A 48570-nucleotide genomic window follows, 5' to 3' on the forward strand; every position below is an offset into this window, starting at 1 on the left:
GCATCGTGGCGTTCTGACACGGGATTCTGACACCTGTAAACCCATGTGTAAACGCTCGCGCTAAATGGCGGCGTTCTGATCGCGCTATTTGTCAGTTGCCGGGTCCGATGACGAGGCAATCGCGCGCGGCCTGAACGATGTCAGCGGTGACCTCCTCGACGCGGTTGAGGGTCATGATCCGCCGCATCTGCGCGAACAGGCGCTCCATGAGCCGGAAGTTGCCGCGCGTGATGCGGATCACGGCTGCCTGCGCTTCGATCGCGTCGAGTTGGGCCGGGTCGAAGCTGATCCCGAAATCGCCGGCGTGGGTCGCGAGCAGCAGCCGCATTTCGGTCTCGGTAAGCGGTTGGAACTCGTGGACGAAGCCGATCCGCGAGTAGAGCTGGGCATAGCGGGCGAGGCGCTTCTCCAAGCCCGGCATACCCATCAGGATCAGCCCGAAGCCGTGGCGATCGGCCATGTCGCGGAGATGTTCGAGCGACTTTATGGTCAGGCGGTCGGCCTCGTCGACGATGACGAGGGGGCAGGCGATGCGGGCGGCGTCATGGGTGATTTCGTCCTGCGAGCCGCCCGCGACCGTCAGCCGGGCATAGCCCAGCTTAATGAGGTTGAGGCCCAACACCGCGTCGATCGTCTTGGGCGTGTTGCTGACCGACACGGTGTAGAAGACGGCGCGGCAGCGAGCGACCTTTTCGCCAAGGAGCGCGGCAATGGGACGGAGCGCGGCATATTCCCCCAGGTCGGGGAAGCTGGAAAACTCGCGCGCCGATCGCGTCTTTCCGACGCCCGGCCGGCCATGACACACGCCGATATAGCGGTAGTGCGCGCAGGCTTCGGCAAACTCGACGAACCGGGCATGTTCGCGGGTCGCCAGGAACGGCTGCTCGACCAGGAACTCAATCGTCAGCGGCGTAGAGCCGGAGCCCTCGGTAGGTGGTGGGCCGGGAAGCCGTATCCTCTTGGTCGCCATCGAAGGTCTCCGTGGGGGCAGGCACCTGCTTGTCGCGCTCCTTCGCGCCGCGCCGGGCGCGCTGGATCGCGCGCAACGACGGGTGCCCAGCGTGCTCGGAGCTGAGCGCACGGCAGACGAACCGGCCCTGGTGGTAGACGTGGATCTCGGTCAGGTCGCGGGGGTCATAGACCGCCTCGACCTGCTCGCCGACGAAGGCCGCGAGCGTGGGTTCGACATAGCGCCTGCCCATCAGACGGATGCCGTCGCGCAGCACTTTACGGGGCTTGGGCACGTGCACGAGCAGCATGTCGAGCTGTTCAAGGCTGTCGGGCATTGCGGGCAGGAACCCGCCCTTCTGCCAGCGCGTGATCGGCGGTTCGCCGGTGCTGCCATGCGGGCGACGATGATAGACGCCGCACACGAACGCCTCGAAGCGGGCGCGCAGCTCGTCGAGCGTGAGCACTGGCGCCGACAGCGGCTTGCCCGCGATCAGGTGGCCGGGCAGGTCGGGCAGGAACATGTCGTTGATGGTGCGGAACAGCCGCTCGATCTTGCCGCGCCCGCGAGGACGCCCCGGCAGCGAATGGATGAGGCGGATTTTGAGGGCGATGCACGCCTGCTCGATATGCTCGGAGATGAAATCCGAGCCGTTGTCGACGTAAAGCTGTTCGGGAATGCCGCTGACGATCCATTCGGGATTGGGCTTGCGCCAGATCGCCTGCCGCAAGGCGAGCGCCGTGTTGAGGGCACTGGGGGCATCGAGGCTGAGGAAGTAACCGGCGATGGCTCGGCTGTGATCGTCAACGATGACGGTCAGCCAAGGACGCACCGGGGTTCCGGCATCATCGAGCACGAGAATGTCGAGAACGGTATGATCGGCCTGCCACATCTCGTTCGAGGTCGCGGCTTCGCGCCGATGCACTAGCTCGTGCTGGTCGCGGTAGACGGCCGGATCGGAGGCTGCGGCGATCTGGCTTGCCGGTATCGCCCTGACGACACGCGCGACGGCCGCATAGCTGGGGGTTCGGTGTCCATGCGCGATGGCGAGTTCCTGCACCTTTCGGTGAATGGCGGCGACCGGGGGTCGCGGGCGCTTGGTGGCGAGAGTGCGGGTCAGTTCGACCAGATGTTCCGGCAGGTGCAGCCTGCCCCGATCGTTGCGCGGCAGACGCGCGAGACCGGCAAGTCCTTCGGCACGGTAGCGCCCGAGCCAGCGCTGCAACGTCCGCTCGCTCAGCGTGCCGGTGCGGGCGAGGTCCGCGAGCGGGATGCCATCGGCGAGGTGCGGTTCAAGGACGCGGTAGCGCTCGATCGCCAGCGGCGGGACAAGCGCCGGATGCGTCACCGCCGACGGTCCGTGTCGCAGGTAAGGAAAACGGAGATTTGCCTGCCCATCGCCATGCGAGTCCGCTCGCGTTGCCAAACCGGCCTGTTCGACGTAAATCTACCCGGTAAAGAAAACTAGGGCAACATAGACCTGCCGATGACGACTTTCTTCCCAAACCGCGCCCGATCGGGGCGCCACCGGCCCTACGCATGAAAATCGGTTACGCCCGCGTATCGACCGCCGAGCAGAACCTGGACCTCCAGCGTGATGCGCTGAAGGCTGCCGGCTGCGAGAAGGTCATCACCGACAAGGCCTCCGGGGCGACTGCCGCTCGCCCTGGATTGGAAAAGGTGAAGGAGCTGCTTCGCGCCGGCGACACACTGGTGGTCTGGCGCCTCGACAGGCTCGGCCGCTCGCTCCGTGATCTGATCGGATGGATGACCTACCTCGACGAGGAAAAGGTCGGGCTGCTGAGCCTGCACGAGGCGATCGACACGACCACCACGTCGGGCAAGCTTACCTTCCACCTGTTCGGGGCATTGGCGGAGTTCGAGCGCAACCTGATCCGCGAGCGGACCCAGGCCGGTCTCACCGCAGCCCGCGCTCGCGGCAAGAAGGGTGGCCGGCCGGCCGCACTCGGCAAGGACAAGCGCGACCTGGCCGTCAGCCTCTACCACGAGAACACGATGCCGATCGCCAAGATTTGCTCGATGCTCGGCATCTCCAAGCCAACACTCTACGCCTATGTGCGATCGGCCGAGACCAAGCCGGTAGCCGCGTAGCGACGCTCGCCGACAAATAGCGCGATCAGAATGCCGCCACTTAGCGCGAGCGTTTACACCCGCCGTCGCAAGCAGCTCGCTTTCTCGTCGCTGCAGAAATCAGGACTTCCGCGACAAGCCGTGGCCGCTGCGATCCATTCTCTGTCGTTCCGCTCGCGCTGATGGGCGCCTGAAAGCCACCGTTGACTCGGTCGAGCACGGCTGTTCAGAAAAATGACCGGTTGTGACACTAGGTATCGTCATCGTGGTGAGTTCGACGGACACGGCCAGGTCTCACTCATCGCGCGCTCCGCGCCCGCCATCATGTGCTTGTCATGGAAGTACGTGTTGACTTCCGCCCAGCGCACATAGGCGGTCCGCAACCGGTGACGGTTATAACGAGGCGGATTACAGACACTCTGCTGGGCGATCATCATGTCAACGATGCCCTGAAGGTAAGCTCCGCAGCCCGACTCGCCTGCCCGGCAGCTCGTGAGCAGCGCCAGACCCTGCATATCGCTCGGCGTTTCGTCTTGAGCGAGCGCGCCTGTAGGCGCCAGCGCGGCTGCGGCGAACAGCGCCGTCCACCAGTTTCGTGTCATAGGTCAGCTCCGTTGCACATTGGTTTTATCCAGTGCTGCACGGAGCCCGCGTGCGAGCTTCTGGGCGTCGTCATTCGCCCAAAAGTGCATGAAGAAGAGCCGGGGCTGGTCATCCAGCATGTGATTGTGAAGCGCGGTGACCTCGATGCCCCCCGCGCGTAGTGCGCGGAGCACGGGATCGACCTCGGCGGCGGTGAGCACGAAGTCACCGGTGATCGCCGCCCGGCCCGAGCCGGTCGGCTGGAAGTTGATCGCGGTTGCGGTGCCCATGGACGCTGGCGCGGGCATGCCGCCGTCGCTCAGCTTCTCCGCGCGGGGAAAGCTGAACTGATAGACCCCACCGTTGGGCTTACCCTTGCCATCCATCAGCCGGTCAAGCGCGGCGGTGTCGAGGGCGATTGGCTGCGACGACCCCGCGCCGGCGGACGGCGGTTGCGAATCCCTGGATGGTGCCGTCATCGGTGTCCGGCTGGCGGCGAGCGCTTCACGGAGGGCGGCCGCAAGCTTCACGGGGTCACCATGGCCGCCGATGTGCATGTACATGGTCGCGGGCGCGGAACGAAGCAGATGGTTGTGGAGCGCGGTGATCGTGAAGCCGGATGCCAGCAACCGGCTCATGACCGGATTTACCTCCTCATGCGTCAGCACGAGGTCACCCATGACCATCACGTCATTGCCCATGGGGTGGAACGCCGCCCAGGAGCCGAGGGCAAGCGCCGGCTTGATTGCCACACCGTCGAGCTGGACGTTAAGATCGCTGCGCGGGAACCCATACCGGCGAACGCCGTCGGGCTGCGTCGTTCCCGCTCGGCCGAGGCTCTTGTCCACGAGCGCCCACCTGTCGCCGTGCGCCTCGGGCGGTGTCGCTTGCGGGTTTGTCTGGGCGGCGGCCGGTGCGGCGAGCGCGATCGCCAGCGGGAGCAACAAGTGACGCAATGCTTCTCTCCTCGATCTCAATTGGTTTGTCGGCATGGGAAGCGCTGGCGTAGCGCCATCGTCACACCCGCCAACCGGGGCAGGTTGGCTGCGTGACGGTTCTCTACCGCCCACGCCGGGAAGATACGGCTCAGCTCGCCCGATCGGACGCCCCGGCCGCAGATTCCGGCTTCGCTGCCGCCGTTGCCGAAAGCGGAAAGCGTCTCGGCGGCACCAGCGAGATACGCTTCGCACCGACCGTTCACCTTCCTTTTCGTCTCGTCGACACACGTCCGATAGAACTGCGTAACCGTCTCATAGCGAGGTTGGGCCGCGGCAGACGAGGCCGCTGGGCACGCCAGGCACGCCAGCATGGCGGCAGCACCTGATCCAACAGCTCGCATTGCGGTCTCCTCACCCCAACTTTTAATCCACCCAAGCAAACGATACAAGTGTACGTTCGTTGCGTCGCTATGTTACAGTTGCTTCATGGCTGATGCTTCTTCGCCCGAGCCCCGTGACTGGCTGCTCCTGATCCCACAGCTCCCGGCCAAGCCCGCCTATCTGCGCGTGCGGGTCTGGCGGCGCTTGCAAGCAATGGGAGCCGCTCCCCTCAAGAATGCCGTTCACGCGCTCCCTGCTCGCGACGACACCCGCGCGCTCTTCGAGGAACTCAGAGCGGAGATCACCGCAGGGGGTGGCGAGGCGTTGATCCTGAAAGCCCGGCTAGTTGAGGGGATGGTTGATGCGGAGCTTCGCGCCGTGTTCGACGCGGCCCGCGACGCGGATTACGAGGAGTTGGCGCGCGAAGCGCGTATGATCGCCAAGGCGGAATACGTGTCGTCCGCCGACGTCCGCCGCCTGCGTAAACGCCTGGACGAGATCGCAGCGGTCGACTTCTTCGGCGCGCATGGACGGCAGGCGGCGGACGCCGCGATAGCCCAAGCGGAGGGGCGCGCCGGCCGCCACCCGGACGTGAGCGGGCCGGGAGCGCCGGAGCTGACGCCGGCGGAGCTGAAAGGCCGCACTTGGGTCACGCGCCGGCACGTGCATGTCGATCGCATCGCCTCGGCCTGGCTTATCCGCCGGTTCATCGACCCGAGCCCCAGCTTCAAGTTCGTGGACGGCAAGGACTACCAGCCCGAGCCCGGCGAGCTTCGCTTCGACATGGCGGACGCGGAGTTCACGCACGAAGGCGACCACTGCACCTTCGAAACGCTGACATATCGGACGGGGCTCGACGGCGATCAGGCGCTCGTTGCACTTGCCGAGATCATCCACGACCTCGACATCGCCGACGACAAGTTCGGTAGGCCGGAGACCGCCGGCATCGCCGCGCTCATCAATGGCATCTGCGCGAGCACCGACGGCGACAACGAGCGCATTGCCCAAGGGTCGGGCGCGCTCGATGGCTTCTACGCACATTTCACCAAGCGACGCGGCGCATAAGGGGAGCAGGACATGTCGAGCATCGAACATCCTGCCCCGGCGAGCGCGGCTCTGGATGAAGCCCAGCCGCCAGAGCTAAGTTATCCCGCGCTATTCTTGCGCTTCTTGCGCTTCGGCATGATGGCGTTCGGCGGCCCCGTAGCGCAGATCGCAATGATCCGGCGCGAGCTGGTGGACGAGGAACGCTGGATACCCAGCGACCGATTCAACAAGCTGCTCGCAGTTATGCAGGTGCTTCCCGGGCCGGAGGCGCATGAACTCTGCGTCCATCTCGGCATCCGCGCCAAGGGGCGACTGGGCGGCCTTCTGGCAGGGCTCGGCTTTATGTTGCCCGGCCTCGTGCTCATGCTCGCGCTTGCCTGGGCGTACACGCGGCTCCCGATTCAAGGAACGCTCCTCGGAGCCGCATTCTTGGGCATCCAAGCAGCGGTGATCGCCGTCATTGTCCGCGCGGTCCATCGCATCGGTGAGCACATCTTGTTCGACCCGTGGCTTTGGGCCGCAGCGATTGCGGCGGCGGCCGCCTCGCTCGCCGGCGTCAGCTTCTGGATCGTGCTTCCGGCGGCCGGCGCGGCCTACGCGCTCGGATCAACCGGGCGCTACGCGCTCGCCGCGGTCGTGGTCGCGCTTGCCGTTGGCCTGGCGGCTCTGACCTGGGCAGGAAGTCCCGGGGGTGCCGAAATAATGACGGGCACCAAGGAACCAGCGCCTGCCATCGCCGCGCTGTTCTGGGCGGGATTGAAGGGTGGACTCCTGACCTTCGGCGGAGCCTACACCGCCATCCCGTTCATCCGCAACGATACGGTCGGCCGGGGATGGATGACCGACGCGCAGTTCCTTGATGGCTTGGGTCTGTCGGGCATCCTGCCAGCCCCCCTCGTGATCTTCGCTACCTTCGTGGGTTGGATCAGCGGCGGCCTTGCTGGCGCGCTTGCCATGACCGCTGGCATGTTTTTGCCCGCCTTCGCGTTCTCGCTCCTGCTCTACGATCGACTGGAAGCGGTGGTCGAACATAAGCGATTGCAACTCTTCCTGGCGGGCGTGGCGGCCGGCGTCGTCGGCCTGATTGTGGTCACCGTTGTTGATCTTGCCCGAACCACGGGCGCACGCACGCCGAACCTGATCGTAAGCGCGCTCATCTTCGCGGTCTCGCTGGCGATTATGTACCGGTGGAAGAGCAAGCTCGCCACGCCGGTTGTGCTGGCGATTGGGGCGGCAATCGGTGCCATTGCGCTGAGCTGACGGTTGTTGATGACTAAGGCTGTTCCTTCTCGCCCCAGCGTTGTCGCAGAAGCGGCGACGCTGGGAAGTCAGAATATTTGCGACATTGACTAAGCGAATAAGCTGTTAAGCGACAAACTGCTTTTCGCCCTTTTAGGCTCCAGCAGCCAGCGGTTTCCGAGGCTACCCGCTCTTGCGGCCGTTCTCGCGTGAAGCGGCGATCTTGGCTGCGGTCGGTCACCTCCCCCATGCCAGACTCGATACAGGCAGCGCGACCACTCGGCCCAGGAAGCAGGCGGCGCGGATGCTGAAATGCGAGTGCTCGACGTGCGGCTATACCGTCAGGACCGCGCGCAAATGGCTGGAGACAGTGGGCGCACCTTTGTGCCCGGTTGAGGGGGCATGGCCCGATGCGCCACGATCTGATCGGCGACGAAACTGAGGACGGACGTGACTAAGCGACTAATGCCCTTTACGACTAAGCGGCTAAGCTCCATAAGCCGCTTAGCCGCTTAGTAGGAGCAGCAGCTATGCAAGTATGGGCCGTCATCGCGCAAAAGGGCGGGCAATCCAAAACCACCCTCTCAACCGGATTCGCCGTCGAGGCGGCGCGGGAGGGGGCGTCGGTCGTTATCCTCGATGCCGACGATCGCCAGGGATCGGCGCTCTACTGGTCCGAACGCCGCGACGAGGACGACGTGATGGTGAAGGACAGCAGCGTTGCCGGTCTGCCGCTCCACGTCTCGCGCGGGCGCAGCAGCGGCAAGATCGACCTCATCATCATCGACACGCCGGCGAACTCCAAGGACATTGCCATGCTCGCAGCCGAGCAGGCGGATTTCGTCATCATCCCTGTCGCGCCGCGAGGGCTGGACGTTCATTCGGTGTTGCAGACCGTCAAGCAGGTGCAGCAGGCAGGCACGCCGTTCGCTGTTATACTGACGCAGGTTCCGCATCAGGGCGGGGAGGGGCAGGAGGCCCATGCCGGTTTCGCGGCGAAGGGCGTGACGATGTTCGACAGCCGCCTCCACTTCCGCAAGGATTTCTACAAGGCCACGCCGCTCGGCAGAACGGCGGCCGAGACGGACCCGGACAGCAAGGCGGCGACCGAGTTGCGCGCCGCCTATGATGAGGCTAAGCGACTAAGCGGCTTTACGACTAAGCAAGTAAGCGAGGTTAGATGATGGCGAAGAAAACTTCCGCGCTCGCCGGCATCTTCGATGACGAGCCCGAGGCACCGGCACCGGCACCGGCACCGGCTCCCGTTGCCGATGCAACTCCCGCGCCGCAGCCTGCCGTCCCGCGTCGGTCGCGGCGTGCGGCGGACACGTCGGCCCCGGCAGTACCTGCCCGGCGCAGCAGCCATCCTGGCAAGAAGCCGGTGCTGATCCACATTCCCGAAGACATGCACCGCACACTGCGCCAGCTCAGCGTCGAGGAGGGCGGGGAGCCCCTTACCGTCATCACCGAGCGGTTGCTGCGCCAGTATCTGGTCCAGCGGGGACACACCAGGTTCGCGCCGTGAGCAAGCGGCGTGATCCCAATCCCGAGTTCGACCTGTTCATTCCGGCGCTCGGCGATCTTCCGCTCAAGGACCAGCGGGAGGTCATGGAGCGCCCGTTCTTCTCGCTCCAGAAGCGCAAGCGGCTGAAGCCGATCGAGTATCGCAGCCCGGATGGCGAGGCCTGGGTGCGCGTGCAGGCCATTCCCGACTACGGCATGGCCACGATCTGGGACGCCGATATCCTGATATGGGCCGCGTCCACGCTCAACCGCATGAAGCAGCAGGGGCTGAACGATCTGCCCCGCACGCTGACAACCACGCCCTACGACCTACTGCGGGCGATCAAGCGCAGCACAGGGGGCAGGGACTATCAGGAGCTGCAAGCTGCGCTCCTCCGGCTCCAGACGACTTCGATCACAACTTCGATCCGCGCGACGAAGCGCCGGCAGAAGGCTGGCTTCAACTGGCTCGACAGCTGGACCTTCGACACCGACGCCGAAACGGAGCAGCCGCGCGGCATGACGCTGACCCTCTCGGATTGGGTCTATGAGGGCATCGTCAACGAGAAGTCGCTGCTCACCATGCACCCCGACTATTTCCTACTCTCCGGAGGGTTGGAGCGGGCGCTCTATCGTATCGCGCGAAAGCACGCCGGCACGCAGCGCGGTGGGTGGACTTGCCGGGTAGAGGTGCTTCGCGACAAAACCGGCAGCGATGCCCAGCCCAAGGAGTTCAACCGGATGCTTCGGCGGGTGATCGAGGCCGACCAGCTCCCCGACTATGCGATGGAGCTGACCGAGACGACGGACAAAAGCCCGGCCGTGTTGTTCAGGCTCCGCGGCGAGGCCGAGGCACTGGCACTCGCCGAGAGAATGCGCGCCGAGGAGGAGCGGCGCGCCCGTTTCGACGCCGAGCGCAAGCGGGCCGAGGAAGTCGATGCACAGATGGACCGGCTTGCCGGCCGCCGCTGACTATCGGGGTTTCACACACCGCAAGCCCAACTATCGGGGTTTCACACACCGGCCAGCGATGCTGCCTGAACCCTGACATGCTTCGGGCGATGCCGGAGCCACCAGCCAGGCTGTGGATAACTGGCACCGGAGGCCCCTTTTCGGCTCCAGAGTCTCGGGGTTTCACCCACCTTGGCGTCGGGGTATCACCCACCGCACTATCGGGGTATCACACACCGAATCACGGGGTTTCACCCACCGGGCCGGCTGGCAAGCAGTTGATAAACAAAGCAAGATTCCGCTTTTTGAGCGGCTTAACTTGTTTAACGATTCCTATTTAACAGAATCTCTTAACGACAGGGCTCACCCAAAACCGTCAACCTGAGAAGGGCAAGCGGAATTGGCCTACGGCCAATGCGCCTTCGATCCGTGCCGGCTAACGCCGTCACTAGAGCGGCCTATCGGCCGCAGGGCTTCCGAAAGAAGCCAAGCGAAACTGGCGGTGTGTGCCTTCAGCGTTCCGCCGGCAGAGAGGGCGATGAGGCGCTACCCCAAAGCTCACTTTTCGATCTTCCGGGCCGGCGTGTGCGATCACGCCGGATCGAACAGGCCGGCGAACTCGCGCTCGGCATAGTAGCGAACCTTGCCGGCCCACAGCGGGCGTTCGCCCTGGCGCAGCAACAGGAGCGTGTCGGCCGGCATCCGCATGATCTCGTCGGGCGTCACGAGCCGCCGCGCCGTGACATGCGTGCTGACGCTTTCCGAGGGACCGGCGCGATTTTCACCCCAGCCCGTGCCGCGCGACGTACTGAGGGTCGCATATTCCAATGTCGTGTCGCCGATCGTGCGCGAGAGCATGTCGGCGGTGGCGTGATCGTTGACCCCGAATGTCTGGATCACGCCGGCGTTGGACAGGAAGGTGCCGGCGCGCTCGCCATAGAGCGCACGGAGCTGGTGCATGTCCTGGAGGATCGGCCAGAGCTGGAGGCCATAGCCGGCCATCAACCCCATCGCGCGCTCCACCGGCTCCAGTCGGCCGAGGGCGGCGAACTCATCGAGCAGGAACAGCACCGGGCGTTCCGGCCGGGCAGGGGAGCGCGCCATATCGGTGACGGCCTGCGCGACCAGCAGCCGCAGCCAGCGAGCATAGGTATCGAGTCGATCCGGCGGCAGGCACAGGAACACGGTCCCGGGCCGCTCCTTCAGGTCCGCGAAGCGGAAATCGGAGGCGGACGTGCTTTCGACCAGGCGCGGGCTATCGAGAAAGTGGGTGTGGCGCTGCGCCGAGGACAGCACGCCGGCGGCCTCGCGATCGGACTTGCCGAGGTGACGGTTGGCGGCGCGTGCGATCAGGCCGTGCGCGCCGCTGCTGGCTTGCATGTCTGCCAGCAGCGCGGCGAAGCCGGCGGGATCGCGGGTGAGCTTGTCGCGCACGGTGGCGAGCGTCGCGCGGGCAGGGGGTTCGTGGACGACGGTGTGCAGGATCACGCCGGCGATCAGCGCCTTGGCTTCCTCGTTCCAGTGCGCCTCGCCCGATTGTCCCGGCGCATCGTGGACCAGCGCGTCGGCGATCGTCTGCGCATCTTCCGCCAGGTCCGGGCTTGCGGGATCAAGCTGCGCCAGGGGGTTGTAGCGGGCCGCAGGACGCCCGGAGACGCCGAAGGGGTCCAGGCACCACACAGCGCCTTTGCTGGCCCTCCCACGGGCTGTGACGCGGGCATTCTCGCCCTTAGGGTCGATGCAGACCACCGAGCGGTCGAGCAGCAGCAGGTTGGGGATGATCGTGCCCACGCCCTTGCCCGAGCGGGTGGGTGCGATCGTCAGCAGGTGCGCCGCGCCGTCATAGTGGAGCAGCTTGCCGGATTCCTTGGCGCGGCCGATCAGGAGATCCCCGTTCGCCTCCAGCTTGCGCACGTCGGCGCGGTCGCCGAAGCGGGCCGAGCCCAGCAGCTCGTTCCGGCGCTTGCCGGCGCGGCTGTTGATCCACCAGGTCGCGCCGATCAGTCCGACCAGGACCAGGAACGACACCGTGCCGGAAATCTGCCCGACGCCGAAGATGCCTTCCAGCCATCGCGCGGTCGCATAGGCCGCGACGAACGAGACGACGATCGCGAGCCGCCAGCTGATCGGCCGCCGCCCGCCGATGAGCGGACCAGCCATCAGCAGGCCTGTTCCAGCGGCGTAATCGCAAGCGCCGGATCGGCGTCGGGATGCCCGAGCAGCTTGAGGATGATTTGCGTGGCGAGGGGAGGGGGCACCGCCTCGTCGCGCAGCATGTCGAACAGCGCCTCGTCATCCCCGCTCAGCGTCATGCCCTCGATCGCGAGGTTGGCGCGGGATTCGGCATCGGCTTCGCGCCATTCCGCCACATCAGCCGGCGTGCCGCGCTCAAACTCCAGCGCGCGAACCTCCCGGCGGATCGCATCGAGGTCGAGGAGGGGCGTCACGGCTTCATCCTTTCTCGCGGCATGGCGGCTAGGCGTTCATTTGGGGGCCAGCGCGAAGTTCACGCGCACCGTCACCATTCCGGCATTGGTTCCCGCCATCACCGGCGCCGACGCCTGTTCCGCCTGCACAGACACGGGCGGCGGCGCGACCATGCGGGCATCCATTGCCCCCATTTGCGGCATGTAGCCGCCCTGGCCGCCGTCGTGGATCGCGAGCACACGGTCGATGCGTAGGCCAGCGGCCTTGGCATAAGCCTCGGCCTTGGCGCGGGCGGACTTGTAGGCAGCATCATAGCCGCTCAGGTTCGCCTTCTCGGGATCGGTAACGGAGAGGTCAGGGCCGGACACGATGTTCGCGCCGGCGTCGGTGACGGCGGCGATCGCCTTACCGACCCGCGCTGTGTCCCGCATCCGCACGGTGAGGGTATTGCTCGCCTCGAAGCGACCCTTGTTGGGGCCGTAGTCCACGCGATTGACTGACAGGCTGCGCGTCTGAATATCGCGCGCGGGCACGTTCAGCCGGGCAAGGGCGGCCGTGATCCGGCTCATGGCTTCGGCGTTCTTCGCGCTGGCGCTTTTTGCGTCGGCGGCCACGCTGGACAGGCCGGCGGTGAACAGCGCCTGGTCGGGCGCGGCTTCGGTGCGTCCGGTGCCTGTTACCGTCAACAAAGTCTCGCCGCTTTCAAGGCCGTGCGGATCGACGGGACTACGATCGCAGCCGGTGACGACAACGCAGAGCGGCAAGGCCCACAAAATCTTATTCAAGGCAGTCGCTCCTCCACATTGTTTTCCATGTCGAACGCCCGTTTGCCGCGCCGCTTCCAGAGCGCAAGCGAGTCGCCGGCCTCGCCGCGAGCGCGGCCGACCAGCTCCAGCAGCGCGCCGTAAATCGTTGCGCGATCGTCGTCGGCGAGATCGACCAGGCCAGCCTTCTGGACGAGGCCGCCCAGCTCGATCAGGTGGCGGGTGCGTTCGCGCCGAGCCAAGACCCAGCCCCGCGTATCAGTCCGACGCCGTGCCGCTTCCAGACGCTGGATCAGCGCCCGGTTGCGTACCTGCGCTGTCGCCGTTGCCGTCAGCAGTCCGCCCAGCTTTGCGCCCGCGCCGTTGAAAGAAAGTGGAGCCCTTCGCGCGCCAAGCCTCCTTCGCTTCCGCATCCTTCGACGCAACGGCATCGAGCAGCGCGCCGGCGAGCATTTCCATGTCGAGCGCATCGGCCCCGGTCGCGGCAACGAGCTGGCCGAGCTGTTCGACCCGCTTCGCCTTCAAAGCGCGGGCCTTGTCACCCAGCGCTTTCAGTTCGGCATTATAATCGCGAACCTTCCGCATCGCTTTCACCCTTCCGCGTATCGGTCAGCAGCATCTTAGCGCGCCGAGCATATGGGTAAAGCCAGAACGACCAGAAAGCGGCACCAGGTCAGTCAGGAGATGCGAAGCAGATCGTGAGTGCGCGCTTATACGTCGTTGCCGACGTGCGCTAAGTAGGGCAGTATGCGGAGCGTCATGGCGATCTATCACTTCTCCGCCAAGGTTGTGAGCCGCGCGAACGGATCGAGCGCCGTTGCGAGCGCCGCCTATCGTTCCGCGTCCGAGCTGCACGACGATCGGCTGAATCGCGATCATGACTTTAGCAACAAGGCGGGAGTCATCCACTCCCAGGTGATGTTGCCGGAGGGCGCACCGGAGCGTTTAAAAGACCGCACAACCTTGTGGAATGAGGTGGAGGCAGGCGAGAAGCGCAAGGACGCGCAGCTTGCCCGCGAAGTGGAGTTCTCGATTCCGCGCGAGATGAACGAGAAGCAGGGTGTCCAGCTCGCGCGTGATTTCGTGAAGAAGCAGTTTGTCGATCGCGGGATGGTCGCGGACCTGAACGTGCATTGGGACAAGGCGAAGGACGGCAGTCCCAAGCCGCACGCGCACGTCATGCTGGCGATGCGCGACGTTGGGCCGGAGGGGTTCGGGCAGAAGAACCGGGACTGGAACAGCACCGAGTTGTTGAAGGATTGGCGCGAGGCGTGGAGCGCGCACGTCAACGAGCGCATGGCCGAGCTGGGGCTTGAGGGGCGGATCGACCATCGCTCCTATGAAGCGCAGGGCATCGCGCTTGAACCGCAGCACAAGATCGGACCCGCAGCATCGCGGCGATCGGAGCAGGGGCTTGAGGCGGAGCGGATCGAGGATCACACCCGCATTGCGCGGGAGAACGGTGATCGGATCATCGCCGATCCCAATGTCGCGCTGGACGCGATCACCCGGCAGCAGGCGACATTCACCACCCGCGACCTTGCGACGTTCGCGTTCCGGCATAGCGACGGCAAGGAGCAGTTCGACCAGGTAATGGGCGCGGTGCGCGCATCACCCGAGCTGGTCGCATTGGGCAAGGACGGACGCGACCAGGAGCGGTTTACATCCCGTGACATGATCGCGGTGGAGAACCGGCTTGAGCGTGCCGGCGACGAGCTGGCGGGGCGCACCGGGCACGGCGTCGCTGATCGGCATCGTGACGCTGCGATCGGCGCGGCCAGTGCCAAAGGCCTTGTCCTGTCGGGCGAGCAGCGCGACGCCTTCGATCATGTCACCGGCGACGCGGCTCTGGCGTCCGTCGTCGGCTATGCCGGCAGCGGCAAATCGGCGATGCTTGGCGTCGCGCGTGAGGCGTGGGAGCGGGAGGGCTACACGGTTCGTGGCGCGGCGCTGTCGGGCATCGCGGCCGAGAATCTTGAGGGCGGGTCGGGCATTCAATCCCGCACCATCGCCAGTCTCGAACACGCATGGGGGCAGGGGCGCGAGCAGCTAGGCCCGCGTGACGTGCTGGTCGTGGACGAGGCGGGCATGATCGGCTCACGCCAGATGGAGCGGGTGTTGGGCCAGGCGCGTGACGCCGGGGCCAAGGTCGTCATGGTCGGCGATCCCGAGCAGTTGCAGGCGATCGAGGCCGGCGCGGCGTTCCGCAGCGTCACCGAGCGCCACGGCGCAGCCGAGATCGCCGAGATCAGGCGGCAGCGCGAGGACTGGCAACGCGACGCGACGCGCGCGCTGGCGACGGGACGCACCGGCGAGGCGATTCACGCCTATGACCAAGGCGGCATGGTCCACGCGGCCGACACGCGCGAACAGGCGCGGGGCGAGCTGGTCGATGGTTGGGATCGCGCGCGCCAGGCCGAGCCGGGCAAGAGCCGGATCATTCTCACCCATACCAACGCCGAGGTGCAGAGCCTCAATGGCGAGGCGCGCGACCGGTTGCGCGCGAGCGGCGACCTTGGCGACGACGTGACGGTGAAGGCCGAGCGCGGCGAGCGGCAGTTCGCGACCGGCGACCGCATCATGTTCCTGCGCAACGAGCGCGGCATGGGGGTAAAGAACGGCACGCTGGCGACGATCGAGCGGGTATCGCCCGAGGGCATGGCGGTGCGCCTCGATGACGGGCGCGGGGTCGCGTTCGACACGAAGGATTATGCCCATGTCGATCATGGCTATGCGGCGACGTTCCACAAATCGCAGGGCGTGACGGTCGATCGCGCGCACGTCCTCGCCACCCCGGGCATGGACCGCCACAGTGCTTATGTCGGCATGTCCCGGCACCGCGACGACGTGCAGCTCCATTATGGCCGCGACGACTTCGCCGATCGGCGCCAGCTCGTCCGCGCCCTGTCGCGCGACCGGGGCAAGGACATGGCCGGCGACTACACCCGGCCCGAGCAGGATCAGGCGCGCGCGTTCGCCGATCGGCGCGAGATCCGGTTCCCGGAACTCGCGCGCCAGGTGGTGGCGAAGGTCCGCGACAAGGCGCGGGGCATGTTCGACGGCTTCCGGCCGAAACCAGCGATCGAAAAAGCGACGTCGCCGGAGCGTGTCGCGGCCGATCGGCCGCTGGCACCCTCGCAGGCCCGCGCGATCGAACGCTATGGGCGCGCCGCAGCCGATATAGACCGGATGAAGGACAAGGGGTTGCCGGTGCTGGCGCACCAAGAACAGAAGCTGGCGAAGGCCGGCGATGCGCTAGACCAGGTCCGGCCCCATGCCGCACGCGACCTCGCATCGGCATTGTCGCGCGATCCGAAGTTGATTGAGCAGGCCGCGGGGGGCAACATCAGCGGCGCGGCCAAAGCGATGGAGGCAGAGCGTCAGGTCCGCATCGATCCGGAGAAGCGCGCCGGCCGGTTCGTGGAGCAGTGGAAGGGTATGATGGAAGCGCGCGCCAGCATGGAGCGTGCCGGCGACCATGCAGGTGCGGAGAAGCTGGGCAAGCGCATGGAGGGCATCGCGGGCGGATTGCATCGCGACCCGCAGCTCGAATCCGTGTTGCAGCGACGCGCCCCCGAACTGGCATTGAGCATGGAACGTGGCCGGTCGATCGGGCAGGAATTGGCGCAGTCGGTCAGCATCGGGCGGGACCGCGACCGTGGCATGAGCCGGTAGGTGACGATGGACGACGATATTCAGGAAGGCGGCGATCCGGCGGAGGCGTTCGACCGGTTGCGCGCCGTGATCGAAGGCCAGGACCGCGAGCTGGCGTTGCTACGCCGTGCTGTGGAGGGCTTGGCGGCCGAGCGGGCGCATATCGACGTGCCCGACTATTCCGAGACGCTGGGGCGTATGCAGCAGGGCGTGGACGCCACGGCGGACCGGATCGCGGTCATCAACGACGTGATCGCGCGGAGTCCGGCGCTGGCGATGACCCCCGAGCAGATGGCGCAGCGGATCGCCGCAGCGGGCAACGCTGCCCGGCGTGAGGATCAGGCGGCGCTCGCCAAGGCCGGCGAGGACAAGGCCCGTGTCATGGCCGAGCTTCGCGCCATCGCCGGATCGGCATGGACGCGGGCCGACCAGAAGAACCGGCAGCTGTGGTTCGGGCTGGGCGGGGCGGCGATAGGCATCCTGGCATGGGCGGTCCTGCCCGGCCTCGTCGCGCGCGAGGTCGCGCCGGCGAGCTGGCAATGGCCCGAGCGCATGGCGGCAAGGACGCTCGACCTTCCCCGTTGGGAAGCAGGGCAGCGGATGATGCAGAGCGCCAGCCCGACCGCGTTCCGCGCCATCGTCGGGGCCGACAGGATCGTGACGGCCAACCGTGAGGCGATCGAAGGATGCAGCAAGGCCGCAGCCCGAACGCGTGAGACGGTGCGATGCACGATCCGGGTCGCGCCTGTGCGTTAGGGGGGCGAGCGCTAGAGGAGTCTAAACTCCGTCAGGCACATTCCGGCAAAGCGAGAAGATTATCGTTCCACTTCCCGTCAGCATAGGTGCGAACGTAAGGCCCGTTCTGCCCATCAACGACGCCAATATCAGCGCGTGTGCCGTTGACGCGAGTGAAGAATGTATTCGTTTTGCCGCGAATTGACTGGATTACCTCGTTGCGTGTCCACTTCCAGCCATTGCCCCCAAGATGGGTAATACCTTCATGAGTGCTATTGCGTGGCTGCTTGTTAATACAAGTGACTTGAACGTCGGCCATGATTGTAGCTCCTAATTGAGAGTGTAACGTTTCCAGGGCACGCGGCTGGGCGACACGTGCGACATGAACCGCGTAATGTCAGGCCGACCGAAATAGGTCGCTCGCCCTGACGAATCCTGCGCCATGAGCACGACCGGCACGCCTGGGAACACCGGACTGAATGACCGGATCGCCGATTGAGCTTCGGTCCGATTGTCCACGACATGCCGCTTCACGACGACGATCGCGAACGTAACTCCCTGTTCGCGGAGCACAGCGCCTTCAAATTGCATATCAGCCTCCCTCAGCTTTCACGCACGGTGGTGCGGGGGCTCGCTTTGCCGTGAGCGGTCGTCACGTAACGACCGCTGATTGCACTGCGGAAATGCGCGCCCGAGCTGGCACCCGAGCTATTGGACTCGTGGACCGTTGTGCGGGGGCTTGCTTTGCCGTGACCCGTTGTCACGAAGCGCCCGCTGATCGCGCTGCGGAAATGTCCGCCGCCGCCTTTTTTACCTGCCATCTTCAATCTCCCGTCAACCTAAGGGTTGCCGGCGGAGTTCGGACTACCGGCACGGGATATATGGCAACTACGAGTTCGCTGTTCAAGTAGGAAATGTGATGGTAGCACCGAACAGGCAAATTTTCACGGAGAAACCATGTCATCAACCTTGGGTCGTAAGGTTCGCGACCTGCGACAGGAAAAGGGTCTCACCCTCGACCAGCTCGCGCAGGCCACCGGCAGCAGTAAAAGCTACATTTGGGAAATTGAGAACAAGCCGGTTGCCCGCCCATCCGGCGAAAAGCTGAACCGCATCGCTGCCGTGCTAGGCGTCACGCCAGAGTTTCTGGCCGACGAAGATCGTACCAATGCTACCGTCGATGAGTTCGACGAGGCGTTTTATCGCAAATACCAGGGAGCCGATCCGAACGTGAAGGAAAAGTTGAAGCGCATCCTCGATGTGTTGGATGACGAATAATGCCTGATCCGACCCAACCGATAGCTTGGGCGAACTTCCTCACCCAGGCATGGGGACCAAGATTCCCGGTTGAGGTCGTGACGATCGCGATGGACTATACCCAGCGCTTTCCCGATCCCATCAAGAAGATCGAAAAGGCGGAGGTCGATCATTTTGAGGGTGCCCTGTTTCCGCTACGCAAAAGCGGAAAATGGGCCATTCTCTACAATCCCAACATCATTTCTGCTGGTCGGATCAACTTCACCCTAGCCCATGAGCTGGGGCATTACCTCGTCCACCGCGCACTTAGTCCCGATGGTTTTGAATGTGGGCAGGAGCGAGTGCTGGGGCTTGATCGCGATGCCGTCCGCCGAAAGATCGAACAAGAGGCCGATGCCTTCGCCTCTTACCTTCTCATGCCGATCAACGACTATCGTGCTCAGGTTGGCGGAGATGAGATGACGTTGGAGCTGCTGCGCCAATGCGCCGACCGCTATGGCGTTTCGATGACAGCCGCAGCGATCAAATGGCTGGATTTCACCCCTAAATGTGCTGCCCTCGTCGTCGCCACGAATGGATTTGTGCTTTGGTGCTGGCGAAGCACGAGTGCGAAAAAGAGGCGGATTTTTTTCCCGCAGGGGATGGAGCTGCCGGTCGGATCGCTCGCGGCCCAGCCGGCCTTGATCCTCCCTGATGCCACTCGCGGGGCAATGCTCGATCGACAGATATGGGGCGCATCAACCGACGTAAGAGAAATGGCGATCTTCGCCGATCGCTATGAAATGACCATCTCGCTTCTTGTTTTTGACGACGTTGAAGGTGGATATGCTGATTGGGAGGTTGACGAAGAGGATACATTTGACCGGTTCAATCGACAGCTTTCGCAGCGGGCATAATCATCGGCTTTCAATGCCTAAGAGAACGGCTCATCTTGCCGATGAGGCTTTCACCTAGACGAGGGCAGCAGACCAGACGTGAGCGAGGGAACTGAGGACCAGCTACGGCAAATCTGGAATCAGGGCGCGATCCCTGTTCTGTATCGTCGCGGACCAGGAAACCCGTTGCTGGCGCGGCTGCCCTATGCCCTTACCAACCGGCCTTGGCTTGGATCGTTCGGTCGAAAGAACCCGGAGTGGGATGCAAAGGCAAAGCATTGGGAGCTGCCGCAGGCGTGGTTCAACAAGCTGGTTCGCGCCTGCCTCGACAAGTTCGGCATTGTCTACATCATCCAGCCCTACCGTGAGCAGGAGAAATGCGCGCCTGCCTGTTGGGCGGCCCAGGGCGAGGAGTGCCAATGCTCCTGCATGGGGGTAAACCACGGTGTGAGCAGCGCAGGCGGCGACTGGAAGGTCATATCGGACGCTTTCGCAACCCGATGGGGAGAGAGGCATCTTGCTTGCCGGCTTCTGACCCGGCAAGCCTAGACGAGAACGACCCGCATCGGCCGAGGTGTCACAACCGTTCCGGTTTTGACTTTAGGTGGCGCGCCACGTCGCCACCCGATAGAGATATGCGGCGATCACCAGCCCGACGATGATGTTGGTAATCGGATTCAGGTAGGCGGCAACGATCCGGTATTGCCCTTCAAGAAGGTAGCCGGCCACTGCTAACAGTGTCGTCCAGAGCGCGGTTCCAAGCGTCGTGAACAGCAGAAAACGCGGTAGGCTCATACCGAACACGCCTGCTGGTACCGAGATCAGCGTTCGCAGCGCGGGGACGAGCCTGCCGAGCAACACGGCTTTGCCGGAATGTCGATCGAACCAGCGGTCCACGCGGTCGATGTCCCGTGGTGCAAGCGTCAGCCAGCGCCCGTGCCGCCCCGCCCAGCGCCGCAACCGATCGGCACCGATCCACTTGCCGACATAATACCAGAACAGCGCGCCCGCGACCGAGCCGCCCGTACCAGCCACGATCACGCCGAACAGACTCAATCGCCCTTGCCCCGCGCCAAAACCGGCAGCGGGCATAATGATTTCGGAGGGGATTGGCGGAAACACATTTTCAAGAAACATCAGCACGGCAATGCCGAGGTAGCCGGCTTCGTTAAGAAACTCGATTAGGCGATCGAACACAGGCAGTCTTTCAATAGCGGTTTGTCGTGGCGAGAAACCGGTTCAATTTACCCGGCTCTGTTCTCACCAGGATGTTGGCCTGCGCGTTGTGGCAGGATCAGGATGAGGGCCAGGATGGCCGCCGCAAGCACTGCCGAAGCGAGCGGGCGGCTGAAATCGAGCCCGCCTTTTGCGATCGGCTTATCGAGGAAATCGCCTACGGCCGCGCCGAGCGGCCGGGTCAGGATGAACGCCGCCCAGAACAAGAATACCCGGTTTGCCTTCGTCAAGAAGTAGAGGCCGGCGAGTATCGCCAGCATCGCGCCGAAGATCGCCGCTGCACCCAGATAGCCGAGGCCCCCGGTGTCCGCTGTCCAATCACCGAGTGCCGTGCCGAGCGTCTGCGAGAAGGTGATGGTGAGCCAGTAGAACAGCTCCGCCTTGGATCCCCGAACGGTATCGACCGAGATCGAGCCAAGGGTGCGATACCAAGCGAACAGGGACGCCAGCACGCATCCGAGCAGCAGCGCCGAACCTCCGGTATAGCCGATGCTCAACGACCGCGTGGCGAAGTCCGCCATCGTCGTTCCCGCGGTCGTCGATGCGATGATCGTCGCCCAGTAGAGAAAGGGGTGGAAACGCGTCGCCGTCACCTGCCACCAGACCAGCGCGATCAACGCCGTCAGGAAAATCGCGGTGCCGACAAGATAGCCCAGGTTCATCGACATGCTGACGGTATCACCGGCGGTTTCGCCGAGCGTCGTCGCCAGAATCTTGATGATCCAGAAACCCAGCGTGATCGCCGGCACCTTGCTCAAAAGTTCGCGCCTGTCGCCGATCGTCATCATGTGTTCCCGACTTCCAAATCAGTCATTCCCGCGGATCGGGAGTTCGACAGCGACACCAAATCCGGGCGGCGCGAGCAGCGAGGCCGTGCCCCGGTGCGCTGTCGCGACCGCAGCAACGAGCGCCAGGCCCAGGCCATGACCTTCCGACGATCGGCTACGTTCCGCGCGCGCGAACCGCTGGAACAGCCGGGGCGCATCTTCGGGTGCTACACCGTGTCCGTCATCGGCGACCGTCAGGCGAGCAATGGCTTCATCACGCTCCAGCTCGACACGAACCGTCGTTCCCGGGGGGGTGTGGCGGAGCGCGTTGTCGAGGAGATTGGTGATAAGCTGTTGCAGCAGCCGTCGATCGCCCGTCGTCCAGATCGCGGGTGCAATCGCTGTGACGAGCAGATGGCCGCTTGCCTCCATATCGGGGCGGTAGGTGTCGACCAGTTCCTCGACCAGTTGGTCCAGCGGCAAGTCCTGAAAATGGGCGCGAGGGGACAACGCTTCCACCTCCGCGATGCGCAGCAATGCCCCGAAGATATCCAGCAGTTCGCGTGATTGTGCGGCAGCGGCCTCGATCGCTTGGCGTTTCTCGTCCACATCCCGTGCCGATAGCGCTTCATCGAGCCGGTTATGCAGGCGCGTCAGCGGGGTGCGCAGGTCGTGGGCTACGTCGCTCGACACTTGGCGCAGATTGTCCATCAGTCCACCGATCCGGTCGAGCATCCGGTTGAGCGTCGCCGACACGCGATCGAACTCGTCACCTGCACCGGTGAGCGGCATACGTCGCGCAAGATCACCATCGATGATCGCGAGGGCGGTGCGGTCGATGCGCGAGAGGCGTGCGCGTGTCACCGCACCGACCAGCCAGGCCCCGCCGATGCCGAGCAGCAGCATGACGCCGAATGCGCCGGCGAACAGCTTGAGCAGCGTCGCATCCATCTCGTCGATGACTTCGCGATCGGCCGCGACGACCAGCCGGCTGCTGTCAGGCAACCGGGTGGTCAGGGCCTGTGCGATCCGGTGCTCGCCGTCGCGCCGGTAATGCAGCAATTCCAGATAACCCGGCAGGGTCGGGGCGGTCGCGTCGAGCGACCCCGCCACGCGGCGACCCGCCGGGTCGACCAGCAGGTACTCCAGACTGGCGGTGCTTCGCGCCGCCTCGCGCCGGCGGATCGCAGCCGCGACGCCAGTAGGACCGTCATCGCCTTCGTCGATCAGCGCGCGCGTCTCGATGGCAACGCGGTGATCGAGCTGGATCTCAAGGGCTTCGTGCGTCACTTCATAGGCGACGACGCCGATGACAAGCGTCGCAAGCGCGAAGCAGGACGCGACCAAAGCGACGAGCCCGAAGGTTGATCGCCACGGGCGGGTCATCACCCGCCGCGCACCATGTAGCCAGCGCCGCGCACGGTTTCGATCGCATCATCGTCGAACCCGGCGTTGAGCTTGGAGCGCAGGCGGCTCAGATGCGTCTCGACGATGTTCGTCTTGGGATCGAAATCGAAATCCCAGACACGTTCCAGCAGCATCGTGCGCGTCATCACCCGGCGCGGATTGCGCATCAGCTCGGCGAGCAACGCGAATTCGCGCGGTTGCAGCACGATCCGGCGACCGTCTCGCGTGACGGTGCGCCGGTGAAGATCGAGCTCGATCGCACCAATAACGAGCACGCTCGCTTCGGTCTGGGTAGCTGGACGACGCCCGAGGGCATGAACGCGCGCTGCCAGCTCGGAAAAGGCGAATGGCTTGACCAGATAATCGTCGGCACCGCCTTCCAGTCCTTCGACACGATCGGCGATGCCGCCCACAGCAGTGAGCATGAGAGCCGGCGTCATATTGCCCGCCGCGCGCAATGCCTTGATTAGCGACAGGCCATCCAGACCGGGAAGCATCCGATCGACAATCAGCGCGTCGAACTGGTCGCCAGTCGCCTGAAATAGTCCATCGCGACCATCGGTGCTCGTGATGACATGATGCCCCAGCTCCGCAAGCCCGCGGGCCACGAAGCGGTTGGTCTCGTCATCATCTTCCACGATCAGGATTCGCATGACTGCCCTTCTAACCCGCCGGGCCGTTCGTCTGCCATCCACCACCGAGCGCCCGGAACAGTGCAACCTGGGATTGCGCCACGGTGAGGTCGGACTGTGCCTGGGCGAGCGCGGCTTGCACCCGCGCGCGCTCGGCATCGAACTGGATCAGCGAGGCGGTATCCCCAAGCCGAACACGAGCGGCTGCACGGCGCGCGTAGAGCGCGGACTGGACGCGTGCGGCATCGAGCGCACGATTACGACGCACTTCGCTGTCATAAGCGGCGAGCGCGGTTTCGACTTCGCGCAGCGCCCGCAATACCGCCACATCCCAACCGGCGAGCGCAGCACGCTCGGTCGCGCGGGCCTGTTTCAGTCGTGCGCGCGCCGGGGCCTGATTGGGGAAGGCCCAGCTTATGAGCGGTGAAGCCGTCGCGACGAAGCCACCCGTCAGCAGCCCGACCGCACCGCCTAGGTTCACGCGCGGGTAGAGATCGGCGCGGGCAACACCGATCCGCGCCGCGGCTGCGGCGAGGCGGCGTTCGGCTTCGCGAATATCGGGGCGACGTAGCAGCAGCGCCTGTCCGTCGCCCACGGGCACCGCCGCACGGAGCTTCGGGGGCGCATTGCAGACGATGTTGAACCCGCGCGCTTCAGTGGGAGGACGGCCCTGCAAGGTTGCGATCCGGTACAGGGCATTCGTGCGCGCCGCCTCGAACGGGGCCAGCGTTGCGCGGGTGGATTCCAGCAGGCTGGCGGCCTGAGAGACTTCGAGCGGGGAGACTTCGCCAGCGGCAAGCTGGTCGCGCACCACCCCAACCGAGCGTTCCTGAACCGCGATTATCTCGCGCGAGACATTCGCCGCACGGGTCGCACCGCACAGATCGACATAGGCGAGCACCGTATCCGCCACGACCGCGACGCGCAGGGAGTCCAGCGCCGCGGCCTGAGCATCGGCATCGGCCCCCGCCGCCAGCGCGCCCGAGCGCAGGCGGCCGAACAGGTCGATATCCCAGCTCGCGGTCAGGGCAAGATCGTAGTCGGTGGTAGGTACGTTCGATGACGCGCTCGGTTGCGTCGCGCTGTTGTCGATCGTTCCCGCGCTCTCGATCGTGGTTTGCGGCAGCCGCGCGGCGCGCGCCTGCCGCAGTGCCGCGCGCGCGCCGTCGAGATTGGCATAGGCGACGCGCAGATCGGCATTGGCGGCAAGGCTCGCCTCGACCAGTCGATCAAGCGCCGGATCGTCGTACAGCCGCCACCAGTCATTCGGGACCGGGCCGATCGCCGCGGTCGGAAGGTTTGCGAAAGCACCCCTGGCGGTCGCGGGTGCGATCGTCGGCGGGGGCAGAGGCGCGGTCATGCACCCCACGACCGCGAGCGCGGCGATCGGAGCAAACCGGCGGATCATGCGGGAACTCCGGCGAGCGGGGCATCGGGCGCGGGCTTCTCCCGGCCGAAGCGCGCATAGAGCGCGGGCATCAGGAACAGGTTGAGCACGGTCGAGGAGACGAGTCCGCCCAAGATGACGATCGCCATCGGATGCTCGATTTCATGGCCCGGCGCGTTGCCGGCGACGATCAGCGGCAGCAGCGCAAGGCCGGCGCACGCGGCGGTCATCAGGATCGGCACCAACCGTTCCTCCGCGCCGCGCAGGATCAGGCGCGGGCCGAACGCTTCGCCCTCGAACCGGCGGAGATGATCGTAGTGCGACAGCAGCATGATGCCGTTGCGTGCCGAGATGCCGATGACCGTCACGAAGCCGACCAGCGAGCCGAGCGACAGCACCCCACCCGTCAGCGCCACGCCGACTACCCCGCCGACCAGCGCGAACGGCAGGCTGGTCGCGACCAGCGCGGTGATCCGTGCCGATCGAAACTCCAGCCACACCAGCAGCAGAACGCCGAGCAGGCAGAGCAGCCCCGTCGTCCAGAGCCGCTGGCGCGAGTCACGCAGCGCCGCATATTCGCCCAGCACCTGGGGATGGTATCCGGTCGCGAACGGCACCTGACCCACAGCCGTTTCGACAGCGCGCGCGACAGTGCCGAGGTCCGCACCGGCTACATTGAGCGTGACGTCGATCCGGCGCTGACCGTTCTCGCGCTTGATCTCGTTCGGGGCAGGCATGATGCGGATATCGGCCACGTCGCGCAGCCGCACCGGCGCGCCCGCAGGCGTCTGGATCATCATGTCGGCAAGCGCGTGGACATCGCCGCGCACCTTGGGTTCGCCCCACAGCGCCACGTCGAACGCTTTCTGGTCGCGGTAGATTTCGCCGACCTTCTGCCCCGCGACCAAGGTTTGCGCCTGTCGCCGTACTTCGCCCGCGGTGAGGCCCAGCGTGGCCAGATCGCCGGGCCGGGGACGGACCTGAATCTGCGGCACCAGCACCTGTTGCTCGACCTTGAGATCCGCAACCCCGTCGATCGCCGCGACCCTGGCCCGCACCCGCTCAGCCGTGGCGCGAAGCTCGACCTGATCGGGACCGAAGATGCGGACGACGACGGTCGCGCCCGCGCCGCTCAACACTTCCTTGATGCGCTCGCGCAAATAGGTGAGCACGTCGCGGTAGAGGCCGGGATAGCCGTCGATCACTTCCTTGATACGCGCGACGCTGGCGTCATAGTCGACATTCTCGTCCAGGCTGATCCATAGCTCGGTGAAGTTCGGGCCGACCACCTCGTCCGCGGCTTCCGCACGGCCGATATGCGCGCCGAAGTTGCGCACGCCGGGGATTGCGCGCAGTTCCTTGGAGGCGCGGATCGTGATGCGGTCCATCGCCTCGATCGACGTGCCGGGCTTCTCGACGAAGTGCATCAGGAAGTCGGTTTCGCGAAAGTCGGGCAGGAACTGATCCTTGAACCCGGCGTAGCCGACGCCGGCCAGCAGCAGGCCGCCCGCGACGATCCCCATCGCCAGCGCCGGTCGCGCCACCATGCGCGGCAGCACCCCGGCGTAGCGGCGCTTGAGCGCCCCGACGAGCCGCGTGTCACGCTCTGCCTTGAGGGGCGCGTTCGGCAGCAGGAACAGGCACATCGCCGGCGTCACCACCAGCGCGACCAGCAACGACGCGGCAATCGCCAGCACATAGGCGATGGCAAGCGGCTGAAAGAACGTCCCCGCGACCCCGCCCAAAAAGAAGATCGGCAGGAACACCAGCATCACGATCAGCGAGGCAAACACCACCGCCGATCGCACTTCCAGCGAGGCGGACAGCACCACATCGAAATTGGAGCGCGGGTTGCCCGCCTCGCGGTTAAGCCGCAGCCGGCGAGCGATGTTCTCCACGTCGATGATCGCGTCATCGACCACCTCGCCGAGCGCGATGACCAGTCCGGCGATCACCATCGTGTTGATCGTGGCACCACTCCACAGCAGCACCAGCCCCGCGCCGAGCAGCGACAGCGGTATGGCGACCAGACTGATCGTCGCCTGCCGCCAATCGCGGGTGAAGACGAACAGCACCACGGCCACGAGCAGGCAGCCGATCGCGAGCGCGCGTGTCAGGTTGTCGATCGAGCGTTCGATGAAGGTCGCCGGGCGGAAGATCGTCGTATCGACCTTCACGTCGCGCAGGCCCGGCTTCAGCTCACCGATCGCGGCCTCCACGTCACGGGTAAGCTGGAGGGTGTTGCCGGTCGGCTGCTTCTCGACGATCAGCATCAGGCCGGGGCCGTCGTCGATGATCGCATTGCCGATCGGCGCGGCGAAGCCGTCGACCACGCGGGCGACGTCGCCGATGCGGACCGGCGCTTCGCCGCTCTGCTTGATGACCGCCTGGGCAAGATCGGCCGAGGACTGGATCGCGCTCGTCTGCTGGACCGCGAGGCGCTGCGTTGCCGTATCGACGAAGCCGCCCCCGCCGACCAGCACCGCGTCGCCGGCCGCGGCGCGCAGTTCGGCGAGCGTCACGCCAGCAGCGCGCAGTCGGTCGGGATCGACCAGAACCTGCAATTGGCGGTCACGCAGACCCCAGATCGCGACGTTGGCGACGCCCGGCACCGCCATCAGGCGCGGCCGGATCGTCCAGCGCGCCAATTCGGAGAGCTGCATCTGATCGAGCTTGGCCGACGATATGCCGATCTTCATCGCCCGACTGGTCGACGACAGCGGCGGGAGCATCACCGGGGGACGCGCGGCGGCGGGCAACCGTGCCTGCACCTGCGTTACCCGTTCCTGCACGAGCTGGCGGGCGCGGATCACGTCGGTGCCGCGATCGAACAGGATCGATACCGACGACAGACCGAGCACCGACTTCGACCGCAGCGTCATCAGATCGGGGACGCCGTTCACGGCCGTTTCAATCGGCACGGTAATCAGGCTTTCCACCTCCTCGGTGGAGAGGCCCGGAGCTTCGGTTTGAATCTCCACCATCGGTGGCGCGAACTCTGGAAACACGTCCAGCGGCACGTCGCCGGTCGCGCGTAGCCCAAGTACGACCAGCAGCGCCGCGAGCGCGAGAATGAGGACGCGCTGGGTCAGCGCGGCACGGACCAACCAGGCAAGCATCAGTGCGGCGTCCCGAACTCGGTCCCGAACAGCTCGGCCGCCCCGTCCGTCACGACTTCGGCACCACGCTCCAGGCCGCGCGACAACAGCGCACGGCCATCGGCGACGCTCGCGACCTCGATTCGTTGGCGAACATAGGTGTCGGGTGCAGTCTTCCGGTACACCCATTCGCCGCCATAGATGTCGCGGACGATCGCCGCGGTCGGGACCGACAGCCCGTCTGCCCGCCCGCCGAGCGGCAACGCTACGGCGACGCGCTGGCCGACGCGGTAGGCACGGTCGCGATTATCGAGTGCGAAGAACAGATCGACGGTGCCCGCGACCGCATTGGCCGAGGGCGGTGCCTGGACCGGGCGCGCAGCGCGCGGAGCGGCGCGATCGTCGCCGAGGGGGCGAACCGTAGCCGTGCGACCGCGTTCGATGGCGCTCACGTCGGTGCCGAACACCGGCACCCGCACCCACAGCGTCGACAGATTGCCCATCGACGCGATCGAGGGACCGAGCAGCCCGCGTTGCGCGCGCGCCGCATCCAGTGCTGCCCGCGCGGTGGCGAGCGCCGCCGCGGCTTCGTCGCGTCCTCGGACGCTGCCCGCTTCCTCACGCACTAGAGCAGCGGCACGATTATAGGCGATGACGGCAAGCCGCACTTGCGCTTGCGCCCGCGCGATCTCGCCTTCGGCCGCAACCTGACTGACCCCGATCTGGGCGAGGTTGCTCGTCGATCCCGTTGGCACGCCCGCCCCGCCGGTTGCCGGCACGACGACCTCGCCGCTCGTCGCGCGGATTTGCGCGGCCGAACCATCGCCAATTCTTACCGTTCGGATGCCGAGACGCTGTTGCGCTTGCGTCGTGAGGGTGAGCTTCAGCAGATCGCTTTCGTGGGCGACCGCCGCGGCCTTGGCTGGGGGAGTTGGGGGTGAAGCCGGATCGCTGCCGCATCCAGTCAGGATCGCCAGCAGGGGCCATGTGGCGATCGGAAGGCATCGGATAGGCGTCATGCCGCGACAGTAGCAGCCTCATGTTGGCGGCAGCTTGGGGCGACTATACAAAATCCCAATGTTCGGCAGGAAGCGATAGGCTGGTGTCACAACCGGTCGTGGCTGTTGAAAATCTCGCGTTCGAATTGATGTTGCGCGATTAGGGCACTGAGCGCTCTTTCAGGCCCCATTCGGGGACCGGTGAGAGAAGGCCCGAAAACGTACGCTAAGGGCGGCGCTCGACGGCAGCGGTGCGGAGTGGCCTGAACCGTCCGCGCGGACGGTCGATCTCACTCCAGAGATAGTCGCCAGTGAGCCCGACATGCTCCCAGCCGAGCGGGGCGACATGGGCGAGCAGCTCGTCCGGCACCTTGGCACCGGTCGAGCGCAGGTGCTCGACGGCGCGTTCAAGGTACACAGTGTTCCAGAGCGCGACCGCGGCGGTGACCAGCGTCAGCCCGGACGCACGGTGGCGCTGGTTCTCGAACGTGCGGTCGCGGAGCTCTCCCAGGCGGTTGAAAAAGATGGCGCGGGCGAGCGCGTTCCGGGCCTCTCCCTTGTTCAGGATTGAGCCGGTGCGACGCCGCTGTTCCGGGTCGTCCAGCCAGTCGAGCATGAACAGGGTGCGCTCGACGCGCCCGATCTCACGAAGCGCGCGAGCGACCGGGTTCTGGCGCGGGTAGCCCGCCAGCTTCTTCAACATGGCGGACGCGCTCACCGTGCCCGCCTTGATCGAGGCGGCCAGCCTGAGCGTCTCGTCCCAGTTCTCCTCGATGGCGCGGATGTTCACCGGACCCGCGACAAGGGGCCGCAGCGTCGGCCAGGGGTCGAGCGCGGCCAACCCGTACAGGCGTCGCTCGTTCAGGTCCCGGATGCGTGGCGCGAACCTGAAGCCAAGCAGGTGACATAGCCCGAAAACATGGTCGACGGCGCCGGCCGTGTCGGTCGCGTGCTCGCGGATGACGAGCTCGCTCTCGTGATCGAGCAGGCCGTCGATGACGTGGGCGGCCTCGCCGGCGTTCGCTGCGATAACCTTGGTATGGAACGGCGTGAACCGGTCGGTGACATGGGTGTAGAAGAGCACGCCCGGCTCCGAGCCGTAGCGGGCGTTCAGATCGGCGCGCGCCTCGCCGCGACCGCCCGCCCGGAAGAACTGGCCGTCGGACGACGACAGCTCGCCCGAGCCCCAAACCCTACCCAGCGGGTGCGCGTTGTGCGTGTCGACGAGGCTGGCCAGCGCCGACAGGTATGTCTCGTCGCGCACGTGCCACTCAGCCGTCCAGCGCAGGCGAGAGAGCGTCAACCCGCGCGAGCTCTCCGCCATGCGACCGAGTCCGAGGTTGGTCGCGTCCGCCAGGATCGTGCCCATAAGCGCGGCCTGGTCGGACGCGGGCTCGCCGCTGCGGGCATGGACGAAGGCGTCCGCGAACCCCGACCAGGCCGCAACCTCGACTAAGAGGTCGGTCACGCGCACGCGGGGCAGCAGTGCGTAAAGCCTGATCTTCAATTCATCGGCTTCGTCCGGCACGGCGCGTCTGAGCGGCGATACGGTGAGCTCGTCGCCAGCAATGACGACGTCGAACAGCTCGCCGGCCGCGGCGGCGCGCTCCACCTCGCTCATGCGTCGGACCGCCGCGGCCCGGCGCTCGGTGTGCCAGTCGGCGAAGCTGGACGGGACCGCGAGGTCGAGCCCGCCCTCGTCGCGCATCGCAACGTAAGCCGCCTCGGGCAGGAGATAGTCGTCGAGCGTGCGATAGGCGCGGCTGCCGTCGACCCAAACGCCGCCCGACGCGAGCCGTTCGCGCAGGTGGATGATGACGGCCACCTCATAGGCCCGGCGGTCGACCTCACCCCCGCCCGGAAACACCACCTTGCGCCAGCGTGGGCGCAGGAACGTGGTCGGCACGCGCTTGGGCAGCACTGAGCGGCCGTCGCGGTACATGCGCCGGAGCGCGTCGACAGCACCGAGCAGCGGATCGCCTGGACGCGCGGCGCGGAACGTGAACGCGTTGAAGAGCGTAGGAGCGAAGCGCCGCACCTCGGGGTAGCGCTGGACCACCTCCTCGAGCCCGTCCTCGCTCCCGCGGGTCAGCTCCTCCGCGAACCGGACGCTGCGCTCCAGCAGCTCCCAACCGATCCGGTCGTCAATGGCGCGCAACGGGTCGCGGCCGCTCGCGCGCGCTTCGATCAGGAGGCGGCCGAGCCGGGCGTGCACGCGCGCCGTGTCCTTCAACAGCCGCGCCTCGCCCAAGAGCCGCTCCGATCGGGTCCGGTCCGCTCGACGGAGCAGCGAGCCCACCATCTTCTCGACCATGAGCAGCGCCGCATCGGTGAGCGCGGCTTCCAGTTCGATCGCGAACGCGACGAGGGTCGCCAGCCGGCGGCGTCGCTCCATGCGACGCAGCGCCTGCGCGGTCACGATGCCGGCGACGCGGGCGATGACAGCGTAGCGGGCCGCGTGAATGCGTCGCGCCCGCTCGGGCTCGACTTCAAGCGAGCGCACCCGGTCAAGCCGTTCCACGACCGCCTTGAAGTTGGCTGCGGTCGGCGCTTCCGACCACTCGCGGATCCAGCCCAGCCCCGTGCGACCCTGCTCGCCGGGATCGATCAGGTACATAAGCGCCGCTTCCTGCTCGGGCGTGAGGTCCCGGATCAGCCCCTTATGGGCAACCCGGCGCGCCTGGGCTCGGGCGATCAGCGCCAGGCGCTCGAGGGTCGACGCCGCGGGCACGACCACGCGGGCATGGCGGAGCCGCTCGACCATAGTCGCGACGATCGGCTCGCCGCGGTCGGTCGAGGTCGCCACCTCTATCCCGAGCGCCAGCATTGCGCGCAGATCGGGGCGCTCGAACGGGCGCAGGCCAAGGTACGTCTCGAGCTCGGCACGGTGCTCGCGCAGGGTCGGCGCGCGCTCCGCGTAACGGGCAAACTCCTCGGCCGACCCGCCGATCTGCGTCGCAAGCAAATCTAACATTTCGCGTGGAGGCTGTTCACTGGGAAACAGCGCTCGGCCGGGATAACGCAGGTAGCAGAGCTGGACCGCATAGCCGATGCGGTTGGCTCCACGCCTTCGACGACAGACCTGGATGAGGTCGTCGGCGCCGAGCGTGTAGAACCGCTCGACGGTGTTGCGGTCGCCGGGAGGGTCGAAGATCGCCGCCCGTTGCCCGGGCGAGAGTATCGTTTTGGTCGGCATCGCCCCGGTCCCCCGAATCCGTCACATATTGTTCCACTCAGGATGTTCGCGGAGCATAGACAGGAACACGGGTTAAATGACAAAGAAGGCGCTCGATGGCGAGCAACCGGGCTTTGTCACGAATACGGACGAATATGTGACGACGCTGATCGGCTATGCCCGGGTCTCGAAGGCGGACGGCAGCCAAGTCCACGACCTCCAGCGCGACGCGCTCGCCGCGGCCGGGGTCGCGGCCGAGCACGTCTATGAGGACAGCGCCTCGGGGCGGCGCGACAACCGGCCGGGGCTTGATGCCGCCCTCAAGGCGCTGCGGGGCGGCGACACGCTGGTTGTTTGGAAACTCGACCGGCTCGGGCGCGACCTGCGCCATCTCGTCAACTTAGTCGGCGACCTAACCAAGCGGGAGGTCGGGCTGAAGGTGCTGGCGGGCGAGGGCGCGTCGATCGACACCACGACCGCCAACGGCCGGCTGGTGTTCGCGATCTTCGCAGGCCTTGCCGAGTTCGAGCGCGAGCTGATCGTCGAGCGCACCCGCGCCGGCCTCGCTTCGGCCCGCGCGCGCGGGCGGCATGGCGGCCGACCGTTCAAGATGACCCCTGCCAAGCTGCGTCTCGCCCAGGCCGCGATGGGCAAGCCGGAAACCAAGGTGGGCGAGCTGTGTGCCGAGCTCGGCATCACTCGGCAGACGCTCTACCGGCACGTCACGCCCAAGGGTGACATCAGACCGGACGGCGAGAAATTGTTGAGCCGACGGGCAAAGTGAACGCGGACGTCGAACCGTGTTCGCGATCACGTTAATCGCGGGACGCGACGCGGCTGCCGGTCATCACCGATCGCTACGAAGACGAACCGGGCCTGCGTCACGCGGCAAGCCTCGTCGGTGTGCCGGCCGCGCCGCCATGCCTCGACGGTGATGGTCATCGAGGTCGTCCCGGTCGCGACCAGCCTGGCATGGACCGACACCTCATCGCCGACGAACACGGGGCGGTGGAACTGCATGCCTTCGACCGCGATCGTCACCGCGCTACCGCCACAGTGTCGCGAGGCAACCGAACCGGCCGCGAGGTCCATCTGCGCCATCATCCAACCGCCGAACATGTCGCCGTAAGGGTTCACGTCGGCGGGCATGGCGGTGACCCGGATGACCGGAGCATCGGCGGGCGGCTCTTCTTCTACAATCATGGAGTCCTCGCCAATTTAGAGGGTGTGGGCGGCTCAGAACCGCGCGAAGATATTGGCCGCGAAAATGTGGTTCACCCGTTCCGGCCCGATCCGAAAGATCGTCTGGTTGAGGTAGCCCGGCTCGACAGTGATGCCGTTCTTGACCGGTAGGCTCACGCCAACGAAAGTCCGGACTTGGTCGACGCCCTCGTGTCGGTCCCAGCTGGTGGTATTCAGACCGACAAAGGTCTCGTTCCACACGACCGCTCGAACAGGGCCAACCTTCAGCGGCAATTGCGCGCGGACCTGCTGGCGCAGACGCCACCCCACACCATCCGCATCCGGCCGGAAACGCTGCTCGACGCGGGTCCGACCGGTGATGGACAGCCCAGTCGAGGGATTCGCAGCGAACGTGTAGCCGACCTGCTGCCAGGTCCGATGCTCGTCGTTGGCCAGCGTGTTCTCGAAACGGGTCCGGACGTAGACGTAGCCGCCCGCGACCGACCAGCCGCGAGGCAGCTTGTAGGTGACGCTGGGTCGGATCAGCACCTGCCCGACGCGCGACACATCATCGGTGTAGCGGCTGTGCAGCTCGAGGGTAGCATCGACCTTTTGCGCGAGCGCGGTTGTGGCCGTGATCGAGCCCCAGACTTGCGCGTCGTGGTCGGACGCGCTGGCCGGCGCCGCGCACATCAGCGTGGCGGCCACGGCGAGCGCGCCGGTTCTCGGCAGCGACGCCCGCCTCATCGCGGCAGGTCGAAGAAGTCAACGCGCCCGGTGCCCAGCTCATAATAGGCTCCCACGACCTTGAGCTTGCCCTCCGCCTGCGGTTGCATGAGCAAGGGGTCGCTCCGCTCCCGCATGTTGTTCACCACGCGCCGGACGTTCTGGCGGATGGCGGCCTCGGTCGGATCGCCGGCCGCACCGCGTGCTTCGAGTACGGCGGGAATGATCGGCTCGATCATGCTGTCGATGGCCCCGGGGAAACGGGCGTTCTTGCCGACGACATCCATCGCCGCCTTGACCGCGCCGCACGCCTCGTGACCCATCACGACCACCAGCGGCACGCCGAGTACCGCGACCGCGAACTCGATCGAGCCCCTGGCGACGGTATCGACCGTATTGCCCGCGTTCCGGACGATGAACAGCTCGCCGAGACCTCGTCCAAACAGCAGCTCGGGAGGTACGCGGCTGTCGGAGCAGGAGACGTAGGCCACGAACGGGGCCTGCCCGCGCGCGAGCTCGAGTCTGCGCTGCGGCGAGAGGTCGGGATTAATCACCTCGCCGCGCAGGAAGGCGGCGTTGCCGTCGCGCAGCAGCTGCAATGCTTGATCGGGATTGAGAGCGGACTTGCCGTTCCGGGTCGGCGCGGGAGGGACGACACGCATGGCGCCTCGTCGGCCGGTTCCCTGCGCGGCGGCAGGTGCCGCGGCAAGCGCCGTTGCGGTGAGCGCGCCGGTCACCAGAGCGCGGCGCGAAGGATGGGCATCACACATGATTGTTCAAGCCTCGGAGAGTTGCTGTTCGGTCGGATCAGGCGAAGGCGCGCTTGGCGCGGGACAGGATGCGCAGCGCCATCGCGAGCGTCGAGCCGGTCGCGGGCTGGTGCCGCGCCAGGCGGTCCTTCAGTGCGAGGCGCTCCTTCTTCATCGTCGCCAGCCGGATCTGGTCGGGAAAACGGCGCTTGCGTTCGCGCGCTACGTCGCGGCTGATGGCGCGGTACGCGCTGAGCAGAAGGTCTCCAGCTTTCATGGTGCAAGTCCTCTCGTTGTGCCGACCGGCCGACGTGTGGCCGAAAACCGGCGTCTGTCGTGGCCCGACATCGCGAGGACTTGTCGGGTCGCCGCCAGAGGGGCCCGGACCACGACCTTGAATTAGCGCCGGGCAGGTAGCCGGCCCAATCGAAAGCCCTGCGCCCGGTCTATAGGTGTAGCCTATGCGCCATCGATCACGGTTGGTGGCGGTCGCGCTCGTCGCGACGATTAATGCTACTTCGACCCAAAAGTCTGAAGAGGACGGCGCGAAAGATTGTCGCGGTACCGGGGGCCAGGTGACGGCCGACCCGTTCCTTGATCGCCAGCCGCTCAGCCCGAAGGCGGGCGATGCGAGCCGCATTGGGACGGGCCTTGACGCGCTCGCGGCGCAGCTCGGCCGACAGCATTCGGTGTGCGGCCACAAGACGTTCGATGAGGCTGCTCATATTGCCTGCTCCTTGCAGGACGTGGTCCGATGGACACACCCTATGAGCCGCGGGCGAGGCACTCCAATCGCAATCGCTGGGTCGTCGTCATAGCTTTCGCGATTACCCCAAAGCAGCCTGATTAGACGATCAGGCGATCCCAGGTCCCATAGCGCTGCTGGATTGTACCGCGCGGACGGCTGAGTACGATCAACCCCAGTCCGCAGACCAGGCTGTTGACCGTTCCCGGCAGGTCGGCGCCAAGCACGAACGGCGCGGCGATAAGTCCGGCCCCGAAGACCACGTTCAGGTAACGGACGGCGCGGGTCGGCTCCGCCGCGGCGATCGACAACGTCGTCAGGACTAGAAAGCCGATTACATGGTCGGCTTCGGCCATGGCACCATCGGCCCCGATCGTCAGCCGCGTGAATAACAGCCAGACGGCGATCGCGGCGCTGGCGGCGAACGGCCAAGGCAAACCTACTCCACCCGACACGGCCTCGCGCACCACGCCGCGCGCGGAGCGGTCGAACTCGTCTCGCGTCGCTTCGACTGCCGCAGCGGCCGAGGACTCGTCCGTGTCGCCCAGCAACAGCACGCGCAGCCAGTTCCTACCGGCCTTCGCGCGGCGTCGAACGAACTGGACGGAGGCGATGAGCTCGTCGACCGCGAACGGGATCTGCAGCAGCATCGCGGCCGCGGCGACCAGCGTCAGCGTGCCCCAGGTGCCGATCACCAGCGGCTGAATGATGACGAAGCTGATGGAGGTGACGCTGAGCGGTACGATGAGCAGCCCGAACAGGATCACGAGCCAGGGCATGGTGCGCCAGCGCGCCTTCAGCCCGATCACGCCGGTGAGGATTTCGAGGATGTAGGTGATCGCGCCCAGACCACCGTCGGCGATAGGCCAGGCCTCCGCCACGGCCGAGGTGATGATCTCTTCCGTCCCGTTTTGTGGGTCCGCAGGGTTGCCCGCGAAAAATGGCTCCCACACACCGCCAAGCTGGCCGAGCTGATAGCCGGCGAGGTAGCGCGAGACATAGAGGCCGACCAGCGCCAGCACGATGATCGGCAGGCGCTGGGTCCAGGCGGACGGATTGTAGCTCCAGCCGACCGGCACATCGGGGCCGGGCGCGACCGCGACCGGGGATGGTCCCGGCTCGGGCGGCAGCGCCAGCGCGAACGCGATGACCAGCGTGCCGATCAGGGTATCGTTCAGATAGGCCGCACCGCTCGTCGTCCAGAAAAGGAGCGGCGCGAACAGGAGGTAGACCCCGACCAGCCCGGTTCCCCAGCGTGCCCAGGTCGCGCGCCACGACAGCGACGCGAAAGATAGCAGCACGATCAGCGATCCGGCTACGATGTCGCTCGCGACCAGGCGAGGATCAGCGATGCCCAAGAGGGGCGGCGAGGTGACGAGCCACGTGCCGAAGCCCACATTGGCGAAGTGCGCCCAGCGATAGCGACCATGCTCGGCACGACGCTTTCGCTCGTAGGAGGCGCGTAGTTCATCGGGGCCGTGGCCAGCCTCGTGCGCCTCCGTGATCCAGTCAGGCGGTGTGATGTCGTGGCGCTTGTACCAGCCGACCGGATCGCGCCGGAGATCGGCGACGATGTCGGGCAGCACGTCCTTCAAGCGCCGCTTCGGCTCCCAACCGAGCAGCGTCTTCGCTCGCCAGGTGTCGAGCGCATAATGATGGTCGCCCATCATCGCCATGTATGGCCGGATAAACGGCTTTTCCCCTCGATCGATCGCGTCAGGGATGAGAGGCTCGAGCTTATCCAGCCCCCAGATGCCGGCAGCGGCGAGCGGCTTAGGGACGCGGATGGTCGGCCAATCGTCGACCCCGTGGATGAGGTAGCCGAGCTCGTCCTGCAACGTGTCGTAGCTCATCGGATCGGACTCGCCGATCAGCATGACGCTCTCCGCAGGCAGCCTGTCGCGCCGCTCGATCGTGCGCCGGACGGCGTCGGCGAGGTCGTCCTTGTGGAGCATCGATTGGCCCGTCAGCGGCGAACCAGCATAGAAATAGCCCTGTAGGTCGCGGTTGTGGATGCGCGCGATCTGGTGCGCGAGCGTCGGAACCAGATGGTCGCGGTCATACACTCCGGCCAGCCGCAAGATGGCGACCGGTATGTCGCCGTGCTCGGCCTCGACCACGCGCTCGGCCTCCAACTTGGAATGCGGATAGGCATAGGCCGGGTCGAATGCTTGGCCCTCGTCGATCTTCTCGCCCGGCCGGCAGGGTGCATGGACCAGCATCGTGCTGGCGTAGATGAACTGGTCGACCTCGAACGCCTGCAGCGCGCGCAGGAGGTGCCGGGTGCCCTCCACGTTGACGGCATCGTAGAGCGGATGGTCATCGCCCGACTGGTCGAAATAGGCCGCGAGGTGGACGACGCTGGCGATGCGCGAGCCGAACCGTGCGCGGAAACGCTCGAGCGCCAGCTCGACCGCGGCGGCGTTGGCGAAGTCGGTGGCGAAGGTCGGGATCGGCACGTCCGAGGCGCGACGGTCCAGTCCCACGACGCAGTAATCATTCGCGAGCGCGCCCGTGATCGCCCGGCCAAGGTTGCCCGATGCGCCGGTGATGAGCACGATGGGCCGGTCGGCGTCACTGACGTGTCGCTTATTTAGCGCAGCAGCTGTCCGCATGGCCGGGTGCCCTCCTGCCTGAACCCGCGCCAAGCTCAGCGCGCCATCAGCAACGGCAGGCGGGCGTTCTCCAGGACGTAGTGCGTGACACCGCCGAACAGCGTCTGCCGCATTCGGCTGTGGGTGTAGCCGCCCATCACGAGCAGGTCGGACGAGAGGCTCTCGACCTCCATCACCAGCTCCTCCCCGACCGACAGTTCGGGCTCATTGACGTGCGCTTCAGCTGTGACGCCGTGGCGCGACAGGTAGCCGAGCAACTCTTCTGCGCTGGACGCCTGCGTGCGCGAGGTGGCGAAGGTCAGGACGACGACCCGTTCGGCGCGGCGGAGGAGCGGCAGCGCCGCGGTCACCGCGTGCGCCGCCTCGACGCTACCGTTCCAGGCGACCGCGATCGCTTTCCCGAAGGTGGGTATGAGATCGCCGTTGACAACCAGCACCGGGCGGCCGGCGGTTTCGAGCGTTGTCTTGAGGAGCGACGAGGTTGGTAGCGGATCGTCCTCGTCCGTCGACTGGCGCGCGAACAGGACGAGGTCGTGAGTTAGCGCCGCTCGGGCCACGACCGCGTCTTCGTTGCCATAAACCGTGCGAAGCGAGAGCCTGGTCGGGACTCCGGACTCTCGTTCGTGCGCCTCGAACGCCTGTCGCGCCTCGACCTCGCGCCTCTCCGCGGACGCTTGCGTGCCCTCGATGAACTCGTCCCATCCGGCGGTGTACGGGTAATGTCCGTGCACCGGCAGCGACGCGAAGTCGGTGAGCGGGAGGAGCGCCGTGACCTGCGCGTCTAGTCTGTCGGCTAGGTCCGTGCCGATCGAAATAGCGTGCCGGTCGAGCGCCGGGTCGCAAAGCGGCAACAGGATGCTGCGCATCGAAGGCTTCCTCAGGTCAGTGGGATAGGAGTGCTGCTCAGGACGCCGGCGACGGCTCCGTCACCATGTCCTGCTCGCGCTGCAGCGCTGCCTGCAGCTTCGCTTCGTCCTCGGGCGACAGGGAGGAGCGGATGATTCGCCCGCCGTATCCCTTCAACTCAGCCATGACCTTCTCCGGCTGTGCCTTGCGGACGAGCAGAAACAGGGCCGAGCTGTCCGGCGTCAGCGTCTCGCCCAGCTCACGGATGAAGTCATCGTCGATCCCGTAATCGACCAGGCTCCCGGACAGCGCGCCTGTGCCCGCGCCGACAGCGCTGCCGACCGCGAGACCTGCTAGCGGGTTCAGGAACAGGAAGCCGATGAGCGTTCCCCAGAGGGCGCCCGAGAGCGCGCCGTAGCTGGCGCCATGCCCGACCATGCTGATCGACTGCTTGATCTGGACCTTGCCGTCGGTGTCACGGACCGCGACCACCGCGTCGGCCAGGTCGATCAGATACTCGCGCCTGAGCTTGTTCAACTCGGTCAACACACGGTCGGCGTCGTCCGTCTTGTCGAACCCGACCACCACCAGTTCGGACATCGTGTCTCTCCAGCATGATTGTGCCTGACCGGAAGCCTTCGGACTCGGGTCGGGCGTGGTGCTGAACTAGGTGCGATCCGGACCGCCGGAAAATAGATAGTAGGTGGTCCGCGCCTTAGACGGAGCCTATGGGGTCGAGCAGCTTGCGGGCGCAAAGCTGGACGTGCTCGGCGATCAGACGGAACGCGGCCTCCATGCTGGACTGCCGGCGCCAGGCGACCGCGATCGAACGGTGCTGCTTCCAGCCGTCGACGTCCAGCACCGTCAACCCGGACGATCCGCCCACGTCTGACTTGAGGTAGAGCGCGGGCAGAATGCTCAGCCCCAGCCCGCTCGCCACCATCTGGTGCAGGCTGTCGAGGCTGGTACCGTAATAGTCAGGCGCGATCCTCATGCCGTACTGACCGGCGATTTCCGCCGATTGACGAGCGAGATGATGGCGCGGGTCGAGTGACAGGAGCGGCTGCTCGGCAAGCGCCTCGCGCCCGACGCGCTCACCCGTCACGAGCTCGCCGTCGACCGCCGACACGAGCCGGAGCGGTTCCCGAAACAGGGGCTCGACCGTCAGGTCTTCGCCCGCAATCGGCATGGGGCCAACCAATATGTCCAGGTTTCCGCGCGACAGCTCCAGCATCTGATCGTCCGGAATACCGTCACGCACGTGAAGCTTCAGCCCTGGCGCGATCCGGTGCAGCTCGGCGATCAGCGGCGAGAGCAGGTAGGGGCCGAGCGTCGGAGTGGTGCCGAGACGGAGCGTACCCGTCAGGTCGTTGGACGCGCTGGTCGCCAGCCCGACGATGTCGCGCGCGTCGCTCAGCATGCGCCGGGCCTTGGCGACGATGCTGCGACCGACCGGTGTGACGATCGCGCCGGTCGTGCTGCGCTCGAGCAGCCTGACGCCCAACCGGTCCTCTAGCGCCCGGACCTGCTGGCTTAGCGTCGGCTGCGACACGTTGGTCAGCCGCGCCGCTTCGACGAACGACTGGGTGTCCGCGATGGTGACCAGATATTCGAGCTGCCTCAGCGTCGGCATACAACCGATATAATCACAATCTATAGGCCGCGTGCAACGATAGCGATTGGCGGACCGACCGAGGTGAAGCCTATTTGGCTGTCATCGCGACGCACTGGCGTCGTCAGCTATCGAGGGAGACGCTTGATGCGCGCGCTTGTCCTGTGTCCACTTGCCGCCCTGGTCGCCTGCGGCCCTGCCGAAACCCGAAACGACCAGCAGCCTAGCAAGGTGGGCGCGCCGATCGCGATGACGGCCGTGCAGAAGCAGGTCGTCGACCTGCCCGAACGACAGCGGTTCGTCGTGTTTTTCCGGGCCATTCGTGACGGCGGAGCGCCGTGCCAGCAGGTCGTTCAGGGCATCCGCCAGCCGGACCACGATGGCAGCCCGATCTATGCGGTAAGGTGCGACGACGGTCCGCAGTACGCGATCGCGATCGACGCCCAAGGAATCGCGCAGGTGACCCGTCTCAATCCGTCGGCCGGTTGAGTTCGCGCCTTAATTGAAGATCTTCAGGGGATTGGGTGCATGGCTGCGAGGGAACGCGTCGGGTTCAGGGACGCCGCGCGCTGGCTGACGGATATCATCGGACCGGACAGGGCGTATCTGCGCCTGGCCGTGGTCTATGGCGTGGCGATCAGCCTGTTATCGTTGGCGACGCCGATCTCCGTCCAGCTGCTCATCAACAGCGTCGCGCACACCGCTCAGCCGACCGCGCTCTGGACGCTCTCGGGCGTGCTGTTCCTCCTCCTGCTGCTCGTCGCCGTGCTGAGCGCCTTGCGCGTGCATGTCATGGCGCTGTTCGAGCGGCGAGTGTTCGCGCGCGTGGTGGCGGAGGTGACCGTGCGCGCCGTACACGCGCAGAACCCGTTCTTCGGCGACGCCAAGCGCCAGGACCTGTTCAACCGCTTCTTCGACCTGACGGTGGTGCAGAAGGCGGTGCCCAGCCTGTTCATCGGGGGGTTCACCATCGTGCTGCAATCGGTCGTCGGGCTGGTGATCACCAGCTTCTATCACCCGTTCTTCCTCGCCTTCAACGCGGTGTTGCTGCTCGTGCTGCTGCTCGTCTGGCTGATCTGGTCACGCGGTTCGTTCACGTCCGCCGTGGCGCTCAGTCACGCCAAGCACGCGACGGCGCACTGGCTGGAGAGCGTCGGCGGGTCCAACGGCTTCTACAAGTCGAGCCGGCACCTCGACTTCGCGATGGATCGGTCGGAGGCGATGACCGCGACCTATATCGACCGACACCGCCGCTACTTCCGCTACAGCTTCGCCCAGACGCTCTCCTGCCTGTTCCTGTACGCGTTCGCGTCGGCCGCGCTGCTGGCGCTCGGCGGCACGTTGATCCTGCGCGGCGAGCTTTCAATCGGCCAGCTCGTCGCGGCGGAACTGATCCTGTCAGGCGTGTTCTACGGCGTCGCGCAGCTCGGCTGGTATCTCGACGCCTTCTACGATCTCGTCGCCTCGTCGGAGGAGCTGTCGCTTCTCTTCACCATCCCGCAGGAGCAGCCGTCCACGGCGGGCGGCCTGACGCCGCGCGACGGCGCCGTGCGCCTGCGCGACGTGCGGGTCGGCGACGCCCGCTTCGATTTCGAGCTCAGGTCAGGCGAGCAGGTGGTTGCAATCGGGGAGCCCGGCGTCGACCGTGCCGTTGCCCTGGTGCTGAAGCGGCACACGGTACCCGAGCGCGGCCTGGTTACGATCGGCGGGTCGGACCTGGGCGGCCTCGACATGTACCTGCTGCGCTCGGCCGTGATCGTGCTCGATCGCCCGTCCATCGTCGAGGTGACGATCCGTGAGTACCTGTCGCTCGCGGCGCCAGGGACCGGGTCCGAGGCGATGCTGGACGTGTTGGAAAGCGTCGACCTGGCCGATCGCGTCGCGCGATTGCCGCTGGGCCTGGACACGCCGCTCGCCTCGTCCGGCTCGCCGCTGTCCATTGGCGAGGTCATGGAGCTGAAGCTCGCCAACGCGATGCTCTCGCGCCCACGCGTCCTGATGCTGTCGCAACTGTTCGATCTGATGGCTCCGGGCAAGCTGTCCCGCACGCTGTCTGCGCTGCGGCAGGCTGGCACGACCGTGATCCTGTTCACCGGTCGGCCCGGTGGCATCGAGCTCGACCGCTGGCTGCTGATGGACCACATGCGCCAGCAATCCTTTCCGACGCTTCATGCCCTGGAACAGGCCCGCGCGGCATCGGAGGTCGACCATGCCGTATAGACCCGAGCACCTTTCGCACTTTCCTACGCTCGCGCGCATGCGCCCGCCGCGCGCCACGGTCGCGCTCGCCTGGCTGGTGGCGGTCGGCCTCGGGCTCGCCGTTGCCGTGATGACCTACGCGCCTTGGGTGCAGACCGCGATCGGCGACGGCAAGGTATCCGCGCTCGACCCGGGCGATCGAGCGCAGCAAGTGACCGCGCTGGTGCCGGGCCGCGTCGAGCGCTGGTACGTGCAGGACGGGCAGCATGTCGACCGGGGCGACCCGATCGCCCGCGTGGTCGATGTGGATCCCAATTTTCTGTCCAATCTCGCCGCCGAGCGGGCGCAGGTGCAGGCCGAGATCGCGGCCGCGCGCCAGGGCCAGGCGGTGGCGAGCATCGATGTCGGCCGGTCGCGCCAGCTACTGGCCGAAGGGCTGGTGGCGCGACGCGACCTGGAGCAGGCGCAGATCAAGGTGGCCGACGGCGCCGCCAAGCTCGCGGAGGCGCGCGCCAAGCTGAACCGCATCGACGTCCAGCTGAACCGCCAATCGGCGCAGCTGGTCCGAGCGCCCCGCGACGGCCGCATCCAGCAGCTGAACGCGGCCGCGGGCGGCGCGCTGGTGACGGCGGGCACGGTGCTGGCCGTGGTCGCGCCCGAGCGCGTCGAGCGCGCCGTCGAGCTGTTCGTGGACGGTCGCGACGTGGCGCTGGTCCGCCCCGGTCAGGCGGTACGCCTGGAGTTCGAGGGCTGGCCCGCCATCCAGTTCAGCGGCTGGCCGTCGATCGCGCGCGGACTGTTCGACGGACGCGTGCGAACGATCGACCCCACGGCCGGGACCGATGGCCTGTTCCGAGTGCTAATCGAGCCGATGCCAGGGAAGACCTCTTGGCCCGACCGACGCTTCATCCGCCTGGGCGCCAAGGTGCGCGGCTGGATCCAGATGGAGACGGTGTCGGTCGGCTACGAGCTGTGGCGACAGCTGAACGACTTCCCGCTCGAATTCGGCCAGCCCCAAGGCGCGTCCGTGACCGCACCGGTCAAGGACGAGGACAAGGACGTGCTCAAGGCGGGTAAGCCGAAATGATCGGCCGCGTCCTGATCGCGCTCTGCCTACTGTGGCCCGGCCTCGCCTGGGCGCAGGCGCCGCGCCCCTTGATGCTTGATGAAGTGCTGCGCTCGTCCGCAGCCTTTGCCCCACAGATCGTGGAGGCGCTCGCGCGCGAGCGTCAGGCCCAAGGTCGCGCCCTCACCGCGCAAGGCGCATTCGATACCGTGTTCGAGGGGGACGCGCAGAGCCGGGTCGCGGGTTACTACGACGGCAGCTATGCCGAGGGCCGCGCGACGCGGCCGCTCACGGGTAACGGCGGGCAGCTCTACGGTGCCTATCGCCTGTCCCGCGGCACCTTCCCGATCTACGAGGACAAGGCCTATACGAGCCGCCTCGGTGAACTGCGCGTCGGTGGCCTGTTCTCGCTATTGCGGGATCGCGCCATCGACGAGCGTCGGGGTCGTGACGTGCTGGCCAGGAGCGATGTCGACGTGGCGCGGCTCGAGCGCGAGATGGTCGCGATCGGCGTCCAGGGCCGTGCGATCGCCGCCTACCAGAACTGGGCGGCAGCGGGGCTGCGCCTCAAGGCGTACCGGTCGCTGTTGGCGCTGGCGGAGGACCGGCGAGGCGGGATCGGTCGTCAGGTCGAGTTGGGCGCCAGGCCAGAGATCCTGCTCACGGAGAACGAGCAGAACATCGTCCGCCGGCGCGCGCTCGTGGTCCGCACCGAACAAGAGTTCGCGGCGGCTGCCAACGCGCTCTCTCTATTCCTGCGCGATTCGGAGGGCGAGCGCGTCACGCCGATGGACGACCGATTGCCCGGCGAGCTGCCCGGGTTCAGCGCGCCGCGGCCCGCCGGGCCGGTCACGCGCCCCGACCTTAGCGTGGCATCGGCCCGCATCGAGCAGTCGCAGGTTCGGCTCGCTTTGGCCGAGAACGAGCTCAAGCCCCGCTTAGACGCGCGCGGTGAACTCGCCTACGGAGCGGGCGGGGACGGGCTGGGCGGACCATCACGCAGCGGCGGGCAGGCGATTGTGGGACTGCGCTTCTCCGTTCCGCTCCAGCGCCGCCAGGCGAAGGGCCGCATCGCCGAAGCTCGCGCCGAGATCGACGCGCTGCGCGCCCGCCAACGGCTCATAGGCGACCAGATTGCGGTTGAGGTGCGCGGCATCGTCATAGCCGCCGACGGCGCGGAGAAGACGGCCGAACTGGCGGCGCGCGAGGCGGAGCTTGCCGACCGCATGGCAATTGCGGAACGACGTCGATTCCAGCTCGGCGCCAGCGACTTCTTCGTCCTCAACCTCCGTGAAGAAGCGGCTACAGATGCTCGCGTGCGTCTACTCGACGCGCAAGCGCGCGCTGCTTTGGCTGCCGCCGACCTGGCCCAGGCCACGGCCGATCGAACCCGCCTCGGTTTGGGTGACGTGGAGTTACCCTGATCTGGCCCTAGCGTACGATTTCGGGCCTTTGCTCACCGGTCCCCCATTCGGCGGGCGTGTGTTAAAAACCTATCGAACGATCCCGATTTGATGCGCCGGCCCGCCGGGGGGATGGCCGGGCCGGCGCCTGCAGCTGGCTTAGCGACGGGGGAGCTTTGCCAGGACAGCCTTGTAAGCCGCGTAATGCGTGCCTTCGTCGACCGCGATCTGGCGGAACATCTGCGCCACCTTCTTGTCGCCGGCCGCTTCCGCCTCCTTGGCGAAATTCACGTACATCGTGACATTCTCGTAGTGCTCGCCCTTCATGGCATCTTCGAGGTTCACATTGTTGCTGCTGCCGAGCCGCAGCGCCTGCGCTTCACGATCGAAGTGCTCGTTGGCCTCGACGTTGGCCGATGCGCGGAAGAGCTTGGCGAGTTCGGGCTTTCCCGCCGCCTGCGCCTGGTCGGCGTACCGCAGATACTTCAGGTTGGCATAAGCCTCCCCGTGCATCGCGGCTTCGAGGTTCGCCCGCGTGCTGGCGGCTAGCGGGCGGGTCGGCGCCGACGGCGCGGCGGTCACGCTGACGGCGAAAATGGTCGCGGCACCGGCGGCAGCGACGATCAGGGACTTCATCATGGTCGGATCTCCATTGCCGCCGGAAGTGCGGCTGCGTTGCTATCGACCGAGGTCCTGACGGCGACCTGACGAGCTGACAGAAAACGTATTCTCAAGACGTGGGAAAAAACTCGCTGCGCTGTCAGGTTCCGGTCAGGCGCTCCTGCGATCTCCCCGTCATCAAGGCTATCCCGCCTCTGACAGGAGTTCGTTCGATGACCCGTTTTGCACCCTTGAAGGTCGCAGCCTTTCTCGTCGCCGTCGCAGCTGCGCCGATGGCGATGGCGTCCCCCGTCTGCACCAAGGCACCCCAGGCCAAATGGATGACACCGGCACAGATGAAAGGCCGCGTCGCCAGGATGGGCTATCGCGACGTCAAGGTGTTCCAGGTGTCCGGCAGCTGCTACGAGATCTACGCCCACACGAAGGACGGCAAGCGCGCCGAGGTCTATTTTAATCCGGTGAACGGCGCCATCGTTCAGAACAACGTCGACTGACGATGGAACACTTCGCTCCAGCGGCCTCATCCCGAGACCCTGCCCGCAGCCGCGACAGGGTCAAGGTCTGGGACCCGATCGTCCGCATCTTCCACTGGACCGTGGCGGGAGGCGTCATCGCCAACCTGACATTTCTTCGGCACGAGGAGACACCGCATATCTATGTCGGCTACGTTGTCGTCACGGCGCTGGCGATCCGGCTGATCTGGGGTGTTATCGGCCGGCGTCACGCGCGGTTCGCCAGCTTCGTGCCAGGCCCGTTCGTGTTGCTGCGCTATTTTCGCGCGATGGCTGCCCGGCGCGAGCCGCGCTACATCGGGCACAACCCGGCCGGGGGCGCAATGATCGTCGTCCTCCTTGTCCTGCTGGCGACGGTGGGGACCAGCGGATGGATGATGGGGCTCGACCAATTCTGGGGTGTGGGCTGGGTCGAGACGTTGCACGAAACCGCCGCCAATGTTCTGATCGGCGCGGTAGCCCTGCATGTCATCGGTGCGATCGTCGAGAGCGTGCGGCACCGGGAAAACCTGCCGCTGGCGATGGTCACTGGCTACAAACGTGCACCAACGGGGACCGACATCGACCATGCGCCTGCTGCTGATTGAAGACAACGCCCGGCTTGGCAGCCTGGTTCGGGACGGCCTAATCCCGCAGGGTTTCGCGGTCGATTGGGTCGAGACCGTCGAGGACGCCGAGCTGGCGATGAAGGTGGCGACATATGACCTGCTACTGGTCGACCTTGGCTTACCCGATGGAGACGGCTTGGACATCGTCCGCCGTTCCCGCCGGGACAAGAATGCGACGCCGATCCTTGTCCTGACCGCGCGAGGTGGCCTCGACGATCGCGTCACCGGACTCGACGCGGGCGCCGACGACTATCTGGTGAAGCCGTTCCAGATTCCCGAGCTCGCGGCGCGGTGTCGTGCCCTGCTGCGACGACCCGGGGCGTCGCTCGGCACCCGGCTCGCCGCGGGCAACGTCGTGCTCGATTGTGCCTCACGGTCGGCCGAGGTGGGCGGCGTCGCGATCGACGCGACGCCGCGTGAAATCAACCTGCTCGAAGTTCTGCTCCGCCGCGCCGGACACGTCGTCGCCAAGCCGGCGCTTGAGAATACGCTATATGCTATGGACGCCGAGGTAACGCCCAATGCGTTGGAAGCGGCAGTATCGCGGCTGCGCAAGCGCCTGACCGCCGTCGGGGCGGACGTGCAGGTCCGCACCGTGCACGGCGTCGGCTATGCGCTGTTCGCGCCGAGCGTATCTGGTGAATAAGATGGACGCGGTTCGGCCAAGGCGACGGTCCCCTACGCTGTTCCGACAGATTGCGGCGCGTCTGGCGGCGTTCACGCTGCTGTTCGCAGCACTCGACGTCGGGATCGTCGTGTTCACCTACAGTCGCCAGCCCGAATCGCTTGCGCAGGAATTGCTGACGCTTGAAGCGACGAAGGCTCAGGCAGGCGGCGTGCTGTCGCCCGACCTGCTAACCGGACCGCCGGGGGCCGAATCCTGGTCCGCGCGATATGTCGAACCGGGATCACCCGAGCTCCGGCGGGTGGGTCAGACCGGGATCGACGGTGCGTCGACCCTGGTCGACTGGACGCGACGCGAACATACCCCCCGCGGCTATCGGATATCGGGCGTCCGCGCGATCGACCGCGGCAGCGAGCGGCGTTGGCTGGCGATGCAGTTCGAAGGCGACGGCATCCGCCCCTATGTGCCGGTGATCGTGAACGAGATCATTCAGCACGTGATGTTGCCGCTGATCCCGCTGTCGCTGTTGCTGTTGCTGTTCAATGTCTTCGCCGTCCGCCGCGTGCTCCAACCCCTTCGCAATGCCGAGCGAGAGGTGGACGCGCTGGAACCCGACAACACCCTGCTTCGCCTTTCGGAGCCGAGTGAGCCTCGAGAGGTCAATACGCTCGTCAGCGCCGTCAATCGGGCGCTCGGCCGGCTCGATGCAGCGATGGCGACCCTGCGGGAGTTCACTGCCAACGCCGCTCATGAGCTGCGCACACCGTTGTCGATCATGCAGCTATCGCTCGACCGGCTTCCGGCAGGCAAGCAGCGGGACGAACTGCGAGCCGACGCGCGGCACCTGACCCGCCTCGTCGAACAGATGCTCGATCTTGCCCAGGCCGACGCGCTGGCCATCGATGGTCACGTGGCCATCGATCTCGCCGACATCGGTCGAGAGGTAGTGGCCGCGATGGCGCCAAAGG

The 48570-nt window shown here is 66.2% G+C and carries 50 protein-coding genes and 1 pseudogene; 21 read left to right on the forward strand and 30 right to left on the reverse strand.

The features are described 5' to 3' along the window. Nucleotides 1-91: 91 nt before the first annotated feature. Together A7X12_RS25025 and A7X12_RS09060 are read right to left on the reverse strand one after the other, a co-directional pair. The gene (locus A7X12_RS25025; protein WP_084445272.1) at nt 92-970 is read right to left on the reverse strand and encodes an AAA family ATPase; all 879 of its coding nucleotides are present in this window, start codon (nt 968-970) and stop codon (nt 92-94) included. Continuing rightward, a complete protein-coding gene (locus A7X12_RS09060; protein ID WP_004212864.1) occupies nt 897-2297 on the reverse strand; it encodes a Mu transposase C-terminal domain-containing protein in 1401 nt (466 codons plus the stop codon). Before A7X12_RS09060 ends, A7X12_RS25025 begins: the two co-directional genes overlap by 74 nt. Nucleotides 2298-2488: 191 nt before the next feature. Here A7X12_RS09060 and A7X12_RS09065 point away from each other — a divergent pair, with 191 nt between their 5' ends. Beyond that, a complete protein-coding gene (locus tag A7X12_RS09065) occupies nt 2489-3061 on the forward strand; it encodes a recombinase family protein (RefSeq protein ID WP_064311329.1) in 573 nt (190 codons plus the stop codon). A 239-nt stretch (nt 3062-3300) separates the two neighbouring features. Here the strand turns inward: A7X12_RS09065 and A7X12_RS09070 are convergent, their stop codons facing one another. Genes A7X12_RS09070 through A7X12_RS26765 form a run of 3 tightly spaced genes read right to left on the reverse strand, consistent with a single transcriptional unit; the run spans nt 3301 to nt 4961 of the window. Then, nucleotides 3301-3642 (reverse strand): Rap1a/Tai family immunity protein, encoded by a 342-nt coding sequence (locus A7X12_RS09070; RefSeq protein WP_024021617.1) that lies wholly within the window; start codon nt 3640-3642, stop codon nt 3301-3303. A gap of 3 nt (nt 3643-3645) precedes the next feature. Next, the gene (locus tag A7X12_RS09075) at nt 3646-4569 is read right to left on the reverse strand and encodes a DUF1259 domain-containing protein (protein WP_024021616.1); all 924 of its coding nucleotides are present in this window, start codon (nt 4567-4569) and stop codon (nt 3646-3648) included. A gap of 26 nt (nt 4570-4595) precedes the next feature. Continuing rightward, nucleotides 4596-4961 (reverse strand): Rap1a/Tai family immunity protein, encoded by a 366-nt coding sequence (locus A7X12_RS26765; protein WP_148564657.1) that lies wholly within the window; start codon nt 4959-4961, stop codon nt 4596-4598. Between the two features lie 85 nt (nt 4962-5046). On the opposite strand from A7X12_RS26765, the gene A7X12_RS09080 reads away from it, so the two are divergent. The 6 genes and pseudogenes from A7X12_RS09080 to A7X12_RS09100 all read left to right on the forward strand — a co-directional run bounded on the left by A7X12_RS09080 (nt 5047) and on the right by A7X12_RS09100 (nt 9702). Next, nucleotides 5047-6006 (forward strand): chromate resistance protein ChrB domain-containing protein, encoded by a 960-nt coding sequence (locus A7X12_RS09080; protein WP_232318433.1) that lies wholly within the window; start codon nt 5047-5049, stop codon nt 6004-6006. Nucleotides 6007-6018: 12 nt separating this feature from the next. Further along, nucleotides 6019-7248 carry a chromate efflux transporter gene (gene chrA / locus A7X12_RS09085; protein ID WP_024021613.1) on the forward strand — a complete coding sequence of 410 codons (1230 nt, stop codon included), beginning with the start codon at nt 6019-6021 and terminating at the stop codon, nt 7246-7248. Nucleotides 7249-7441: 193 nt separating this feature from the next. After that, nucleotides 7442-7685 (forward strand): annotated as a pseudogene (locus A7X12_RS26195) (transcription elongation protein SprT); the annotation flags it as partial. A 72-nt stretch (nt 7686-7757) separates the two neighbouring features. Next, nucleotides 7758-8411, forward strand: a complete 654-nt coding sequence (locus tag A7X12_RS09090; RefSeq protein WP_064311330.1) for a ParA family protein — start codon at nt 7758-7760, stop codon at nt 8409-8411. Next, a complete protein-coding gene (locus A7X12_RS09095) occupies nt 8408-8752 on the forward strand; it encodes a hypothetical protein (RefSeq protein ID WP_232318434.1) in 345 nt (114 codons plus the stop codon). Before A7X12_RS09090 ends, A7X12_RS09095 begins: the two co-directional genes overlap by 4 nt. After that, the gene (locus A7X12_RS09100; protein WP_024021610.1) at nt 8749-9702 is read left to right on the forward strand and encodes a replication initiator protein A; all 954 of its coding nucleotides are present in this window, start codon (nt 8749-8751) and stop codon (nt 9700-9702) included. Before A7X12_RS09095 ends, A7X12_RS09100 begins: the two co-directional genes overlap by 4 nt. Nucleotides 9703-10272: 570 nt before the next feature. Here the strand turns inward: A7X12_RS09100 and A7X12_RS09105 are convergent. The 5 genes from A7X12_RS09105 to A7X12_RS09125 are packed head-to-tail and all read right to left on the reverse strand — an operon-like array spanning nt 10273 to nt 13457. Further along, nucleotides 10273-11841 carry a type IV secretory system conjugative DNA transfer family protein gene (locus A7X12_RS09105; protein WP_084445274.1) on the reverse strand — a complete coding sequence of 523 codons (1569 nt, stop codon included), beginning with the start codon at nt 11839-11841 and terminating at the stop codon, nt 10273-10275. Next, nucleotides 11841-12128, reverse strand: a complete 288-nt coding sequence (locus A7X12_RS09110) for a hypothetical protein (RefSeq protein ID WP_024021608.1) — start codon at nt 12126-12128, stop codon at nt 11841-11843. The genes A7X12_RS09105 and A7X12_RS09110 overlap by 1 nt, the downstream gene beginning before the upstream one ends. 36 nt (nt 12129-12164) lie before the next feature. Further along, a complete protein-coding gene (locus tag A7X12_RS09115; protein ID WP_064311332.1) occupies nt 12165-12893 on the reverse strand; it encodes an SIMPL domain-containing protein in 729 nt (242 codons plus the stop codon). After that, nucleotides 12890-13114: a conjugal transfer protein TraD gene (locus tag A7X12_RS09120; protein WP_064311333.1), complete on the reverse strand. Its 225-nt coding sequence runs from the start codon at nt 13112-13114 to the stop codon at nt 12890-12892. The genes A7X12_RS09115 and A7X12_RS09120 overlap by 4 nt, the downstream gene beginning before the upstream one ends. 16 nt (nt 13115-13130) lie before the next feature. After that, nucleotides 13131-13457, reverse strand: coding sequence for a conjugal transfer protein TraD (locus A7X12_RS09125; protein WP_064311334.1), 327 nt, complete (start codon nt 13455-13457; stop codon nt 13131-13133). A gap of 174 nt (nt 13458-13631) precedes the next feature. Between A7X12_RS09125 and traA the strand changes: the two genes are divergently transcribed. Together traA and A7X12_RS09135 are read left to right on the forward strand one after the other, a co-directional pair. Then, on the forward strand, nt 13632-16547 hold the full coding sequence (gene traA, locus A7X12_RS09130) for a Ti-type conjugative transfer relaxase TraA (protein ID WP_064311362.1): 2916 nt from the start codon (nt 13632-13634) through the stop codon (nt 16545-16547). Nucleotides 16548-16553: 6 nt separating this feature from the next. After that, nucleotides 16554-17282, forward strand: a complete 729-nt coding sequence (locus A7X12_RS09135) for a DUF6118 family protein (RefSeq protein WP_093334460.1) — start codon at nt 16554-16556, stop codon at nt 17280-17282. A 31-nt stretch (nt 17283-17313) separates the two neighbouring features. On the opposite strand, the gene A7X12_RS25035 is transcribed toward A7X12_RS09135, so the two are convergent. Next, nucleotides 17314-17580 (reverse strand): DUF3892 domain-containing protein, encoded by a 267-nt coding sequence (locus A7X12_RS25035; protein WP_084445276.1) that lies wholly within the window; start codon nt 17578-17580, stop codon nt 17314-17316. Between the two features lie 11 nt (nt 17581-17591). Continuing rightward, nucleotides 17592-17852 carry a hypothetical protein gene (locus A7X12_RS25040; RefSeq protein WP_084445278.1) on the reverse strand — a complete coding sequence of 87 codons (261 nt, stop codon included), beginning with the start codon at nt 17850-17852 and terminating at the stop codon, nt 17592-17594. A gap of 366 nt (nt 17853-18218) precedes the next feature. Between A7X12_RS25040 and A7X12_RS09140 the strand changes: the two genes are divergently transcribed. The 3 genes from A7X12_RS09140 (at nt 18219) to A7X12_RS09150 (ending at nt 19942) form a co-directional block, all read left to right on the forward strand. Beyond that, nucleotides 18219-18539, forward strand: a complete 321-nt coding sequence (locus A7X12_RS09140; protein WP_064311335.1) for a helix-turn-helix domain-containing protein — start codon at nt 18219-18221, stop codon at nt 18537-18539. Next, complete coding sequence (locus tag A7X12_RS09145) at nt 18539-19414, forward strand: ImmA/IrrE family metallo-endopeptidase (protein WP_064311336.1); 876 nt, start codon at nt 18539-18541, stop codon at nt 19412-19414. The genes A7X12_RS09140 and A7X12_RS09145 overlap by 1 nt, the downstream gene beginning before the upstream one ends. Before the next feature lie 78 nt (nt 19415-19492). After that, nucleotides 19493-19942, forward strand: coding sequence for a hypothetical protein (locus A7X12_RS09150; RefSeq protein ID WP_064311337.1), 450 nt, complete (start codon nt 19493-19495; stop codon nt 19940-19942). 51 nt (nt 19943-19993) lie between these two features. Here A7X12_RS09150 and A7X12_RS09155 read toward each other — a convergent pair whose 3' ends face one another. From A7X12_RS09155 to A7X12_RS09190, 8 genes are all read right to left on the reverse strand, one after another. Beyond that, on the reverse strand, nt 19994-20590 hold the full coding sequence (locus tag A7X12_RS09155) for a DedA family protein (protein WP_064311338.1): 597 nt from the start codon (nt 20588-20590) through the stop codon (nt 19994-19996). Nucleotides 20591-20637: 47 nt separating this feature from the next. Then, the gene (locus A7X12_RS09160; protein ID WP_084445283.1) at nt 20638-21414 is read right to left on the reverse strand and encodes a COG4705 family protein; all 777 of its coding nucleotides are present in this window, start codon (nt 21412-21414) and stop codon (nt 20638-20640) included. Between the two features lie 21 nt (nt 21415-21435). Further along, complete coding sequence (locus A7X12_RS09165; protein ID WP_064311339.1) at nt 21436-22782, reverse strand: sensor histidine kinase; 1347 nt, start codon at nt 22780-22782, stop codon at nt 21436-21438. Next, the gene (locus A7X12_RS09170; RefSeq protein WP_064311340.1) at nt 22782-23456 is read right to left on the reverse strand and encodes a response regulator transcription factor; all 675 of its coding nucleotides are present in this window, start codon (nt 23454-23456) and stop codon (nt 22782-22784) included. Before A7X12_RS09170 ends, A7X12_RS09165 begins: the two co-directional genes overlap by 1 nt. A 10-nt stretch (nt 23457-23466) precedes the next feature. Further along, a complete protein-coding gene (locus tag A7X12_RS09175; RefSeq protein WP_064311341.1) occupies nt 23467-24843 on the reverse strand; it encodes an efflux transporter outer membrane subunit in 1377 nt (458 codons plus the stop codon). Then, on the reverse strand, nt 24840-27941 hold the full coding sequence (locus A7X12_RS09180) for an efflux RND transporter permease subunit (protein ID WP_064311342.1): 3102 nt from the start codon (nt 27939-27941) through the stop codon (nt 24840-24842). Before A7X12_RS09180 ends, A7X12_RS09175 begins: the two co-directional genes overlap by 4 nt. Next, on the reverse strand, nt 27941-28939 hold the full coding sequence (locus A7X12_RS09185; protein ID WP_093334457.1) for an efflux RND transporter periplasmic adaptor subunit: 999 nt from the start codon (nt 28937-28939) through the stop codon (nt 27941-27943). Before A7X12_RS09185 ends, A7X12_RS09180 begins: the two co-directional genes overlap by 1 nt. Before the next feature lie 205 nt (nt 28940-29144). After that, nucleotides 29145-32114 carry a Tn3 family transposase gene (locus tag A7X12_RS09190; protein ID WP_064311343.1) on the reverse strand — a complete coding sequence of 990 codons (2970 nt, stop codon included), beginning with the start codon at nt 32112-32114 and terminating at the stop codon, nt 29145-29147. Between the two features lie 76 nt (nt 32115-32190). Between A7X12_RS09190 and A7X12_RS09195 the strand changes: the two genes are divergently transcribed. Further along, nucleotides 32191-32877 (forward strand): recombinase family protein, encoded by a 687-nt coding sequence (locus tag A7X12_RS09195; RefSeq protein WP_232318435.1) that lies wholly within the window; start codon nt 32191-32193, stop codon nt 32875-32877. A 26-nt stretch (nt 32878-32903) separates the two neighbouring features. Here the strand turns inward: A7X12_RS09195 and A7X12_RS09200 are convergent, their stop codons facing one another. From A7X12_RS09200 to A7X12_RS09240, 9 genes are all read right to left on the reverse strand, one after another. Continuing rightward, entirely contained in the window at nt 32904-33296 is a 393-nt protein-coding gene (locus tag A7X12_RS09200) for an acyl-CoA thioesterase (protein WP_064311344.1), read from the reverse strand. A gap of 33 nt (nt 33297-33329) precedes the next feature. Further along, nucleotides 33330-33983 carry a DUF2490 domain-containing protein gene (locus tag A7X12_RS09205; RefSeq protein ID WP_198161974.1) on the reverse strand — a complete coding sequence of 218 codons (654 nt, stop codon included), beginning with the start codon at nt 33981-33983 and terminating at the stop codon, nt 33330-33332. A gap of 35 nt (nt 33984-34018) precedes the next feature. Further along, a complete protein-coding gene (locus A7X12_RS09210) occupies nt 34019-34771 on the reverse strand; it encodes a carbonic anhydrase (RefSeq protein WP_064311346.1) in 753 nt (250 codons plus the stop codon). Nucleotides 34772-34808: 37 nt separating this feature from the next. Continuing rightward, on the reverse strand, nt 34809-35027 hold the full coding sequence (locus A7X12_RS25475; protein WP_064311347.1) for a YdcH family protein: 219 nt from the start codon (nt 35025-35027) through the stop codon (nt 34809-34811). A 196-nt stretch (nt 35028-35223) separates the two neighbouring features. Beyond that, entirely contained in the window at nt 35224-35475 is a 252-nt protein-coding gene (locus A7X12_RS25480) for a DUF465 domain-containing protein (RefSeq protein WP_157105546.1), read from the reverse strand. A gap of 121 nt (nt 35476-35596) precedes the next feature. Further along, nucleotides 35597-38110: an NAD-dependent epimerase/dehydratase family protein gene (locus A7X12_RS09225; RefSeq protein ID WP_064311349.1), complete on the reverse strand. Its 2514-nt coding sequence runs from the start codon at nt 38108-38110 to the stop codon at nt 35597-35599. 35 nt (nt 38111-38145) lie between these two features. After that, entirely contained in the window at nt 38146-38976 is an 831-nt protein-coding gene (locus A7X12_RS09230) for a universal stress protein (protein ID WP_064311350.1), read from the reverse strand. A gap of 37 nt (nt 38977-39013) precedes the next feature. Beyond that, a complete protein-coding gene (locus A7X12_RS09235; protein WP_064311351.1) occupies nt 39014-39556 on the reverse strand; it encodes a DUF1269 domain-containing protein in 543 nt (180 codons plus the stop codon). Nucleotides 39557-39671: 115 nt separating this feature from the next. Then, the gene (locus tag A7X12_RS09240) at nt 39672-40589 is read right to left on the reverse strand and encodes a LysR family transcriptional regulator (RefSeq protein WP_064311352.1); all 918 of its coding nucleotides are present in this window, start codon (nt 40587-40589) and stop codon (nt 39672-39674) included. A gap of 126 nt (nt 40590-40715) precedes the next feature. Between A7X12_RS09240 and A7X12_RS09245 the strand changes: the two genes are divergently transcribed. The 4 genes from A7X12_RS09245 to A7X12_RS09260 are packed head-to-tail and all read left to right on the forward strand — an operon-like array spanning nt 40716 to nt 45257. After that, nucleotides 40716-41057, forward strand: coding sequence for a hypothetical protein (locus A7X12_RS09245; protein WP_064311353.1), 342 nt, complete (start codon nt 40716-40718; stop codon nt 41055-41057). Between the two features lie 39 nt (nt 41058-41096). After that, the gene (locus tag A7X12_RS09250; RefSeq protein WP_064311354.1) at nt 41097-42788 is read left to right on the forward strand and encodes an ABC transporter transmembrane domain-containing protein; all 1692 of its coding nucleotides are present in this window, start codon (nt 41097-41099) and stop codon (nt 42786-42788) included. Continuing rightward, nucleotides 42778-43854 (forward strand): HlyD family secretion protein, encoded by a 1077-nt coding sequence (locus A7X12_RS09255; protein ID WP_064311355.1) that lies wholly within the window; start codon nt 42778-42780, stop codon nt 43852-43854. Before A7X12_RS09250 ends, A7X12_RS09255 begins: the two co-directional genes overlap by 11 nt. Beyond that, nucleotides 43851-45257 (forward strand): TolC family protein, encoded by a 1407-nt coding sequence (locus A7X12_RS09260; protein WP_064311356.1) that lies wholly within the window; start codon nt 43851-43853, stop codon nt 45255-45257. The genes A7X12_RS09255 and A7X12_RS09260 overlap by 4 nt, the downstream gene beginning before the upstream one ends. Nucleotides 45258-45395: 138 nt before the next feature. Here A7X12_RS09260 and A7X12_RS09265 read toward each other — a convergent pair whose 3' ends face one another. Continuing rightward, the gene (locus A7X12_RS09265) at nt 45396-45875 is read right to left on the reverse strand and encodes a rubrerythrin family protein (protein WP_064311357.1); all 480 of its coding nucleotides are present in this window, start codon (nt 45873-45875) and stop codon (nt 45396-45398) included. A gap of 194 nt (nt 45876-46069) precedes the next feature. Between A7X12_RS09265 and A7X12_RS09270 the strand changes: the two genes are divergently transcribed. From A7X12_RS09270 to A7X12_RS09285, 4 genes are all read left to right on the forward strand, one after another. Continuing rightward, on the forward strand, nt 46070-46351 hold the full coding sequence (locus A7X12_RS09270) for a PepSY domain-containing protein (protein WP_064311358.1): 282 nt from the start codon (nt 46070-46072) through the stop codon (nt 46349-46351). 2 nt (nt 46352-46353) lie between these two features. Beyond that, complete coding sequence (locus A7X12_RS09275; protein WP_063690178.1) at nt 46354-46956, forward strand: cytochrome b/b6 domain-containing protein; 603 nt, start codon at nt 46354-46356, stop codon at nt 46954-46956. After that, nucleotides 46937-47623 carry a response regulator gene (locus A7X12_RS09280; protein ID WP_063690107.1) on the forward strand — a complete coding sequence of 229 codons (687 nt, stop codon included), beginning with the start codon at nt 46937-46939 and terminating at the stop codon, nt 47621-47623. Before A7X12_RS09275 ends, A7X12_RS09280 begins: the two co-directional genes overlap by 20 nt. Nucleotide 47624: 1 nt before the next feature. Continuing rightward, a partial coding sequence (locus A7X12_RS09285) for a sensor histidine kinase (protein WP_232318436.1) occupies nt 47625-48570 on the forward strand: 946 nt, incomplete at its 3' end.

Source organism: Sphingomonas sp. TDK1 (assembly GCF_001650735.1).
GTDB lineage: Bacteria > Pseudomonadota > Alphaproteobacteria > Sphingomonadales > Sphingomonadaceae > Sphingomonas.

Excerpts from the sequence above, each read along its gene's own strand:
- A7X12_RS09275 (WP_063690178.1), top strand. The coding sequence starts at position 46,354 with ATGGAACACTTCGCTCCAGCGGCCTCATCCCGAGACCCTGCCCGCAGC.
- A7X12_RS09250 (WP_064311354.1), top strand. The coding sequence starts at position 41,097 with ATGGCTGCGAGGGAACGCGTCGGGTTCAGGGACGCCGCGCGCTGGCTG.
- A7X12_RS09255 (WP_064311355.1), top strand. The coding sequence starts at position 42,778 with ATGCCGTATAGACCCGAGCACCTTTCGCACTTTCCTACGCTCGCGCGC.
- A7X12_RS09200 (WP_064311344.1), bottom strand. The coding sequence starts at position 33,296 with ATGATTGTAGAAGAAGAGCCGCCCGCCGATGCTCCGGTCATCCGGGTC.
- A7X12_RS09260 (WP_064311356.1), top strand. The coding sequence starts at position 43,851 with ATGATCGGCCGCGTCCTGATCGCGCTCTGCCTACTGTGGCCCGGCCTC.
- A7X12_RS25025 (WP_084445272.1), bottom strand. The coding sequence starts at position 970 with ATGGCGACCAAGAGGATACGGCTTCCCGGCCCACCACCTACCGAGGGC.
- A7X12_RS25035 (WP_084445276.1), bottom strand. The coding sequence starts at position 17,580 with ATGGCCGACGTTCAAGTCACTTGTATTAACAAGCAGCCACGCAATAGC.
- A7X12_RS25475 (WP_064311347.1), bottom strand. The coding sequence starts at position 35,027 with ATGAAAGCTGGAGACCTTCTGCTCAGCGCGTACCGCGCCATCAGCCGC.
- A7X12_RS09175 (WP_064311341.1), bottom strand. The coding sequence starts at position 24,843 with ATGATCCGCCGGTTTGCTCCGATCGCCGCGCTCGCGGTCGTGGGGTGC.
- A7X12_RS09145 (WP_064311336.1), top strand. The coding sequence starts at position 18,539 with ATGCCTGATCCGACCCAACCGATAGCTTGGGCGAACTTCCTCACCCAG.
- chrA (WP_024021613.1), top strand. The coding sequence starts at position 6,019 with ATGTCGAGCATCGAACATCCTGCCCCGGCGAGCGCGGCTCTGGATGAA.
- A7X12_RS09070 (WP_024021617.1), bottom strand. The coding sequence starts at position 3,642 with ATGACACGAAACTGGTGGACGGCGCTGTTCGCCGCAGCCGCGCTGGCG.
- A7X12_RS25040 (WP_084445278.1), bottom strand. The coding sequence starts at position 17,852 with ATGCAATTTGAAGGCGCTGTGCTCCGCGAACAGGGAGTTACGTTCGCG.
- A7X12_RS25480 (WP_157105546.1), bottom strand. The coding sequence starts at position 35,475 with ATGAGCAGCCTCATCGAACGTCTTGTGGCCGCACACCGAATGCTGTCG.
- A7X12_RS09180 (WP_064311342.1), bottom strand. The coding sequence starts at position 27,941 with ATGCTTGCCTGGTTGGTCCGTGCCGCGCTGACCCAGCGCGTCCTCATT.
- traA (WP_064311362.1), top strand. The coding sequence starts at position 13,632 with ATGGCGATCTATCACTTCTCCGCCAAGGTTGTGAGCCGCGCGAACGGA.
- A7X12_RS09265 (WP_064311357.1), bottom strand. The coding sequence starts at position 45,875 with ATGATGAAGTCCCTGATCGTCGCTGCCGCCGGTGCCGCGACCATTTTC.
- A7X12_RS09105 (WP_084445274.1), bottom strand. The coding sequence starts at position 11,841 with ATGGCTGGTCCGCTCATCGGCGGGCGGCGGCCGATCAGCTGGCGGCTC.
- A7X12_RS26765 (WP_148564657.1), bottom strand. The coding sequence starts at position 4,961 with ATGCGAGCTGTTGGATCAGGTGCTGCCGCCATGCTGGCGTGCCTGGCG.
- A7X12_RS09080 (WP_232318433.1), top strand. The coding sequence starts at position 5,047 with ATGGCTGATGCTTCTTCGCCCGAGCCCCGTGACTGGCTGCTCCTGATC.
- A7X12_RS09160 (WP_084445283.1), bottom strand. The coding sequence starts at position 21,414 with ATGACGATCGGCGACAGGCGCGAACTTTTGAGCAAGGTGCCGGCGATC.
- A7X12_RS09210 (WP_064311346.1), bottom strand. The coding sequence starts at position 34,771 with ATGTGTGATGCCCATCCTTCGCGCCGCGCTCTGGTGACCGGCGCGCTC.
- A7X12_RS09165 (WP_064311339.1), bottom strand. The coding sequence starts at position 22,782 with ATGACCCGCCCGTGGCGATCAACCTTCGGGCTCGTCGCTTTGGTCGCG.
- A7X12_RS09280 (WP_063690107.1), top strand. The coding sequence starts at position 46,937 with ATGCGCCTGCTGCTGATTGAAGACAACGCCCGGCTTGGCAGCCTGGTT.
- A7X12_RS09235 (WP_064311351.1), bottom strand. The coding sequence starts at position 39,556 with ATGTCCGAACTGGTGGTGGTCGGGTTCGACAAGACGGACGACGCCGAC.
- A7X12_RS09230 (WP_064311350.1), bottom strand. The coding sequence starts at position 38,976 with ATGCGCAGCATCCTGTTGCCGCTTTGCGACCCGGCGCTCGACCGGCAC.
- A7X12_RS09240 (WP_064311352.1), bottom strand. The coding sequence starts at position 40,589 with ATGCCGACGCTGAGGCAGCTCGAATATCTGGTCACCATCGCGGACACC.
- A7X12_RS09090 (WP_064311330.1), top strand. The coding sequence starts at position 7,758 with ATGCAAGTATGGGCCGTCATCGCGCAAAAGGGCGGGCAATCCAAAACC.
- A7X12_RS09245 (WP_064311353.1), top strand. The coding sequence starts at position 40,716 with ATGCGCGCGCTTGTCCTGTGTCCACTTGCCGCCCTGGTCGCCTGCGGC.
- A7X12_RS09270 (WP_064311358.1), top strand. The coding sequence starts at position 46,070 with ATGACCCGTTTTGCACCCTTGAAGGTCGCAGCCTTTCTCGTCGCCGTC.
- A7X12_RS09135 (WP_093334460.1), top strand. The coding sequence starts at position 16,554 with ATGGACGACGATATTCAGGAAGGCGGCGATCCGGCGGAGGCGTTCGAC.
- A7X12_RS09065 (WP_064311329.1), top strand. The coding sequence starts at position 2,489 with ATGAAAATCGGTTACGCCCGCGTATCGACCGCCGAGCAGAACCTGGAC.
- A7X12_RS09170 (WP_064311340.1), bottom strand. The coding sequence starts at position 23,456 with ATGCGAATCCTGATCGTGGAAGATGATGACGAGACCAACCGCTTCGTG.
- A7X12_RS09095 (WP_232318434.1), top strand. The coding sequence starts at position 8,408 with ATGATGGCGAAGAAAACTTCCGCGCTCGCCGGCATCTTCGATGACGAG.
- A7X12_RS09125 (WP_064311334.1), bottom strand. The coding sequence starts at position 13,457 with ATGCGGAAGGTTCGCGATTATAATGCCGAACTGAAAGCGCTGGGTGAC.
- A7X12_RS09140 (WP_064311335.1), top strand. The coding sequence starts at position 18,219 with ATGTCATCAACCTTGGGTCGTAAGGTTCGCGACCTGCGACAGGAAAAG.
- A7X12_RS09190 (WP_064311343.1), bottom strand. The coding sequence starts at position 32,114 with ATGCCGACCAAAACGATACTCTCGCCCGGGCAACGGGCGGCGATCTTC.
- A7X12_RS09185 (WP_093334457.1), bottom strand. The coding sequence starts at position 28,939 with ATGACGCCTATCCGATGCCTTCCGATCGCCACATGGCCCCTGCTGGCG.
- A7X12_RS09195 (WP_232318435.1), top strand. The coding sequence starts at position 32,191 with ATGACAAAGAAGGCGCTCGATGGCGAGCAACCGGGCTTTGTCACGAAT.
- A7X12_RS09225 (WP_064311349.1), bottom strand. The coding sequence starts at position 38,110 with ATGCGGACAGCTGCTGCGCTAAATAAGCGACACGTCAGTGACGCCGAC.